We start from the raw sequence: 57,297 nt of genomic DNA, 5'->3' as shown, positions 1-57,297 counted from the left end.
CCTCCGGGCGCACGGCCAGGGCCCGGGCGATGCAGAGCCGCTGCTGCTGGCCGCCGGAGAGCCCCTGGGCGGAGTCCTTCAGGCGGTCCTTGACCTCGTCCCAGAGGCCGGCGCCCTTCAAGCTGCGCTCCACGGCCTCCTCGAGGACCTTGAAGTCACTCTCGCCCTGGATCCGAAGGCCGTAGGCGACATTCTCGAAGATGGATTTCGGGAAGGGGTTGGATTTCTGGAAGACCATCCCGGCGCGTTTCCGGAGCGCGATCACGTCGGTGCCCGGCGCGTACAGGTCCGTGTCGCCCAGCAGCACCCGCCCCTCGATCCGGACGTCGTCGATGAGGTCGTTCATCCGGTTCAGGCAACGCAATAGGGTGCTCTTGCCGCATCCGGAAGGGCCGATGAAGGACATGACGGAATTGCGGGCCACCTTCAGGTCGACATCGAACAGGGCCTGCTTGCTGCCGTAGTACAAGTTGAGCCGCTCCACCTGGAGCATGGTGGGCGAAGTGAGCACGGCCGGATCGGTCAGGGGCAGGCCGGGCGTCACGAAGCTGGTCGGACGCATGCCGGTTTCGGGCGGCGGCACCTGCCGCTGCGCAGGCTCCGGCACGGGGCGGGGGTCGTCGATTTCCATGTCGATGGCTCCAGGTTTCATGATCAGAAGGTACTCCCCCCCAGACGCTCCCGCAGCTTGCGCCGGAGGTTCAGGGCGAACAGATTGAGGATGACCACCACCACCAGCAGCAGGAACGCGGTCATGAAGACCATGGGCTTGGCGGCCTCGGAGTTGGGGCTCTGGAAGCCCACATCGTAGATGTGGAAGCCCAGGTGCATGAACTTCCGGTCGAGGTGGAAGAAGGGGAAGGTGCCATCCAGCGGCATGGCCGGGGCGAGCTTGACCACGCCGGTCAGCATCAGCGGGGCCACCTCGCCGGCCCCGCGCGCGATGGCGAGGATGAGGCCGGTCAGGATGCCCGGGGTGGCGCTGGGGATCACCACGTTCCAGAGGGTCTGCCACTTGGTGGCGCCCATGGCCAGGCTGGCCTCCCGCTGGGACCGTGGGACGGCCCCCAGGGCCTCTTCCGTGGCCACCACGACGACCGGCACCGTGAGCAGGGCGAGGGTAAGGGAGGCCCAGAGGATGCCGCCGGTGCCGTAGGTCGGGGTCGGGAGGCTCTCGGCGAAGAACAGCTTGTCGATGCTGCCGCCCAGGCCGTAGACGAAGAACCCCAGGCCGAACACGCCAAACACGATGGAGGGCACGCCGGCCAGGTTGTTCACGGCCACTCGGACGGCGCGGACGAGCCAGCCCTGCTTGGCATACTCCCGCAGGTAGAGGGCGGTGATCACGCCGAGCGGGACCACCAGCACCGACATCACCAGCACCATCATCACGGTGCCGAAGATGGCCGGGAAGATGCCCCCCTCCGTGTTGGACTCCCGGGGGTCGTCCGCCACGAACTCCCAGAGCCGGGAGAGGTAGACGCCCAGCTTGTCCAGCGTGCCCATGGCATTGGCCGGCACGACCCGCACGACGCTGCCCAGGGGCAGCTCCTTCTGCTTGCCATCCACCGTCTCGAGGTTCAGGGACCAGGCCTTGGCCTCCGCCCGGATCTTCTCCAGGCTGGCCTGCAGCTGGTCATAGGCAACCTGCAGCCCGGCGGCCTCGGCGTCAAGCGCCTTGAGGGCCGCTTCATTCCCCTTGGCTTCCAGCCGCCGGCGGTTGGTCCGGACCTTTTCGATGCGGCGGTTCAGGTCGCCCACCTGGCCCTTTTCGATGGACTGGATCTGGTGGCGGATCCGATTGGCCTCAGGCAGTCGCTTGAGTGCCTCGGCGAGCGCCGGAGCGCCCGAGGCCACCTGCCGCCCCTCATGGCTCAGGGCGGCGATGCGACCTATGAATGGACCGTACTCGAGCCGCTCGATGAGGAGGGCATCCTTCGGGTATTCGGGGGTGCCCATTCCAGCCCCGGGGATCCAGCGGAAGTCCTGACCGTAGATGTCACGGTTGGCAGTGCGAAACTGGACCTTCTCGGTCTCCTCGCCATGGGCGGGTTCGTGGCCGGTGATCTCTCCGAGGACGAGCCCCTCCTGGGTCTGCACCTGCACCAGGGAGCGGGGCCAGAAGTAGCCCATGCCCTTGGCCACGATGAAGCCCACCAGGCTGAGGATCATGGCCAGGCAGAAGGCGAGCAGGGCTCCGGAGAACCACACGAAGATCCCACCTTGACGGAAGCGTTCAGCCAGGCGGCTCATCAGATGGACTCGTAGCGGCGGCGCAGGCGCTGGCGAACCAGTTCGGCGACGGTGTTGAGGATGAAGGTGAGGACGAACAGCAGGAAGGCCGCCAGGAACAGCACGCGGTAGAGGGAGCCATGCAGCGGCGCCTCGGGGATCTCCACGGCGATGTTGGCGCTGAGGGTGCGCATCCCGTTGAAGGGGCTCCAGTCCAAGATGGGCGTGTTCCCTGTGGCCATCAGGACGATCATGGTCTCGCCGATGGCCCGGCCCAGGCCCACCATGGTGGCCGAGAAGATGCCGGGGCTGGCGGTGGGCAGCACGATGCGCCAAGCCGTCTGCCAGGGGCTGGCACCGCAGGCGAGGCTGGCGGAGGTGAGGGACTTGGGCACGCTGGAGAGGGCGTCTTCGCTGATGGTGAAGATGATCGGGATGACCGCGAAGCCCATGGCGAAGCCGACCACCAGGCTGTTCCGCTGGTCGTAGGTGACGCCCATGGCCGACTGCAGCCAGGCACGGTAGCTGCCGCCCATGGCGACGCGCTCGACCCAGGGACCGGCCAGACTGGTGAGCCAGACGGCCACCAGGAGCACCGGCACCATCCAGAGCACCTCCCGGCCGTTCCCGAAGGCGTTCCGGAAGGGCATCGAGAGCCGGCCCCAGAAGGGGGCGAGGAACAGGGCGAGCAGGAGGGCCACGAAGGGGAAGACCATGACCTCGACGGCCATCCGCTCCAGGAGGGGGGCCATGACCAGGCCGGCCAGGAAGCCCAGCACCACGGAGGGCAGGGCGGCCATGATCTCGATGGTGGGCTTGATGGCGTTCTTGAGGCGCGGGGTGGCGAACTGGGAGGTGTAGAGGGCCCCCAGGACCGCCAGCGGGAAGGCGAAGAGCATGGCGTAGAGCGTCCCCTTCAGCGTTCCGAAGACCAGGGGGACGAGGCTGAACTTGGGTTCGAAGTCGTCTGTGCCACCGGTGCTCTGCCAGACGTATTCGGGCTTCTCATAGCCTTCGTAGTGGGTCTTGCCCCAGAGCAGGCCGAAGCTGATCTCGGGGTGGGGGGCGTCGAGGGACCAGAGGCGCATGGCGCCGGTGGCCTGGCTGGCATGGAGGATCAGGTCACCCCTGGGGGCCAGCGCGCCGACGCCCGGGCCCTCCAGGCGCGTGGAGAACATGCGGCGTTCGGTGGTCAGGTGGTCCACGACCATGTCCGTGGCCGTCCAGGCCAGGAAGCGCTTGTCCCGGAGGCTCGACTGGAAACCCAGCACGGCCCCGCCGAGCCTGGGGAAGGCATGGAAGGGCTGAAGCTGGAACTTCTCGTTCACCCGCACCCGCTGGTAGGCAGCCAGCTTGCCCTGGGCGCCGCCGACCAGCAGGCTCGACTGGCCGAGGGCAAAGCCGAGGGACTGGACGGGCTCGGCGAAATCCGAGGAAGAAAGGATGGCTCCGCTCTCGGGATCGAGGTCGAGGAGACGACCCTCGCGGGTGCCCACGAAGAGGTTCTGGCCATCCGAACTCCACGCAGCGGCGGTGGCGTGGAGGGAGGGATCACGGAGGATGGGCTTCCAGGGCAGTGGGGCGGGCGAGGCATCCAGGGCCGTCTCCGCCCAGACCAGGCCTTCCGGGCTGGTGGCCACGATCCGCAGGGAGGAACCACCGCCGAGACCGCCGCTTTCCATCAACCGGAAATGCAGGATCTGATCGGGCACCTGCTCCAGGACCGGGCCGCCCTGCCAGTGCGGATCCAGGGTCCACTGGGCCGGGTCGTTCTCGCCGGCCGGCTTGGACCAGGCCAGGCGGGTCAGGAACAGGCGGGCATCGGCTCCGATGACCAGGGCCTCGCCGCGCGGGTTGAGCGGCGTAAGGGTGCGCCAGGGCAGCGCGGGGCCGTCACCGGGCACGGGCAGGGCCGTGCCCTCGGGGTGCCGGAGGGCCTTCAGGCCCGCCGTCCGTGAAGCCAGGACGATGGTCTTGCCGGATTCGTCGGCCCAGGCACCGCCGGCGGGGTCCGCCGCCAGGGTCCCGAGGGCCTTGGACTGGGGCGGGATGAAGAGGGGAACCGACTCCTTCATGATGAACAGGAGCATGGCCAACACCGCGCCGATGATCGTCAGTCCGCCGGTGGAAATGGCAGCGGCCATGAACCGGTCGAAGCGTTTGGCTCGGGCCTGATGGGAGGGTTTGCTGGGCATGTCGGCTCTTGAGGCGAAGGAACAGGGCCTGATCCACAAACTGGCGTGCCGGAGGATTCCCCCGGCACGCCCGAGTCGAAGGTCTCTACTTCAGCTTGGCGAGCTCGTCGCCTTCCATCTTGCCGGTGAGGGGCAGGAAGCCATCTTTCACCACGGTCTCCTGGCCTTCCTTGCTGAGGATGTACTTCAGGAACTCGCGGGTGAGGGGGTCCAGCGGCTTCTTGGGATCCTTGTTGATGTAGACATAGAGGAAGCGTGCCAGCGGGTACTTGCCGCTCAGGGCGTTCTCATAGGTGGCCGCGAAGGCGGCGCCGCCGTTCTTCTTCGCATCGGAGAGAGGCACCGCGCGGACGCCCGAGGTGAGGTAGCCGATTCCGCTGTAGCCGATGGCGTACTTGTCGGAGCCCACGCTCTGGACCACGGAAGAAGAACCGGGCTGCTCCTTGACGGTGTCCTTGTAGTCACCCTTGAAGAGGGCGTGCTCCTTGAAGTAGCCGTAGGTCCCGCTGGCGCTGTTCCGGCCGTAGAGGCTAATGGGTTGAGTGGCGGCCCCACCGGTCAGGCCAAGGTCGCCCCAGGTCTTTGCGTCCTTCTCGAGGCCGCCCTTGCGGCTCTTCGAGAAGATGGCGTCCACCTGCTGCAGGCTCAGGGACTTGATCGGGTTGCCCTTGTTCACGAACACCGCCAGGGCGTCGATGGCCACGGCCACCTTGGTGGGCTTGTAGCCGAACTTCTTCTCGAACTTGTCGATCTCCTCGTTCTTCATCTCGCGGCTCATGGGGCCCAACTGGCTGGTGCTCTCGATGAGGGCCGGGGGGGCGGTGGTCGAGCCCTTGCCTTCCACCTGGATCTTCACGTTGGGATAGTTCTTGTTGAAGCCCTCGACCCAGTAGGCCATGAGGTTGTTCAGCGTGTCGGAACCAATGGAATTGATGTTCCCACTGATGCCGGAGACCTTCTTGTAGGTGGTGACCTTGGGGTCCACCTTGACGGTCTGGGCGGTCGCGGTCAGTCCCACCAGGGCGGCCAGAACGGTCTGGGCCAGGAATCGGATCCTCATGGATGCCTCCTAAGTAGTCTTGATCCTGGGTTCCGGGGGTGAATCCCTTTGTTACGGCACGTGACATCCCTGTAACTTCATCCCCGAACCAGCTTGCCCTTCCGCAAATAAGTGGGTTTAATGCTTGAAGATCCTGCGTGCTGATCGAGGCACCGCCCGCGCACGGGGATCGTGACCATCCTGTTTTTTCCTACGGGTGGCTGAAGTCAGGGCAGGGCCCCCTTCGGTTTCCCAATCCACCATCCCAATCCATCACCACACCCAAGGCCGCTGAGCCTGCCGGGCGTAAGCCGCAGCCAGGACCCTGGGCCCCCAGAGGAGCCTCCTTGAGCCCCAAGAAAACCATGATGATCAACGCCACGGACCCGGAAGAGATCCGTGTGGCCACCCTGATCGACGGCGTGCTGTTCGACTACGATGTCGAGTTCCTGCACAACGAGAAGATCAAGGGCAACCTCTACAAGGCCCGGGTGGTCCGGGTAGATACCAGCCTCCAGGCGGCTTTCGTCCACTTCGGGGGCCAGAAGAACGGCTTCCTGCCCCTGGGCGAGTTGCCCCGGGAGCTGAGCGGGGATGGCCGTCGCGCCCGCATCCAGGATGTGCTGCAGCGGGATCAGGAGATCCTCGTCCAGGCCGTCCGTGAAGAGCTGGGTAGCAAGGGCGCCATGATGACCGGCCAGGTGAGCCTGGCGGGCCGCTACCTGGTGATCACCCCCGGCAACCCCGTGAACGGCATCAGCCGGAAGATCGAAGCCACCGAAGAGCGCCGCCACTTCAAGCAGCTCATCGACACCCTGGAGATCCCCGAGGACATCGGCGTCATCGTCCGCACCGCCAGCCTGGGGGTGACCAAGGAGGACTTCCAGCGCGATCTGGAATACCTCCTGGACACATACAAGGAGGTGCTGAACCGCTACAAGCACCGCCACGGCGTGGGCCTCGTTTGGCAGGAGGACGACGTCGTCACCCGCACCCTGCGCGACACCTTCACGGCCGACGTGGAGGAGGTGCAGATCGACGACGAGGACACTTTCCGGGCGGCCCAATCCTTCTTCAAGCGCACCATGCCCCAGCACCTGGAGGTGCTGAAGCACTACAGCGGCAAGAAGCCGCTCTTTTCACGCCACCAGCTCGAAGAACAGATCGACCGCGTCTACGGCCGCAAGGTGGGCCTGCCCAGCGGGGGCGCCCTGGTGCTGGACCAGACCGAGGCGCTGGTGGCCATCGATGTCAACAGCGGCAAGACCTCCGGCGACGGCGTTGAGGACATGGCCTTCAAGACCAACATGGAGGCCGCCGAGGAGGTGGCCAGGCAGCTGCGCCTGCGCGACCTGGCCGGCCTCATCGCCATCGACTTTATCGACATGAAGCGCGAGTCCCACATCCGCTCTGTGCAGGACAAGCTGGTGGACTGCCTCAAGGCCGACAAGGCCCGCATGGAGGTGGGGAAGATCAACCGCTTCGGGGTGCTGGTCATGACCCGCCAGCGCATCCGCCCCAGCCTCCAGCACGTGAACCACGAGAGCTGCCCCACCTGCGCCGGCACGGGCAAGGTGAAGACCATCGAAGCCATGGCGCTCTCCGTGGTGCGCAAGCTGCACGGCATCCTGGCCAAGGGCGGCATCGGCGAGATCCGCGTGAAGCTGGCCCCGGCCATCGCCGCCGCCGTCCTCAACGAAAAGCGCAGCGACCTGACCCTGATGGAGGAGGAGAGCGACGCCCGGATCCTCATCCAGGCCGACTGGTCCATGAGCTACGGGGAGATGTCCGCCGAGATCGAGCGGGCCGAAGAGGCCCCGGTCGAGAAGCCGGCGCCCAAGCCCCACCGCGAGAAGGGCGCTCCCGAGGATGAGACCGTGGTCCTGGGCGGCGACAGCCCCATCTCCTTCGAGAAGGCCCTGGGCCTCCACGGCGATGGACCGAAAGACGCCAAGAAGGAAGCCTTCAAATACGACCGTCGCGACCTACAGCGGGCGGCCCTCGATGAGCGGGAGCGCCTCCGCGCCCTGTTTGAGAGCGCCAAGCCCGAGGATGAGGATGCCGAGGATGGCGCCGAGGAAACCGGCGACGAGCCCAAGGGTGACGGCACCAAGCGCAAGCGCCGGCGCCGGCGTCGCAAGGGCGGGGCGGACCGAGGCGAAGCTGCCACGTCGTCCTCTTCCTCGGATGAGCCCAGGGCGGCCGAGGCTGAGCCCATGCCCGAGCCCCCGAAGGCCACAGCGGACCTGGTTGCCAGCCTGCTGACGCCAAGCCCCAGGCCCCGGATTGGCGCGGCTCCCCGGACCGCCGAGCCCGCCGTGGCGGAAACCCCCAAGCAGAAGCGCACGCCCAGGGCCAAGGTGAGCTCCGTTCCGGAACCCTCGGCAATGCCCACCCCTGCCCCCGAACCTCCTTCAGAGCCGGTCGCTCTTGTGAAGAAGAAGGCCACCCCAAAGGCCAAGGCTTCTGCCAAAGAGCCCGTCAAGAAGGAGAAGGCGGAGAAGTCCGCCGAGGCGGCTCCCAAGCCCAAGCCGACCCGCCCGAAGAAGGCCAAAGCCGAGTAGTCGCGGATGTCCACCTTCTGGATCGCGTCCTTCGCCTCCCTGGCCACCCTCCTGGGTGGCTGGGGGGTGGTCCGCTTCCTCCAGGGCCGTGCCCAGTTCATGCGCCTGCTCTCCGGCGTGGCCGCAGGTTACCTGCTCTCGGTGACGGTGGTCCGCATCATCCCCGAGTGCCTGGAGGCCAAGGGCGGAGAGCTCAACGCCTACTGGGTACTTGCCGGCTACCTGCTGGTGCACGTCATGGAGCACGGCATCACCCTCCATTTCCACTACGGGGAGGAGACCCACACCGATGGCTCGCCGCTCAGCGGCGTGCTGGCCCTGATCGGCCTGTCGCTGCACAGCCTCATGGATGGCGTGGCCATCGCGGCGGCCCTGTCCACGCACAGCAACCTGGGTCCGCTGGTCGTCCTGGGCATCCTCTTCCACCGCATCCCGGAGGGGGGCACCATCGCCTCCATCTTCCTGGTGCGGGGCTTCGGGAACCGCGCGGCCATGCTGGCGGCGGGAACGCTGGCCCTGGCAGCCATGCTGGGCGCCGCCGGGCAATCGCTGCTCAACCTGCCGACCGGGCCTATTCTTGGGCTGACGGCCGGCCTGGCCCTCTACGTGGCGAGTTCGGACCTGCTGCCCGAGGTCCAGAAGGTCTCGGGCCTCCGCAGCACCATCGCCCTGCTCTCGGGTGTGGGGATCTTCCTCCTCAGTTCGCGGCTGTTGCCGCACCAGCACTGAGTTCCGCATGCACCGTCTCCGGAGGGGATGCAGTGGCCTGGTGATGGGCGCCCTGCCGACCCTCCTGGCGGCCCAGGGCCTGCCACCGGCCCCGGCCCTCCCGTTCCTGGACGCGCCCACGCCGGCCGAGCTGCTCCCGCTCCGCCCCTTCCGCATCGAGCGGGGCCCTGGCAATTCCCGCGTGCCCTTCGACTGGCGAGGCGACCGGGTTCGGGAAGTCGGCGACGTCTGGATCCTTGAACAAGGCGCCATCCAGGCGGAGGGCCTGCTCCTCCTGGCTGACCGCATCGAATACCGCATTCCCGAAGGCCGGCTCATCGCCGAGGGCCACATCCGCCTGGAAGGTCCGGGGCTCCGCCTGCGCGGGGAGCGCCTTCAGATGGACTGGGGCCTCCGCTCGGGCGAAGCCTGGGCCCTGCAGATGGACCTGCCGCCCTCCTGGACCCTCAAGTCCGGCCACGTGGCCTTCACCACCCTGCGTACCTGGTCGTTCGACGAGGTGGAGCTGAGCCCCTGTCCCGAAGATAAACCAGGCTGGAAGGCCAGGCTCTCCAGCCTGAAAGTGGACCTGGATGGCTTCGCCACCCTCTGGAATGCGCGGGTCCTGCTGGGCTCCGTGCCCATCTTCTACCTGCCCTACGCCCTCTATCCGGCACAGGCGGAACGCACCTCGGGCCTGCTCCCGCCGCGCCTGGGACTCTCCAGTTCCTTCGGCTCCACCGTGGGGCTCTCCTACTTCCAGGTGCTGGGCGAATCCGCGGACACGACCTTCTCACCGGAGTACCTGAGCAAGGAGGGCGTGCTCTGGGGCGGAGAGCTCCGCTGGCGCCCGGACCTGACCCACCAGGGCAGTCTCTCGGGCGAGACCATCCATCAGCGGAGCCTTGATCTCCGCCGGTACCGCTACAGCCTGAAGGAGGTCTGGCAGCGCGAAGACGGCTGGCAGCTGACGGCGGATGTGAATCAGGCCTCGGACAATTTTGTGGATGCCGACTTCGGCAAGGGCCTCGGCTCGCTCGGTGCCACCAGCTTCGATTCGGCCCTCTACCTCGGGCGGAGCTTCACGTTCGGCAGCCTCAGCCTGTCCGCCGCGGAGCAGCGCAGCTTCTTCTTTACCAAAGACCAGGGCGATCCCTTCTACAGCGCCCAGTTCCCGGCCTCCCTCCGCCGGCAGACCCTTCCCCAGGGCGAGTTCCGGTTCTTTCCCATCCCCCTGCTCGGACAGTTGTACGTGGATGGTGGGCTGCGCCTGGGCCGCTTCGCCTACCGCATCGAAGGCAGCTCCTCCGTGCCCGACCAAAGCTATGCCTGGGACCGTCAGGATGCCAACACGCGCATCCATGGACGCCTGGGGCAGTGGGGTCCCTTCCGGGCCGACTTCGAGCTCCTGGGGAGGGCCACCCACTACAGCTCCACCCTGTCCTCTGCCGTGTTCGACCCGACGGGCGGGGCTGACGGCAACGTGGTCGACCCGGCCACCAGCCCCTTCCAGGTGGATGGCGTCCCGGCGACCCGGCTCCTGCTGTCCAGCCACCTGCGGCTGTCGGGACCCCAGGTCGGCCGGAGCTTCAAGGAGGTCTCCCTCCTGGGCTACCAAGGCGAGGTCAAGCACGTGGCCGAACCCTATTTCGGGTTTACCGAGACCAGCCGCTCCGGCGAGGCCGGCATCCTGCCCAGGTTCGACACCGTGGACTCCTTTCCCGGCGTCAATGACAGCGCCTCTGGTGAGCGGAGCTTCGAACTGGGCCTCAAGCAACACGTCCTGGGGCGCTCCGGCGCGGGATCAGGGTTCGCGGATCTCGCCCGGCTCCGGGTGGCCACCCGCTACCATGCGACTCCGATCATCCTCAGCGACGGCCGCTACAAGAAGGGCTGGTCCTCGCTGGACACGGACCTCGACGTGGAACCGGACGACCGCTGGCGCATCAGCCTACGCCGGTCCTCCGACATCGGGGCGGGCGGCTCTGACAACGCCCTCAGCGTGGACGTGAAGGCCAGGGACGGGGGCCGCTTCAACCTGGCCTACTTCTCCACCGGCATCAACCGGTTCCTGGTCCGCCAGCAGGGCCTCCAGTTCGGAGGTCTGCAGCGGCTCTGGGACGACCGGGTCAGGCTGGAGTTCAGCGCCAACTACGATTTCCGGAACCACGGCTTCGCCTCCAGCCAGGTGGCGCTCGCCTATGTCCAGCCCTGCGTGGCCTATGTCCTGAAATACAGCCACGTGGCCCTGGACACGAACCTGGTGTCGGGGGGAAGGGAGGATCGTGTGGACCTGACCCTGACCCTCCGGGGACTTGGCGACCTGTTCAGTTTCCGGCGCTGACGATCCGTCCGGGGTTGTCTCCCTCTTCGGAGACCACGACCCGGTTCCGTCCCAGGCTCTTTGCCTTGTAGAGCGCCCTGTCCACCTGGGACATCAAGGCACTCAGGGTGGGCGCGCCGCTGCCGCCCACGCCGAAGCTCATGGTGGGGAAGATGGCCTGGCCCCCGGGCAGGATGATGGCGTCCTCGTCGATGCGCCGCCGCAGCTTGTTCGCCACCTCCGCCCCGGCTTTGAGATTCGTCTCCGTAAGCAGCACGGCGAACTCTTCGCCACCGATTCTGAAGGCGAGGTCCGACTTGCGGAGTGCGGAACGGATGCGGCCGGCAAGCTGCCGGAGCACCTCGTCGCCGACGGGATGGCCGAAGCGGTCGTTGATCAGCTTGAAGTGGTCCACATCGCCGAGGACGAGGACGAAGGCGCGCCGGTGCCTTTCCCATTGCCGGACCGCATGGTCGAGGTTCTGGTCGAAGGCCCGGCGATTGAGCAGCTCGGTCAGCGGATCCGTCAGCACCTCGTTGCGTAGTGAGGCCGCTTCGATTTCCAGCATGCTCCGTCGTTCCCGCAGATCGTGGATGGCTGATTCGTATTCAACTTGGATGCGACGCGCGTGCAGCCATTCCATGGCGCGCTTACAGGCGTGGACCAGGCGAGGTGCGGGCAGGGGGAGCTGCACCCAGTCGGAGATGCCGGCCAGGAGGAGCCGCCGCTGATCGGCCTCGTGCTTCACCTGGCCCACCAGGATGGTGTACGGCAGGAGGCCCGATTCCCTCAGGTGGGACAGGACGGCCAAGGCGCCGTCCACCCCGCCGGCGGAAAGGCCCAGCAGGAGCACCGGTGCCTTCAGCGCGCGTTGAGCCTCCACGGCATTGCGGATGGGCGGCGAATGAACTTCGATTGCGAAGTGGTGGAGCATGTCCCGCACCTTCTGGGCCAGGGATGACTGGAATCCCAGAGCCAAGACCGGGAGCCGCTGGCCCTCCTCGCGGGGAGCGCTTCCGGCCAGGACCGGGCCGAGGTGGTTGAGCAGCTGCTGAATGGTGTGCCCCGCGGCGATGAAGCCATCGCCCTGGGACTCCTGCAGGGCCTTGAGATCCTGGTCGGTGGGGGCGTGATCGAGGATTAGGAAGATCGGGAGGTTCCGGAACAGGATCCTGGCCTCGCCCCGCAGAAGTCGGCACAGGCGATAGCCATCCATGGGATCGCCGCCCGAGTCGACGAGCAGGACCTGGGCCTCGTTCCAGGCATCATTGGCCAGGGCCTCGAGGGGGTCGCCGGCCTGGAGGATGCGGTGCCCGGCCCCCTCGAACGCCATCCTGAGGCGTTCGACAAGGTCGTCATGGCGGGAGATGACCAACAGGTTCATGAAGGACCGAAGGGAAGTCCCTCATGGTAGAGCGGATCGGCTGAGGGTTAAGGGAAATAACGCCGGGAGATGCGGCGGTGGAGGGCGCAGGTCAGCTCGTAGGGGATGGTGCCAAGGACCTGGGACACCCGCTCAAGGCCGTGGGGGGCAGCCGGATCGGTGCTGTAGAGGGTCATGGGATCACCGGGATCCACCTGGACGCCCAGGGGCAGGGCCACAGTCAGGTAGTCCATGGACACGCGGCCCACCACCGGGAAGGTCTGACCGGCGAAACCGACGACGCCGCGGTTCCCCAGGTCACGCCGGTAGCCGTCGGCGTAGCCGCAGGCCAGCGTGGCGATCTGCATGGGTTGTGGGGCCACGAAGGTGCGGCCATATCCGACGGTGGTTCCGGTGGGGACGGTCTTGACCCGGGCCACCTCCGCCACGAGCGCCAGGGCCGGTTCCAGGCCGAGCTGCCGACCCTCTGGCAGGGTCGTGAGCCCGAAGAGGGCCAGTCCGGGCCTGAGGTGGGTGTCCTGGTCCAGGAGGTTGCGCAGACAGGCATCGCTGTTGCCGTGGTGGCGCTGCACCGGGTGGAGGCCCGCGTCGGCCAACTGGGCGAGGCAGCCCTCGAAGACCCGGCGCTGCCGGAGGGCGAAGCCCTGGTCAGGGTCGTCGGCCGTGGCGAAGTGGCCCATGACCCCCTCGATCCAGGGGGAGAGCTGCCCAAGGGCGGTCAGGCAGTCTCCGAGCTCGGACGGCAGCAGGCCGAAGCGGCCCATGCCCGTATCCAGCTTCAGGTGGAGCTGGACTGGGTGACTGGGCAGGATCCGGGCATATTCGGCCAGGTGCTCGGGACCGACAACCGCGATGGTCAAGCCCTCCGAGCAGGCGGCGGGGAGGGCCTCCGGGCGGAGGCCGCCCAGCACGAGGATGGGGCCGGTGAGGCCACCTTGGCGCAGTTCCAGACCCTCCTCCAGGCTGGACACCGCCAGGCCATGGGCGCCAGCCGAGGCCAAGGCCCGACCCACGGGGACGGCCCCGTGGCCGTAGGCGTTGGCCTTGACCACGCCCCAGACCTCGCGGCCCCCGGCCGCGGTCCGGAGGCGGGCTAGGTTCCGCCCGATGCAGCCCAGGTCCACTTCCGCCCGGAGGGCTCGGCCCTCGGGATGCCGGATCAGGGGTTCGAGGTGCTGCTCATTCACTCCGCGAGACCCTGGTCTGCGAGCCAGCGCTCGGCGTCGATTGCGGCCATGCAGCCGCTGCCGGCGGCGGTGATGGCCTGGCGGTATGTGTGGTCCTGGACGTCCCCACAGGCGAAGACACCGGGAATGGAGGTCCGGCTGGAGCCCTTTTCCACCTGGAGATACCCGGTCTCGTCCATGGGCAGCTGGCCCGTGAAGAGGCCTGTGTTCGGCTTGTGGCCGATGGCCACGAAGAGGCCTTCCACGGGCAGCTCGGATTCGCTGCCGTCCACTGTGTCCTTCAGCTTCAGGGCGCGGATCTTCTCGACCTTCTCGCCCATGGGCGTCTCGTGGGTGGCGGTGAGCACGTCCAACACGACCTTGTTCCAGACGGGCTGGATCTTCTCGTTCTTGAAGGCGCGCTCCTGCATCGCCTTGGAGGCGCGCAGCTTGTCCCGGCGGTGGATGAGGTGGACTTTGGTGGCGAACTTGGTGAGGAAGGTGGCCTCCTCCACGGCGGTGTCGCCGCCGCCCACCACGGCGATCTCCTTCCCGCGGAAGAAGAAACCGTCACAGGTGGCGCAGGCGCTGACGCCCCCGCCGGTGCGGGAGAGTTGCTCGTCCTTGTCGATGCCCAGCCACATGGCCGAGGCGCCGGTGGCAATGATCACGGCGTCGGCAGTGTAGTCGCCCTTGTCCGTGGTGAGGTGGAAAGGGCGGCTCTGGAGGTCGGCCTTGAGCACGGTTTCGGCCTTGATGGTGGTGCCGAAGCGGAGCACCTGCTCCCGCATCTCTTCCATCAGGGCCGGCCCCTCAATGCCCTTGCGAAAGCCGGGGAAGTTCTCGACCTCGGTGGTGATGGTGAGCTGGCCGCCAGGCTGGACCCCCTCGAACACCAGGGGGGCCAAGTTGGCCCGGGAGGTGTATAGGGCGGCGGTGTACCCGGCGGGGCCTGTGCCAATCACGATGACTTTATGGTGGTTCACGCGCTGCTCCTGGCGGGGACGGGCTGGGGCCCGGCTCCCGAGTCTACCGCGCCAACCCCCGCTCCCGAAGCAGGGCCTCGGCGGCCGACACGTCCGCCGGTACATCCACGCCCAGGCTCAGGTGCGGCGTATCGGCCACGCCGATGGCTAGGCCCGCCCCCAGCGCCCGGAGCTGTTCCAGCATCTCCAACTGCTCGAGCGGGTGTGGCGGCAGCTGAGTGAAGGCACGCAGCGCTTCGGGCCGGTAGGCGTAGATGCCGAGATGGCGCCGGAAGTGGCCCAGCTGCCTGGGCTGCATCCAGGGCCGGAAATCCAGCTCGAAGATGGAACCGTTCCGCAGGTAGGGGATGGGGCTGCGGCTGAAGTAGAGGGCCCGCTGGCGATCGTCCACCACCACCTTGACGGCGTTCGGGTTGAAGAGCTCGTCCGGGTGGGCGAAGGGGCAGGCGGCCGTGGCGATGGGGAGGTCCGGCTGGGCCACCATCAGGGCGACCACCGCCGCCACCGTGTCAGGGTGCAGGGCCGGCTCATCCCCCTGGATGTTGAGAATGCAATCGAAGGATTCCCCCAGGGCGGCGGCGGCGGCCGCGACGCGATCCGTGCCGGAGGGCAGGGCGGGGTCCGTCATGACGGCCTCGCCGCCAAACCCTCTGACCGCGGCAGCGATCCGCTCGTCGTCCGTGGCCACCAGCACCCGGTCCACGCCCCGGGCCCGGTGCGCCGCCTCGAAGACCCACTGGATCATGGGTCTTCCGGCAATCAGGGCCAGGGGCTTGCCCGGAAACCGTGAGGCCTGGAAACGGGAGGGCAGGACGGCGAGGGTGCGCATGGGCCAAGTGTAGTGCAGGGGGGGCGGTCGGGATTCCAGACTCCACCCCCCCCTGCCGATGCCTCAGTAACCGGGGGCTTTCGCTTGGACCAATCCTTCGACGATGTATGGGCAGAGTTCGAGGACCTCTTCGCGCAGGCCCGGCAGATCCTTGCCAGCTTGAAGGATCCCCAGCCGGCCCACCTGGTCCAGGCCTCGGTGAATGCCCTGTTCCGGACCACGCACACGCTCAAGGGGATGGCGGGCATGCTGGGCTTCCCCAGCTTCAGCAAGGCCGCCCATCGCATGGAGGACATCTTCGACCTCATGCGCAAGGGGCGCCTGCGCTCCACGGACTCGCTGGTCGAGACCCTGGAGGCCGGCATCCTGGCCCTGGAATCGGGCATGGCCGGGCTGCGCCGGGGCCACTCGGAGCCGGAGGACTACCTGCAGCCCCTCCGCCGGCAGTTGGGAGAGCTGGAAGCCATGGCCCGACCAGCGGAGGGCGGGGCCCAGGACCTCACGGCGATGTTGGACCTGCCGCCCGACGTCATGAAGGCCCTTTCGGAGTACGAGCACACCCGGGTGACCTCCCTCCTCATGGGCGGGATGCCGATCCATGGCGTGAGGATCTGTCTGGATTTTGCGACCTTCGACGAGCGCCTGCGCGTCTACAGCGAGGCTCTGGGTGCGTTCGGAGAGCTCATCTCCACGCTGCCCTGGGATGCCCCTGAGGACCGGGAGGGGCTGGCCTTTCTCCTGATGATCGCCTGCCCAGAGCTCGATTCAAATCGGCTGCCGGTGCTGGAGGGGGAGCTCCTGGGAACCGCGCTGCTGGCGGATCCCACGCGGGTGCCGGCCAGCCTCAGGGGCGAGCAACCTGTCCAGGCTGCCGAGGCGCCGCCGTCCGAGCCGGCTCCCCCAACCCCGGCCTCCTCGGCTCCCCAGCCACAGGAGGTGGAGATCCTCCGGCTTCCCGCCCACCGGGTCGAGGCCCTGGAATCCCGCCTGATGGCGGTCGGGCAGCTGCGGGACGCGGCCAGCCTGCTCCTGAACCGGACCCGGCTGGTCAATGACGACGACCGACCCATGGCGCTGCTGGGGCAGATGGAAGACGGCCTCCTGGATGTCCAGAAGTCCCTGCTGCAGATGCGGATGGTCAAAGTCGAAAGCCTGTTCTCCCGCATCGAGCCCATGGTGAAGGGACTGAGCCGGGACACTGGCAAGCCGGTCAAGCTCGCCTTCCAGGGTGGCGACCTGGAGCTGGAGCGCGGCATCCTCGGGCGGCTCACGGAGCCGTTTCTCCATCTGGTGAGGAATGCCGTGGACCACGGCCTGGAACCCCCTTCGGAGCGGGCTGCGCTGGGGAAGAGCGAGGCCGGGTCCCTCCGGATCTCCGCCTCCCAGCGGGGGCGGAACCTCCGCTTCGACATCCGGGACGATGGGCGGGGGTTCAACCTGGAACGCATCGAGGCCCGCGGGATCGAATTGGGGCTCCTGAAGGCGGGGGAGAGTCACACCCCGGAGCGCCTGCACCGCCTGACCCTGGCACCCGGCTTCTCGACCACCGACCAGGCCACCCAGCTGTCCGGGAGGGGTGTGGGCATGGATGTGGTGCGGGCCGAAATCGAGGCCCTGGGCGGCGAGGTGCACCTCTCGAGTGAGGTGCGACGGGGCAGCCTCATCCGGTTGACCTTTCCCTTGAGCCGGGCAGTGGTGGGCTGCCTCAAGGTGCGCGGCGCCGGACAGTCCTTCGGAATCCCACTGTCCAGCGTCATCCGCGTGCAGGCAGGACGGCATGTCTGCCGGGGGGGCGACCAGGTCCAGGTGCTGGGCAGGTCCCTGCCCCTTGAATCCCTCCAGGCCTGCCTCGGCCTGCCGGAACCCGACGGACAGAAGGCCTTCGTGGTGCTGGGCCATCAGGGCGCCTCCTCCAGGAGCGTCGAGGTGGCCCTGGGCGTGGATGAGATCGTGGGCCGGGGGGAAGTGTTGCTGCGCAGCCTGCCCGAGCTGGCGCACACCTCCGGCATCATGGGGGGCAGCGTCCAGGAGGAAGGCATCCTGTGGGTCCTGGATCCCGATGCCATGCTTGGGCTGGCCATGGACTCCCTGATGAGGAGGGTGGCCCGTGTCTGAGCAGGGCTCCTGGCTCCATGTGCAGGCCTCCGGGATGGACCTGGCCCTCTCCACGCGGGACCTCCGGGAGGTGGTGGCCATGGAAGCCGTGTCCCCCCTTCCGGGCCGACCCCAGGGCATCCAGGGCGTGGTGATCTTCCAGGGCGAATTCCTGCCCGTGCTGGCCTGGAAGGATCTCCCGGGCTGCCCGGACCAGGTGGGGAGCCCCACGGCGATGGCCGTGCTGCGTCCCCGCCTGGCCATCCCCATCGACCGGATGATGGGGATGATCGAGGCGTCCGATCCCCTCCTTCGCGAAACTGATGAGAATGACCCTGTGAGCAGCTGGAGCAGTGGTCTGCTCCTGCTGGGGAGCCAGGAACTCCGCGTGCTGGACCCGGTCCGCCTCATCGCGATGTTGCGGCGCTTCCGGGGCGACCGCTGACGGGGCGGAGGGCTTCGTGCGATGATGGCTGTTTCGTACCGGAGGCCCCTTGAACCGTCGCCTTGCCGCCCCCGTTGGCATCACCGGAACTGGACAGTGTTTCCCCCCTCGGGTGGTCACCAACGACGATCTGTCCAAGATCATGGCGACCAATGATGAATGGATCCGGACCCGCACCGGCATCCGTGAGCGCCGCTGGGTCGAGCCCGGCGTGGGTGCCTCCGAGCTGGGGGCGCCAGCCCTCCAGATGGCCCTGGATAACCGTGGGCTCAAGGCTTCCGAGCTGGACCTGATCCTGGTCACCACGGTGACGCCGGACACCCTATTCCCCGCCACGGCCTGTCGAATCCAGCACATGGTGGGGGCCACCAAAGCCTTCGGTTTCGACCTGAACGCGGCCTGCTCGGGTTTCCTGTATGCCCTCACCACCGCCGCCAGCATGGTGGCCGCTGGCGGCGTCAAGCGGGTGGGCGTGGTGGGCGTGGACATCATGTCCACCATCATCAACCTGGAGGACCGGGCCACCTCGGTGCTGTTCGGGGACGGGGCAGGAGCGGCCATCGTGGAGCGGGTTGAGGACGGCCTGGGCATCCTCGACTTCGAGCACAAGGTGGACGGCTCCGGCGGCTGCTTCCTCTACATGCCGGCTGGCGGTTCCCTGAAGCCCGCCACGGCCGAGACGGTTGCGGCCAAGGAGCACTACATCCACCAGGCCGGCAGCGAGGTCTTCAAGAACGCCGTGCGGGAGATGGCCGACAACAGCAAGCTGCTGATGGACCGGAACGGCTTCACCGGCGACCAGCTCAAGCTCTTCGTGCCGCACCAGGCCAACATCCGCATCATGGACGCCGCGGCCAAGCGGCTGGAGCTCGACCCTTCCAGGATGATGGTGAACATCGACCGCTTCGCCAACACCACCACGGCCACCATCCCCACCGCCCTGCACCAGGCCTTCGAGGAGAAGCGCATGGCCAAGGGCGATCTGGTGGCACTGGCCGCCTTCGGCGCCGGGTTCACCTGGGGCGCCACGCTGCTCCGCTGGGCCTACTGATCCCTGCATGCGGGTGGTCGCAGGAACCCTGAAGGGACGCCGCCTGGTGGCGCCACCGGCCGGGGACCTCAAGGTCAGGCCCACGGCCGACCGGGCCCGGGAGGCCCTCTTCTCCATCCTCCAGCGCTGGGAACAGGGATCTTTCCTGGATCTCTGCGCGGGAACGGGAGCCGTGGGGCTTGAAGCCCACTCCAGGGGCTACGGGCCGGTGGTGTGCGTGGAAGCGGGTGAACCCGGCTGGAGCTGCCTCCGGAAGAACCTCGCGGGAACCCCGGTGCAGGCCCTCCGGGTAGATGTGAACCGTCTGAAAGCAGACGCCTTCCGGGATCAGGCCGTGATCTTCCTGGATCCACCATACGAGACGGGAGCCGCCTTGTGGGCCCGGCAAGCCGGCCGACTGCGCTCATGGGTAGCCCCGCGGGGGGTGCTGGTCTTCGAAACGGACCGGAAGACCACGCTGGAATTACAGCCCGGGTGGAACCTGGCCGAAACACGCGAGTATGGCGCAGCCCGATTCCATCTCTGGATCCCTGCCTGAACTCAGGCTTGAGGCCCCCGTCCGTCTGGGCCGGGCCGATGCTGAGCTGATCCTCGGTCGGCTCCGCCAGGGCATTTGGATCATCTGGGGTCTCGGCTTCTTCGTTGGGACCGTCCTGTTCCTGCTGGCCGCCCCGCAGGGCTTCCGTCTCAGCGCCAAGGGGCTGCTGGTCACGGCAGCTCTTTTAGTCGGGGTGGCCGGCTGTTCCCTGCTCCACCTCCGGCATCTCGGGCGAGTCCTGATGGACCAACCGCTGGGTCCGGACGTCTATCGAACCCTGACCCGCTTCCCCCAGGTCGCCTCCCTCCTGCTGTTCCTGCTGGCCATGGGGCTGTGCTTCGCGACCTACCTGTGGGTCAAGCTCTACCTGGGGCAGAGCCTCTGGGTGAGCTTCATCACCATGGCCATCTTCGGGGTGCTGGCAGCCCTGGGGGCGGTCTGCCAGTACTTCCTGGCCAAACGGAACCTGATGAAGGTCTTCAAGATCCTGGCCGGGCAGCCGGGCTTCTCGGACTCCCTGGCGCGCTTCACCACCAGCCTCAGGGCCAAGTTCGGCTTCGGCGTCCTGGGCATCACGGGCTGCGTGCTGCTGCTCTCCATCCTCGTGTCGGGTCTCACCTTGCAGTCGTCCATCCGCACCAAGGTGGCGAGCTACGCAGGCAACGAACTGGCGAACCTCGCGGATTCCGTGGTGTTCGTGTCGGAGATGAACACCACGCCTGAAGATCTCGACGCCTTCCTCAGCACCCTGAAGCTGGGCGCGGGTGGGGGCGTATCCCTGCGCCTGCCCGCCGGCCGGGGCGGGGGCATCCTTGGTTCCAAGATCCAACCCGCCGGAGGTGGGGACATCGTCGTCAGTCAGAACCTTCCGGATGGTTCCGAGCTCCGGGCCGTGATCCCCGAAGCGGAATATGCCGACGCCATCTGGCGGGCCCTGCGACCGAACATGGCCATCCTTGTGCTCGCTGGCGTCTTCCTGATGTATTTCATCCCCCTGATCCTTCGTGATGTGCAGCAACCGCTGCTACTGCTGAGCCGCAACACCCAGCAGGTCGGCGAGGGCCGCATCGACCGGCTCGATCCGGTCTACAGCGACGACGAGGTGTCCGCCCTGGTGCAGGGGTTCGGGCACATGGTCGGCAGCCTGCGGGGCATGGTGGTCCAGATCCGGTCCGCCAGCCGGGACCTGGCCAAGGCCTCTGCCCAGATCCGGGAATCGGGCGACGGCATCCGCCATTCGAACAAGGGGCAGCGCGAGCTCATCGAGGCCTTCCACCAGGAGATCAACGAGCTGACCGACACCTCCATCGGGATCAGCGCCAGTTCCATGGAGCTGAGCCTCGCCTCGGAGAGCACCAACGCGACCATCGTGGAGATGGCCGCCAGTGTGCAGCAGATCAACCAGAGCATGGACGAGCTGCTGATGGTCGTGGAGGGCATCACCTCCGCCATCCGGGACTTCGATGTGGCCATCAAGAACGTTGGCAAGAACATCGACCATCTGGCCGGGCACGCAGAGCACACCAAGGAATTCGCGGAGAACCTGGAGCAGAGCACCTCGGCCATCGACGACAGCGTCAAGATCGCCCAGCGCTACACCAAGAAGGTGATCCACAACGCTGGCCGGGGCATGGAGCTGGTGGCCCGGAACCGGGAGAAGATCCAGGTCATCGAGCGCGTCGTGCAGGATTTCCACGGGACCACCCGGACTCTGCTGCAGCTGGGAGCCGATATCGCCAAGATCCTCGACTACATCGGGGACCATGCCCAGCAAACCAACCTGCTGGCCCTGAATGCCGCCATCATCGCGTCCCAGGGGGGCACGGGAGACGGGCAGGCCAAGGGCTTCTCCGTCGTCGCCGACGAGATCAAGCAGCTCTCGGAGCAGACTGCCCGCTCCACCCAGGAGATCCAGCAGATCATCGGAACCCTCCAATCCGAGATCCGGAAGGCCTATCAGCAGGTGGAACTGGGCCTGGATGCCGTCCGCGATGGGGCCGAGTCCGTCGGGCAGAGCCAAGAGGCCCTCCAGGCCATCCTTGAGTCAGTCAGCGAGACCGACAGCGTGGTGGAGAGCATCCTCAGCGAGACCCTCCAGCAGGCCGGCCAGGCCTCGCTGATCCACGAGGCCAACCGGAACATCCACAACCAGGTGGAAACGATCCGGTCGGTCATCGAGGAACAGCAGCAGACCAGCAACTACATCCTGTCCCTGGCCATGAATGTCCAGCAGGCCACGGCCGTGGTCCGGGATTCGACCAAGGAACAGAGCACCGGCAGCGACGAGATTGCCAAGGCCACCGAGCAGGTGCGCGCCCTGGCCAGCAACCTGCACGAGATTCTGGCGCGCCAGGAGGACCATGTGGTCTCGCTGAAGGAGACCATGAACCGGGTGCTGGGCAAGGCCATCGAGAGCGAGAAGGCCATCGAAATCTCCAGCGGGGCGGTGGAGCAGCTCGGGGCCCAGGTCCACATGCTCAATCGGGAAGTGAACCTCTTCAAGTTGTAAGGCAACTGCTAGGCTGGAAGCCGTTCCCGGGCCCCCCTCCATGTACCGTATTTCCATCAAGACCAAGCTGAGTGCCGTCATCAGCATTCTGGTCCTCTCGTTCATCGCCTTCAATCTGCTGTACTACCCCCGGTGGGTGGAGCATCAGATCCGAGCCCAGGCAGAACTGAGCGCACGCCAGGTTGCCGAGACGGCGAGCTACGCCTTGGGGCCAGCGGTCAGCACCGGGAACAGCCGGGACATCACGAAGGTACTCCAGGGCGTCCAGAACATCCCCTCCTTCAGGTTCAGCGCCGTGTATGGCTCCAACGGAGAGTCCCTTGACAGCACCTCCACCACGCCGGACTGGGCTGCGGGCCAGGTCCTGAAGGATGGCATCTCCCATACCTACACCCGGCGCGAAGACAACATGCTCGTGGCGGTGGCTCCGGTGTTTTATGAAGAGCCCCGGGCCAACCTGGTGGGGACCCTGATCATCGGGTTCACCACGGAGGGGACTCAGCGGGCGGTTCGGGAGAACATCAAGGCCAGCCTCGCCGTGGGCCTGGTCACCCTGATCCTGGGCATTGGCGTGGCCGTATTCCTCTCCAACCGCTACCTCCTTCCAGTGATCCAGCTGACGGAGGCGGCCCAGAAGGTCGCCCAGGGCAACCTGGAAGCCGTCTCGGTCAAGGTCTACACCCGGGATGAGATCCAGGACCTCAGCCACTCTTTCGAGGTCATGACGGACAAGCTGCGGGTCGCCAGGGACGAGATCGAGCGCCAGAACCGGCTGCTCGAATACCGTGTCCAGGAGCGAACCCGGCAGCTGATGGAGACCATCTGGGAACTGGAGGAGATCCGGGCCAACCTCGAACAGCTGGTGCAGGACCGGACCCGCGGACTGGAGCAGAGCCGTTCCGAGCTCAAGGCCTGGGCCAACACGCTGGAGGAGAAGGTCCACGAGAAGACCCAGGAACTGCGCCAGCTCAACGACAACCTGCTGGTCAGCTACCAGAAACTGAAGGAGGTCGACCGACTGAAGGACGAGTTCCTGGCCAACATGAGCCACGAGCTGCGCACCCCCCTGAATTCCATCATCGGGTTTTCGGGCATGCTCTTGCAGGATCCGCAGGGCCGACTCGGGACCGAGGCCCGGGAAGACCTGCAGATCATCTACCAGAACGGACGGGCCCTCCACAACCTCATCGACTCGATCCTCGACCTCTCCAAGATCGAGGCGGGCAAGATGGAACTGGAGTTGGAGGAGATCGATCCCGTGCAACTGCTCGACGAAGTCAGGGCCATGGCGGTCGGCCTCGTCAAGGGCCGCCCCATCGACCTGAAGTATCTACCCCCAGAGGGGGACATTCGGGTCATGGGCGACCGGGATCGGCTACGGCAGGTCTTCACCAATCTGGCGGGGAATGCGATCAAGTTCACCGAGGCCGGCACCGTGCAAATCTCTGCGGGCTGTGTGGGAGGGAACTTCCGGGTTGTCATCGAGGATTCCGGCATCGGGATGAGCGACGAAGAATTGGACCGCCTCTTCAAGCCTTTCCAGCAAGTGGATGGGAGCATCACGAGGCGCTTCGGCGGGACCGGTCTCGGCCTGGCCATCAGTCAGCGCTTCATGAGCCTCATGCATGGGCGCATCAGCGCGACCAGCCGCAAGGGCGAGGGCAGCAGCTTCGTCGTCGAGATGCCTCTGGCTGCAGGAGCAGGCCAATGACCAACGCCCCTCGCATCCTCTGCATTGAAGACAACCCCATGAACTGGCGGCTGGTTCAGCGCCTCCTGTCCCAGGCCGGCTATGAGATGCACTGGGCCGAGGATGGCCTCAAGGGCTGCGACCTGGCCCTGGCGCTGAAGCCTGCGCTCATCCTGCTCGACATCAACCTGCCTGGCCTGTCCGGCTTCGAGGTGGCCACCAAGCTCCGGCAGAACACCAGCATGGACCCCACGCTCATCGTGGCCCTGACCGCCAAGACCATGCGGAGCGACCGGGAGACCGCCCTGGTCACGGGCTGCGACGGGTTCATCCCGAAACCCATCGACCCCTTCCTGTTCGTCGGCCAGGTGGAAGCCTACCTGGGCGGCCAGCGGGACCACCTTGAGCAGGGGAGGGAAGGCGCAGCCCTCCGTCAGTTCAGCCAGCAGGTCGTGGAACACCTGGAAACGCAGCTGAAGGAAGCTCAGGAAGGCAACAGGAAGCTTCTGGCGGCGCAGTCCGAGCTGGAGCAGCGCAGCCATCACCTCTCCCGCCTCCTGTCCCTCAGCAAAGAGATCATTCCCATCGTGAACGACAGGGACATCCTGTCCCGGGTCCTGAGTCAGCTCCAGGAGGAACTCCACCTCGATCGCCTCAGATCCTACCGGTCTCACGGCAGCGGGGCCTACTTCGAGGGGTTGGAGAAGACGCCCGGCAGCCTCATGGAGACAGCCGTCATTCCTTCGACGCACCCTCTGATCCTGTGGGCCAGCGGCCTTCCCGACGGAACGATCCTCACCGGCAGCGACCTCTGCCAGACAGGCCCCTGGGAACAGGGCATCGACCTAGGGCTCTGGTCTCCCAAGGCCCAGGCCATGCTGCTCCCCCTTCGCAGCAGATCGGGAGACCAGCATCTCTGGGGCTTCCTGGCCGCCGATCGTCCGGATCAACCCTTCCTGCCGTTCGAGACTGAGCTGGCAGCCCTCCATGCCGGCATTCTGCAGGTGAGTCTGGAGAATGCGGGACTCATCGCCCATCTGGCCGATACCAGCCGGGCTCTCGGGACCAGCTACGAAGGACTCGAGGCGGCCTATGAAGCCCTGAAAGAGGCCCAGCGGGCGCTGGGGGCCCAAAACGAGAAGACGGCTCTTGGAACCCTTTTCATGAGCATGGCTCAGCGGCTCCTGGGCCCGGTCAGCGTGCTCAAGCAGGAGAGCACCTCACTCTCCCTCTTCATGGACCGTCCGGACCTGCCGGCTCCGGGAGACCGGGTGGAGTGCCACCGGGCAATGCAGCAGATCCGGGATGCGGTCACCCAGGTGGACGGCCTGGTCCGCGGACTGCTCCGTCGTGCGGGCCAGGGTGAGGCCCACGCCCCTGAATGGATTCATCTCCACGATCTGCTGGGTCAGGAGCTGGAACTCCTCCGGGCAGAGTCCAAGCTCCCCGAGGCCGTGCCGGTGGAACTGAATTTCCAGGCCCCCAGGGATCTCATCTTCGGGGTGTATTCCGATTTCGCAGAACTGCTCGACCAGCTCATCGGCCACGCGCTCCAGGGACAGCCCAGGCGAATTCTCCTGAGGACCTGGGGGGGGACTGGTCACTTCCGGATGGAGGTGGAGGACGATGGATTCGTCATTGATGCGGCCTTGCTTGCCACGGCCTTCGAGCCCTTCACGGATCTGCGGGGAGGTGCCACCACCTCCGGCAGAAAGCCGGGGCAGGGCCTTCCCAACTGCAGCCAGCTCATGAAGGCCTATGGCGGTTCTGTCCAGATCCTGCCGGCGGAACAAGGCTCCCTCGTGCGGATCAGCCTCCCGATGGAATAGGCCCTTGCCGCGTCACCCGCTTCTCGATGCGCTTCTCATAACCCGTGCCGAGCACCAGACGGTGCACGAAGATGCCCGGTGTGTGGATGGCGTCAGAATCCAGCGCTCCCACCTCTACGATCTCCTCCACCTCAGCGATGCAGACCAGACCACAGGTGGCCGCCATGGGGTTGAAATTGCGGGCTGTCCGGCGGAACACCAAGTTGCCCAGGCGGTCCGCCTTCCAAGCTTTCACCAGGGCGAAATCGGCGACGATTCCCGCCTCAAGGATGCACTCACGGCCCCGGATCAGGCGTGTCTCCTTGCCTTCGGCCACTGTGGTGCCGGCTCCTGTGGGCGTGTAGAAGGCGGGGATACCCGCGCCACCCGCACGCATACGCTCGGCCAGGGTGCCCTGGGGTACCAATTCGACCTCCAACTCGCCGCTGAGGAACTGCCGCTCGAACTCCGCATTCTCACCCACGTAGCTGCTCACCATCTTCCGGATCTGGCGGTTCTTGAGCAGGATGCCAAGGCCGAAGTCATCCACGCCAGCGTTGTTGGAATAGCAGGTGAGATCCTTCACCCCAATCTGGGCCAGCGCTGAAATGAGGTGCTCGGGGATTCCGCAGAGGCCGAAGCCGCCCACGGCCAGGTGGGCGCCATCGGGGATATCCTTCACGGCTTCCAGGGCACTGCTGACGCGCTTGTCGATCATGAACCCGCCCTCGTCGGTGTTTTGTTTGGCACTCTTAAACCAGTGTGCCACTTCTGCCATGCTTCTTCGAAGTCACTGTTGTGAAAGGCAGGTTCCCTCCATGATCCGAAAGCTCCTTCTGCTGGCCGCTCTGGCCCTTCCATCCACGGCCCAGGCCCCTGCCCACGGCCAGCCTGCACCCTCTGAGGAGACCGTACCGAGCGATGGCCTCCGCCACGTGAAGGAGGTCCACCTCCGACATGTCCAGAAGCTCACGGGCACAGGCTCCAATGCCGAGGCCTACTGGTCGAACGACGGGAAGCAGGTCATTTTCCAGAGCACTCGCGATGGCTATCCATGCGATCAGCTCTACACCATGAGTGCCGATGGATCCGGCCAAAAGCGCGTCAGCACCGGCAAGGGTCGTGTCACCTGCGGCTGGTTCCTGCCTGGGAACAAACGGATCATCTTCGCCAGCACCCACGGGGCGGGCCCAGAGTGCCCCGAGGGGCCACCATTCACGCCGGGGAAGTACCAGTGGCCCGTATTCCAGGGGTATGACCTCTACACCGCCAACGTCGATGGCTCTGATGCAAAGCCCTTCCTGCCCTCCCACGGGTACGACGCGGAGGCCACCGTCGCCCCCAACGGAAAGTGGGTGATCTTCACCAGCGAGCGCAGCGGGGACGTGGATGTCTGGCGCGTGGACCTGGACGGACAGCATCTGCTGCGCCTCACGGATGGGGTGGGCTACGATGGCGGCGCGGTCTTCAGCCCCGATTCGAAGCTGATCGTGTGGCGCACCAACTACCCCAAGGGCGAAGCGGCCTCCGCGAAATACCAGGAGCTGCTGAAACATCATCTGGTGGAGCCCATGGACATGGACATCTGGGTGATGAACGCCGACGGCAGCGGCAAGCGGCAGGTGACGAACCTGCCGGGCGCGGCCTTCGCGCCCATCTTCACGCCGGATGGGAAGGGCATCGTCTTCGCCACCAATCATCACGACAATGAAGGCAAGGGCAGGGGCTTCGACCTCTTCCGGATCAGGCTGGACGGCACCGGCCTGGAGCGGCTCACCTGGACTGGCGTGTTCAACTCCTTCCCCCATTTCAGTCCGGATGGCAGGAAGCTGCTCTGGGTCAGCGGCAGGGCCCCGCGGGGTGCCCGCCAGTTCGATGTGTGCGTGGCGGAGTGGGTGCCTTGACCGTGAACGGGAGCTTGAAGCCAGCGATCTTCCTGGACCGGGATGGCACCCTGAACGAGGAGGTCGACTTCCTCAGCGACCCGGAGCAGCTGGTCCTGGTCCCAGGTGCCGCCGCCGCAGTGGCCCGCCTGAACGCCAGAGGCATCCCGGTGGTGGTGGTCACCAACCAGAGCGGCATCGGCCGCGGCAGGTACGGCTGGCAGGACTTCGCCGCCGTCATGAGTCGCATGGATGCCCTGCTGGCACTGGAGAATGCCCGCATCGACGCTGTCTACGCTTCCCCGCACCATGAGCATGCCCTCGGTGAATACGCCGTGGCGGATCATCCGGAACGGAAGCCGAACCCCGGCATGCTGCTCCGGGCCGCCGAAGAGCACGGCCTCGATCTGACCCGCTCCTGGATGGTGGGCGACAAGGGCATCGATCTGGAAGCCGGCCGCCGGGCCGGTTGCCAGGTAGCCCTCGTCCGGACCGGTTACGGGTCCCGGGTGGACGGATCCGCTGCAGACCTCGTGGCGGAGAGCCTCCCCGACGCCCTCGACTGGATCCTGGCCCGGTGGCCATGATCCTGGTCGAGAAACCGGGACTGGTGGAGGGACGGCTGATCCATCGCTACAAGCGCTTCCTGGCTGACGTGCGGCTGGATGACGGCAGCGTCGTTACGGCCCACACAACTAACACCGGCTCCATGAAGACCTGCTGGGAGCCTGGGGATCGCGTGCTTCTGGAACCCGCGGCCAACCCCGAGCGCAAGCTCAAGTTCACGTGGCTGGCGGTGGAACGCCCAGGCGGCTGGGTGGGCGTGGAGACGGGCATGCCCAACCGGGTCGTGGCCGAGGCGGCCCGCCGGGATGCGCTGCCCGGCCTGACGGGCCTGCACGACGTCCGGACCGAGGTGAGGTATGGGACCGAGCGCAGCCGCATCGACGTGCTCGCCTTGGACGGGGCGGACCGCCAGGTCTTCATCGAGGTGAAGAACACCACGCTGAAGGAGGGGCCCTGGGCCCTGTTCCCGGATGCCGTGACGGAACGTGGCACCAAGCACCTGCGCGAGCTTCAGGCGATGGTTCGGGAAGGGCACCGCGCCGCCATCGCCCTGTTCGTCCACCGCACGGACGTGGACCGCTTCGATGCCGCGCGGGAGATCGACCCGGTCTATGCGGCAGAACTGGATCGCGCCGCGGAGGCCGGCGTCCTCGTCCTGCCCTTGAATGTGCGAATGGTCACAAGCACCGATGCTACAGGGCGTTGGTGCCTGACCTGGGAACTGCCAGGCCTTCTGCCCTGGGTCCCGCGGCGATAGACTGGATGGCCACGGAGCCCCTGATGTCTGAGCTGATGAAGACGCCCCTCAATGCCGCCCATCGGGTCCTGAACGCCAAGATGGTGGATTTCGGCGGCTGGGACATGCCGGTCCAGTATCCGGCTGGGATCATCGCCGAGCACGAGGCGGTGCGCACCAAGGCTGGCCTCTTCGACGTGAGCCACATGGGCGAGATCCGCGTGAAGGGCCCCGGGGCCCTGGCCCTGGTGGAGCACCTGACGCCCAACGCCGTCTCCTCGCTGGCCATCGGCCAAGTCCACTACACGGCCTTTCTCTACGAGAACGGCACCTTCGTGGATGACCTGCTCGTCTACCGGGAGGGAGACGAGGAGTTCCTGCTCGTGGTCAATGCCGGCAACTCCGACAAGGACTTCGCCTGGGTGCAGCAGCACGCCCCCGGCTTTGATTGCACCGTGGTGAACGAAAGTCCTGTGACGGGTCAGATCGCCCTGCAGGGTCCCCTGTCCCTTGAGATCCTCCAGCCGCTCACGGCAACCCAGCTGGAGCCCATCGGGTACTACTTCTTCACCCATGGCGAGGTGGCTGGCATCACGTGCCTCATCAGCCGCACCGGCTACACCGGCGAGGACGGGTTCGAGCTCTACTGTGCCGCTGGGGATACGGAAAGGCTCTGGAATGCGGTCATGGCCGCCGGCACGCCCAAGGGCCTGCTGCCCGCAGGCCTGGGCTGCCGCAACACCCTGCGCCTGGAGTGCAAGATGGCCCTCTACGGCCATGAGATCGACGACACCATCCACGCGCTGGAGGCCGGACTCGGCTGGATCGTGAAGCTGAACCACGGCGACTTCATCGGCCGCGAGGCCCTCCTGGCCGCCAAGGCTGCTCCGGCCCCCCGCAAGCTGGTCGGATTCAAGACCCTCGAGAAGCGCGACATCGCCCGCGACCACATGCCCGTGGTGCAGGACGGCAAGCAGATCGGCTTCGTCACCAGCGCGGCGCCTTCCCCCACCTGCGGCATCAACCTCGGGCTGGCCTATGTGCCCACGGAGCTGGCCAAGGTCGGCGGCACCATTCAGGTCGAGATCCGTGGGCGGGCCGTCAACGCCGAGATCATTCCGACGCCCTTCTACAAGCGGACCAGGTAGTCACACTCATCTGTGCAATCACCCATCCCGGAGGATCCATGTTCCCTGCCGACCTGAAATACACCAAGGACCACGAGTGGCTGAAGCCCGCGGGCGATGGCACTGCCCTGGTGGGCATCACTCAGTATGCGCAGGAGGCCCTGGGCGACGTGGTGTTCGTGGACCTGCCAGAGGCGGGCACCTCCTTCGCCGAGGGTGAAGAATTCGGGACGGTCGAATCCGTGAAGACGGTCTCTGAGCTGAACATGCCCGCCGCCGGCGAAATCCTCGAAGTGAATGCCTCGCTGGGGGACCACCCTGAGGCGGTCAATGAAGATCCCTATGGCAAGGGCTGGATGGTGAAAGTCAAGCTGGCCAGCGATCTGGCCGGACTCCTGGACGCCACCGCCTATGCGGCCCTGGTGAGCGCGGAAAGCCACTAGCCCCATGCCAGCTCTGGTCCTGGCCAGCCTCCTCTGGGGGACGGTGCCGCTGCAGGCGCCGCCCCCGGCACAGGTTCCGGTGACCATCTCCCCGGCGCGGGCCCCGGAATCGGATGTCGCCCGCGTCCAGCGCCTGCGGGTGCTGGTGGAGGCGGCGGAAAAGGCCGTCGAGACCAGCGATGAACAGACGGCTGCAAGCAGGTCCGAGGAGGCCGACGCCCTCACCGCAGACTGGTCCCCCGAGCTGCTGAAGCTGCCCGAGGTGCAGGAACTCCTCCTCCGATTGAAGGAAGTCCAGGAGCAGATCCCCGCAGGAGATGCGGCCGAGCCGGAGCCGGGTCTGAAGGCCCAGGAGGAGGTGGTCACCATCAGTGGCGACGAACTCCGCGCCGAACTGGAGCTTGTGCGTTTGGCCGAGCGGGGCGCCAGCTACGACTACCCCATCGACCTGAATGACAAGGTGCTCACGTGGGTGAGCCTCTTCAGCACCACCAAGCGGGGCTTCATGGAGAACGCCCTGGGCCGGGCCACGCAGTACATGCCCATGATCCGGCAGGTCTTTGCCGAAGAGGGCGTGCCCTCCGACCTGGCCTACCTTGCCGTGATCGAATCCGGCTTCCGGAACGAGGCCAAGAGCCGGGCCAAGGCCGTGGGGATGTGGCAGTTCATCCGCTCCACGGGCCGCATCTACGGACTGAAGGGCACGGCCTGGGTGGAGGAACGCCGCGATCCCGTGAAGGCCACCCGGGCTGCGGCGCGATACCTGAAGCGGCTCTACGAGATCACCGGCGACTGGTATCTGGCGGCCTCCAGCTATAATGCCGGCCCGCTCACGCTGGAGCGGGCCATCCAGAACGTCGGCACCCGAAACTTTTGGGACCTCGCACGTTCCCGGTGGCTGCGAACTGAGACGAAGAACTACATTCCGGAGCTCTGCGCCGCCATCCTGGTAGGCCGGAACCCCGAGCGCTACGGGCTCAGGATCGTACCGCTGGCGCCCTATGCCTATGAGACGGTTCCCGTCCCCTCCATGACAAGTCTCACCGTGCTGGCCCGCTGCGCGGGCACCGACGCCGCCACGCTGAAAGCCCTGAATCCGGAACTCCTGAGAGGTTCCACCCCCCCAGGGGCCTACCTGCTGCGGGTGCCGCCGGGCAAGGCCATGGCTTGCCTGCGTCAGCTGGCCCACATGCCGAACGGGAAGCGGCTCGACTTCAAGAGCTATACCGTCAAGAAGGGCGACACCCTTGGGAAGGTGGCCAAGCGCTTCAAGCTGGGTCCCGAGGACCTGCTGCTCGCCAACGACCTGACGGTGAACCAGTTCCAGCCAGGCAGACGGCTGCTGGTGCCCCCGCCTCCTGTGTCGCCCGTGGAGGCCCGGGACCTGGTTCCCAATGCTGAGCGCGTCAAGTCCCTCGGCGATCGCCCGCTGCCGCCGCTTCCGGCGGCGCCCCGGGACCTGGAAACGCCAGCGGAGAGTCAGGCTCCTTCCCGGCCGGAGCCACCGGTGGCGGAGCCAGTCCCGCCCAAGGTCCCGGCCGTCCTTCCGAATCCCGGATCTCCTGCGCCAACTCCGCCGACCGCCCCCTCAACCGGGAACACGCTCCGCGCGAAGGCTGGCGATACGCTGGCGAAGCTGGCGCGGCGCCATCAGGTGACCCTCGGCGAGCTCCTGCGCCTGAACCCCGAGGCTGCCAAAGGTCTGCACCCAGGGGACGAGGTCCGCCTTCCCGGCGCAGCCGAAGCGGCTCCAAGCCCCACCAGCCCGGCGACAGTCCATCGGGTCCAGAAGGGGGAGACCCTTGCCACCATCGCCCGCAAGTACGGGGTGTCGGCGAAGGACCTCAAGGCCTGGAACAAACTGAAATCCGACCGCATCCAGGTGGGGCTCAGGCTGCGGCTGGCTCCCCGCTGATCGGTGCTTGCAGAAGCGCGGAAGGGGTGGGATACTGGTTCTTCCCGATTGGGGCCATAGCTCAGCTGGGAGAGCGCTTGCATGGCATGCAAGAGGTCGTCGGTTCGATCCCGATTGGCTCCACCAACCAGAAGGCCACCGCAAGGTGGCCTTCTTGCTGAAGGTTGAAATCTTCCCATGCTCGCATCCCTCAACCACGTCGACCTGCGCTTCGGCCCCCAGGAGGTGCTGAAGGACGTGACCTGGGCCATCCAGGAGGGCGAGTGCTGGGGCGTCATCGGCCGCAACGGCGCCGGCAAGAGCACCGTCTTCAAGTTGCTGCTGGGGCACCTGGAGGCTGATGCCGGCACGGTCGTGAAACCCACGAAGGAACGCGGCATCCGCATGGGCCACTACGCCCAGGACCTGGTGCCTGAGACCCAGGGCAGCGTGCTGGAAGAGGCCCTGGCCGCGTTTGGCGACGTCGAGAAGCTGCAGCATGAGATGCGCGAGTTGGAGCACCGCATGGGCGAGGCTGGCGCCGACCTCACGGACGTGATGGCGCGCTACCAGAAGGTGACCGAGGCCTTCGAGCACCTGGATGGCTTCACCATCCGGGCCCGGGCCGAGAGCATCCTGCAATCCCTGGGTTTCAGCGCAGCGGATTTCGAGCGCAGCGTGGAGACCCTGTCCGGTGGCCAGAAGAGCCGCGTGATGCTGGCCAAGGCCATCCTCAAGGGACAGGACCTGCTGCTGCTGGACGAGCCCACCAACCACCTCGACCTGCCGAGCCTCCGCTGGCTGGAGGGCTTCATCCAGGAGGTGGACGCCACCGTGGCCATCATCAGCCACGACCGCTACTTCCTGGACAAGATCGCCACCGAGATCCTGGAGCTGGAGCAGGGGCGCTCGCGGGTCTACGAGGGCAACTACTCGGAGTTCATGGAGAAGAAGGAACAGGAGCTGGAACTGCTGGAGCGACACTACGAGCAGCAGCAGGCCTACATCAAGAACCAGGAAGATTACATCCGCCGCAACATCGCGGGGCAGAACACCAAGCAGGCCCGGGGCCGGCGCACGCACCTCTCCAAGCTGAACCGCATCCAGAAACCCCTCCGGGATCGGCGCAAGGTGAAGTTCAGTTTCCCCGAGACCCAGCGCAGCGGCGACGTGGCCCTGGTGCTGGAGAACGCCAGCGTGGGCTGGGGCGGGCAGCCGCTCTACGCGCCCCTGGAGCAGCTGCAGATCAAGCGTGGCCAGAAGATGGGCATCGTGGGCTTGAATGGCACCGGCAAATCCACCCTGCTGAAGGCCATCTCGGAGGAGATCCCCTTCATCACCGGCCAGGCCCGTCTGGGCAGCCAGGTGAAGGTGGGTTACTTCGACCAGCACCACCGCAACCTGGATCCCCGCAACACCGTGTTCCAGCAGATCCACGGCGTGACCCCCCAGGCCGTGAAGCAGGACGTGCTCGGGTTCCTGGCCAAGTTCCAGTTCCGCGGCGATGAGGTGGACAAGCCGGTCACGGCCCTCTCGGGCGGCGAGCGGGCCCGGCTCAGCATCGCCACCCTCATCCGCCACGGCGTGAACCTGCTGCTGCTGGACGAACCCACCAACCACATGGACATCCCCAGCATGGAGGCCATGGAGGACACCATTCTGAGCTTCACCGGCGCCGCCATCGTGGTGACCCACGACCGCTACCTGCTGGGCCGCGTGGCGGATTCCCTGCTGCGCATCCACGAAGGGAAGGCCGAATTCCGCGAAGGCGGCTACGAGGACCACCAGGCCTGGGTCGACCTCGACCTTGGCAGTGAAGACGAAGCCGGCAGCCAGGAGCCCGAACCCTCCAAGAAACCCGCTGCGCCGCAGGCGAAGCCCAGCTCGGCGGCAAAGCCACCGAGCCCCCCCGCCAAGCCGGTGGCCGTCGACAAGGACAGACAGCGGGCCATCAAGCGCTTCGAGAAGCAGGTGACGGAGGCGGAAGCCAAGGTGGCGGACCTGGAAGCCCGTCTGGCGGAGCTCCAGAAGGAAATGGCCGCCATGGATCCCACGGACTGGCAGGCCTTCAGCACCCGCCTGGACGCCCAGAAGGACCTGGAGGCGGACCTGGCCTACGCCATGAGCGACTGGGAGGCGGCGCTGGAGGCGCTGGAACAAGCTCAGCGCTGAAGGCAGTCCAGCGCTAGAAGTGCTTCAACGTCAGATCGATCAGCCGCCGAGCGAAGCCCGTGTAGGGCGGGTACATGAGCTGGATGGCGGAGTAGCGGGAGCGCTGGCGCAGGATGCCCCGGGCATTGGAAAAGGTCTCGAAGCCGTGGCGGCCGTGGGCCTTGCCGAAGCCCGAGGTGTTCACGCCGCCCGTGGGCAGGCCGGTGTGGGCGAAGTGCAGGAGGGTGTCGTTGATGCAGCCGCCCCCTGCGGTGGTGCGGGCGATGAGGGACTCCGCGTTCCGGCGGTCGCCACTGAACACGTAGAGGGCCAGGGGCTTGGGTCGGGCATTCACGAAGGCCACGGCGGCGTCCATGTCCGGTACCTTCAGGATGGGGAGCAGGGGCCCGAAGATCTCCTCCTGCATGATGGGCGAGGCGGGATCCACTTCCGTGAGCAGGGTCGGGCCCAGGTAGTTCGTGGCAGGATCGTTCTCGCCGCCGAACACGACCAACCCCCGGGAATCCTGGAGCAGCCCCAGCAGCCGGGCGTGGTGGCGGGGATTGATGATGCGGGCCAGGTCCGGGCTCAGCCTCCGGGTGTCGGCCTCGGCACCGTAGAAGTCCACCAGCGCTCGCTTCAGCGCTTCCACGAGGGCGTCGTGCACCCGCACGTGGACCAGGACGTAGTCCGGAGCCACGCAGGTCTGGCCGGCGTTGACGCACTTGCCCCAGGCGATCTTGCGGGCCGCGTTCTCCAGGTCGGCGTCCGCGTCAACGAGCACCGGCGACTTGCCGCCCAATTCCAGGGTCACGGAGCTCAGGTGCTCCGCGGCGGCCTTCATGACCACCTTGCCCACGGTGGGGCTGCCCGTGAAGAAGATGTGGTCGAAGGGCAGGGCCAGCAGGGCCTGGGCCGTTTCCGCCTCGCCCTCCACGAGGGCGACCTCCTCCTCGGGGAACAGACCGCTCAGAAGCTTGCGCAGGAAGGCGTTGGTGTGGGGCGTGAACTCGGAGGGCTTGATCACCGCGCAGTTGCCCGCAGCGAGGGCCGAGACCAGGGGGCCCAGGGTGAGGTAGATGGGATAGTTCCAGGGGGCGATGATGAGCACCACGCCCCGGGGCTCGTGGACGATGGTGCCGAGGGCGCCGAGCAGGCCGATGGGGGTGGGCACCCGGCGGGGCCTCATCCAGCGGGACAGGTGGCGCAGGGCGTCCTTGAGCTCGGAGATGACTGGATACAGCTCGGTGAGATCCACTTCCTCCGGGGCCTTGCGGAAGTCTGCGGCGAGGGCCGCCTGGGCCTCGGCCCGGTGGGCCATGAGGGCCTCCAGGAGGCCCTTCAGCTTGGCCTTTCTCTGGTCGGCCGAGGTGGCCGCCACCCGCCAGCGGGCGTCCTGCTGGCGGGCGAAGATCGCTTCGATGGTGGAGGAAGTCATGGGGACCTTGGTCAGGAGGTTCTGCCATCCTACAGGATTCAGCCCTCCCGCAGGCTGGCCAGGGGCTGCGATGCCGCGCGGCGCCACCTGGCGATCAGCCAAAGGGCCAGGATGGCGTTGAAGAGCAGCCCGAAGAGCGCCTCGCCGTTGAAGGTGCGCACCTGGCCCCCGAAGAGCCCGGCCTGGCCGGTGTAGACGTTGCCGAGCAGCAAGGGATTCCAGAGGTTCCAGCTGAGATGCAGTACGGCACAGGGCCAGACCGAGCGGCCCCAGAGGTAGAATGCCGCAAAGGGCACGGCGGCGGCGGCGATGGAGAGCAGGAACACTGCGTTCTGCATCGGGTGGCCCTTCTGGGCCGACGAGAAGATCACGGGCAGGTGGAAGCTCGCCCACACCGGCATGGTGATGGCTACAGCCACCAGGGGGCGGTCCGCCCAGCGCCGAACCAGGTAACCCCGCCAACCCAGTTCCTCGCCGAGCTCCCCGGGCAGAGGCCCATGGGTGAGCAGCGTGGGCAGGAAGAGGGCCGCCCGGAAGGCATGGTGCAGCCACGTCCAGGATGCGGGCAGGGCCGCCTTCAGACGGTCCGGCCACTGGGCGCGGTACGCGGCTGCCACCAGCAGCCAGGGCAGCAGGAGGACCACCCAGGTTGCGGCCGCGAAGCCCAGGGCCGGAAGGCCATGGAAGCCCAGGCTCTTCGAGACCGCGAACCGGAACTCGGCCAAGGGGCGCAGGTAGATGAAGTCGACCTGGCCTGAGATGCCGCGCCACAGGTAGGCCAGGCCCAGGCAGAACAGGACCATGATCCAGGGGTAGGCCATCGCCAGGAGCCAGGGACGCCATCCGCTGAACGCGAACCCGGCAGCCCTGGGCGGCTCTCGCCGGAAGGCCCAGGCGCAGCCCATGGCCACGAGGGCGGGGATGCACATGAGCAGGCGGATAAGGATGAACCGGCGTTCATCCAGCAGCCAGCAGGCGCCCACACCCCAGCTGAGCAGCAGGGCCAGGACGATGAACCACAGGGTCTCCTTGCGGCTGGGCATGCGGGCTCCGGATGGGGATTGGAGTAGCCTACGCGCCTTCTCATTCGGGGACGAAATCCGCATCAGACTGGGGCGAGGTCGGGGGTTGCTTAGACCCAGGCCAGCTCCGCCGTGAAGTGCCGCAGGTACTTGCTCTGCTTGACGATCTTCACGCCGCGGATCTCGCTGGCCTTGGCCTTCACCTCGGCGATGACCTCGGCGGCGAAGTCGAAGTGGCTCTGGGTGTACATGCGGCGGGGGAAGGCCAGCCGCACCAGCTCCATGCTGTGGTAGGTCTCGGTGCCATCGTCCATGCGCTTGCCGAACATCACGGAGCCGATCTCCACGCCCCGGATGCCGCCCTCGAGATACAGCGCGTTGCAGAGGGCCCAGGCCGGATAGTGCTCCACGGGCATGTCCGGCAGCACCGTCTTGGCATCGATGTAAACGGCGTGGCCGCCTGTGGGCTTCACGAAACCGACACCCGCCGCCTCGAACTTCTCGCCCAGGTATTCGGCGGTGCGCAGACGGTAGCGGAGGTAGTCCTCCTCCATGCCCTCCTCCAGGCCCACGGCCAAGGCGTCCAGGTCGCGGCCGGCCAGGCCGCCGTAGGTGGGGAAGCCCTCGGTGAGGATGAGCATGTTGCGGACGGGATCCAGCCACTCGTCGCTGCGCAGCATGATGAAGCCGCCGATGTTCACCATGCCGTCCTTCTTGGCGCTCATGGTGCAGCCGTCGGCGTAGCTGAACAGCTCCTGGCAGATGGCCTTGATGGGGGTGTCCTGGTAGCCGTCCTCGCGCAGCTTGATGAACATGGCGTTCTCGGCGAAGCGGCAGACATCCATGATGAAGGGCTTGCCGTACTGCTTGAGGAGCTTGGCGTAGGCGCGGATGTTGGCCATGGAGACCGGCTGGCCGCCCCCCGTGTTGTTGGTCACCGTGATCATGCCGAAGGGAATGCGATGGCCTTCCTTCTTAAGGGTTTCTTCCACCCGGGCCAGGTCGATGTTGCCCTTGAAGGGGTGGATGAGGCTGGGCTGTAGGCCCTCGGGAATGACGAGATCCACGGCCTCCACACCGTTGAATTCGAGGTTGGCCCGGGTGGTATCGAAGTGGCAGTTGTTGGGGACTAGGTCCCCCTTCTTGCAGACGGCGCTGAAGAGCACCTTTTCCGCGGCGCGGCCCTGGTGGGTGGGGATGAAGTGATCCATCCCGGTGATGTCCTTGAGCACCGATTCCAGACGGAAGAAGCTGCGTGAGCCGGCATAGCTCTCATCTCCCACCATGATGGCGCCCCACTGGGCCGAGCTCATGGCTCCGGTGCCCGAGTCCGTGAGCCAGTCCAGCAGCACATCTTCGGCCCGCAGCTTGAAGACGTTCAGCTTCGCGTCCTCCAGCATCCCCAGGCGCTCCTGGGCGGTGGTCATGCGGATGGGCTCGACGGACTTGATTCGGAAGGGTTCGATCATGGTGCGGGGCATGGCGGCTCCAGGCAGAACCCCCAGGCTACCCAGGGCGGCGGGGAATGGCATCACAAGGGGGCTGGCATCACAGACCACCTCAGGCCATTCTGGATGGCTTGGAGCATGCGCATGAGTCTTCTGCTGGCCGTGGATGTGGGCAATACCAACGTGGTGCTGGGGATCTTCGACCTGGCCCAGGGGCCGGACGCGCCCCTGCTGCACTCCTGGCGCCTGGCCACCAGCCGCGAGCGCACCGTGGACGAGTACGGACTCTCGGCCCTGGCCCTCATGCGCCACCAGGGCATCGAGGCCAGCCAGATCAAGCACGTGGCCATCTCCTGCGTGGTGCCGCCGCTGCATCCCGTGCTCATGAGCCTCGCCAAGACCTTCTTCCACGTGGACGCCTTCTACGTCGAGCCGGGGGTCAAGACCGGCGTGAAGGTGCTCATCGACAACCCGTCGGAGCTGGGCGCCGACCGCTTGGTAAATGCCGTGGCGGGCATCGAGAAGTTCGGCGCGCCGCTCATCGTGGTGGACTTCGGCACGGCCACCACCTTCGACGTGGTCAATGCCAAGAAGGAATACCTGGGCGGCCTCATCTGCCCCGGTCTGAAGATCAGCGCCGATGCCCTGTTCCAGCGGGCCAGCCGCCTGCCGCGGGTTGAGATCGCCGAGCCCGAGCGCCTGGTGGGCCGCAACACCGTGCAGGCCATGCAGTCCGGCATCTTCTACGGCTACGTTGGCATGGTGGACGGCATCCTGGACCGCCTGCTGGAGGAGTGCCCCGAGGCCAGGGTGGCCGCCACCGGCGGCCTGGCCCGGGTGATCGCACCCCACACCAAGCACATCAAGCACATCGCCCCGGACCTGACTCTGGAGGGCCTGCGCATCCTCTGGTTCCGCAACCAGGGCGGAAAGAAGTAGCGTGGCGCTGCCGCTGATCCGGCTGGCGGTGGTGGACTCCACCCAGGCCTTCCTCCGGCGGAACCCCCACCTGGGCTTCTGCGTGGTGCTGGCGGAGCGTCAGAGCGAAGGCCGGGGTCGCCAGGGCAACCGCTGGGAGAGCGCCGCCGGGGCGGGCCTCTGGATGTCCGCTGCCCTCCCGGCCCCGGTCGGCGTGGCCCCGGGCCTCCTCCTTCAGCGGGCCATGGGCGCGGCTGCCCGGGCCCTGGACCCCGAAGGACAGACCCTGGGCCTCAAGTGGCCCAACGACCTGGTGGCCCGGAAGGAGGGCCGGCTGGTGAAGCTGGGGGGCATCCTCGGCGAGCAGAGTGGTGGGCGGCTCATCCTCGGCCTGGGCGTGAACTTGACTGAGGCCCCGGAGATCCCCGGCCGGGCGATTCCCCCAGCCTGCCTGGCGGAATTGGGGTTGAGGGCGTCAAACCCGAATGATTTTGCAGTAGCCATCATTCATGAATGGAATGATTTGACACAAAATATTCAACCCCTTTTCAAATGGCCGGAGTCCGGCACGGCCATCCACTGGGAGGACGGCCAGGGCACATGCCTGGGCTGGGAATCCGATGGGCGGCTGAAGGTGGCCACGGCGGAGGGGATCCGGCGGCTTAGCGCCGGGGACGTGGCCGGGATGGCCTGATCAGAGCACGGCCCGGATCTCGGACTCGCTGAGGATCCTCGGGCTGTTCTTGGCGGCTTGGAGGATGCGGTCCACGCGCTCGGGGCTGGGGTCGTAGCCGTTCATCTCAAGCCAGTAGACGACATTGCTGTGGCCGGCCAGGGGCCCGATCTCGATCTCCTGGCGGCGGCCCACCAGGGCGGCGGGGACGCCGGAGTAGACGGCATCGGCCAGCTCCACGTCGCCCCGGTGCAGGGCCTTCACGATGGCGGCGGCGTGGACGCCGGTTCCCGTGCGGAAGGCGTCCCGCCCCAGCACGGGGTAGTTGGCGGGGATCTCAACATCGCAGAGCTCGGCCACCAGTTCGGCCAGGGCTGGCAAGTCCGAGAGGTCCCCCTTGGGGTAGCCCATGAGGTGGAGGTTGATCATGAGCTGGTCCAGGGCCACGTTGCCGCAGCGCTCGCCGATGCCCAGGATGCTGCCATGCAGGCGGTCCGCGCCGGCCTCGAAGGCGGCGATGGCATTGGCCACGCCCAGGCCTCGGTCGTTGTGGCCGTGCCAGTCGATGCGCACCGAGCGGTCCTTCACCACCTCGTCCTTGATGAACCGCACCAGGCGACGCACGCCGTCCGGCGTGGCGTGGCCGCAGGTGTCGGACAGGCAGATGGACTGGGCGCCCTCGTCCATGGCCGCGCCGTAGATGGCCTTGAGCACGTCCGGCCGGGCGCGGGTGCTGTCCTCGGTCACCATCATCACGGGCACCTCGTGGCGCCGGCAGAAGGCGATGGCCCTGCGCGCGGTGCCGACCAGGAAGTCCAGGTCCCAGCCCTCCACATCCATGCGGATGGGGCTGGAGCCCAGGAAGGCGCCCGCCTCGAGGGGCATGCCGGCCCGCTGCTGGATCTCGGCCACCTGGGCGAGGTCGGTCTCCAGGGTGCGGACGGCCACATTGGGGGAGAGGGGCAGGCGGTGGTCCCGGATCTCGACCATCAGGGCCCGCACGGCCGCCAGGGCCTTGGGGCCCGCGCCGGGCATGCCCAGGTCCACGGCGTCCACGCCCAGGCGGGCAAGGCGGTGGGTGAGGTCCCGCTTGGCGGCGATGTCGGGATCGCGCACCGAGGGGCTCTGCAGGCCGTCCCGCAAGGTCTCGTCGTTCAGCAGGGGGATCCGGTCGCCCTTGGCGGGCAGGCCGTTCCAGTCGTTGATGAGCTCGTCCAAGGTCATGGGGATTCAGACTACGGTGACTTCAATCCAGCGGTCCAGCAGGGTTCCCAGGAGGGCCCCCTTGTCGAGGAAGGCCTCCATCTCCGGATCCACGTCCCCGGCGGCATCCAGGATGAGGTGCAGGCGCGACTCGTCCACCTCCACGGCCAGGTGACGCACCGACTGCCGCCGGCGCCGGTCGAGGGCGTCGGCGCCGCGAAGGATGGCCGCCAGCTTGCGCACCACCTGGCGATGCCAGGGCGCCAGGGCCCGGAAGGCCTCGTGCTTCGCGTGGTGAGGCACCTTGCCCCGGTGGAAGCGCACCACCTGGGCCAGCAGGTCGATCTCCTCGGGCCAGAACCCGGGCAGGGTGGCATTGCGGATGAGGTATTCGCCGTGCTTGTGGTGGCCCTTCTCCGAGATGGAGAAGCCGATGTCATGCAATCGGGCCGCGAAGGCCAGCCACTGGCGCTCTGTGTCACCCAGCTCAAAGTGGGGCTGCAGGGAGGTGAAGAGCTCATCGGCCAGGCGGGCCACGTGACGGCTGTGGCCGGGATCCGGGTCGAGCCGGGCGGCCAGCTGCTCGATGGAGGCCCGGCGGCGGTCCGCCAGCGGCGGGATGGCGGCGCCGCCGTGCTTGAGGGCCTCCCAGATCATGCCTTCGCGCATTCCCACGGGCAGGTGGCGCAGGGGCGGGCAGCCCAGCCACTCCATGAGCGAGAGCGCCCAGATGGCACCCACATGGAGGACCTCGGCCCGCTTCGCGTCCACGCCGAGGCGTTCCGTCCGGTGCAGGGAATCCACGCGCCAGAGCCTCAGGGCGAAGTCCCGCAGCTGCTCGACCGTGAAGGCCTGGCCGGCGGCGGCGCCCCGCGCGAGGTCCTCAAGCGTGCCGGATGTGCCGAGGATCAGGGTGGGCTCGGGCAGCTCCGAGGGCAGGTCCTTGCGGGCCTTCTTGAGGATGCGGCGGATCATCTTCCGCAGCCGCTTGAGGTCGTGGGCCGTGGGCGGGTCGGCGGTCTGGGCCGCGTCCGCCAGCCGCTGCAGGCCCCAGGGCAGGGAGATGCTGGCCGCCACTCGGCCGCTCTGCACCCAGGTCAGCTCCGTGCTGCCGCCACCGATGTCGACCAGCGCCACAGGCTCTGGCGGGAAGGGGATGGCGTGAGAGACGGCCTGGTGGATGAGGCGGGCCTCCTCCTCCCCCGAGATGACCTTGATCGGGATTCCCAGCTTTTCGGCCTCCAGGACGAAGGCCTGAGCGTTCTTCGCGTCACGCAGGGCCGCGGTGCCGCAGGCCATGACGGTCTCGCAGCCGAAGTCGCGGATGGTCCTGACCATCTGCTCGAGGGCCTCCAGGCCGGCCCGGAAAGCCTCGGGACCGATCTCCCCCGACTTCGCCTCGCCCCGGGCCAGGCGCACCATGGCCTTCTCCCGGGCCAGGACGCGCTGGCCGCCCATGGGATCGGCCTCCACCACCATCATGTGAATGGAATTCGATCCGACATCGATGGCTGCGATCCGCATGGGACGATTGTGGCGAATGCCGCCATCCTTGAGAGAGGAATCTTGGAGGAACTTTGCTGAGACACGTGCTGTTCCTGCTGCTGGCCCTTCCGCTCGCTGCCCAGAAGATCGCCCTCAGCCTGGACGATGCCCCCTTCCTGCGACCTGCGCCCCGGATGGCTGCATCGGTCCAGCACCAGGCCATGCTCGCGGCCCTGAAAGCCCGGAAGGTGCAGGCCATCCTCTTCATCAACGGGGTGAACGGCGGTGACTCCCCGGAGGGCAAAGCCATATTTCGCGCCTGGGGCGAGGCCGGGCATTTGCTGTCGAACCACAGCTACAGCCACTGGGACCTCAACCGGGAGGAGGTGACCCTCGAAGCCTACGAGGCCGATGTGCTCAAGGGAGAGGCCCTGATCCGGGACCTGCCCGGGTTCACGAAACGCTACCGCTACCCCTTCCTGCGGGCGGGAAACACGGTGGCGAAGCGGGATGGGTTCTACACCTTCCTGAAGGCACGGGGTGATGCCATCGGCCACGTGAGCATCGACACCGCGGACTGGCTGTTCGATGAGCGCCTGCGGAAGCGCCTGGAGAAGGAGCCTTCTGCGGATCTGGCGCCCTACCGCGCCCTCTACCTGAAGCACCTCTGGGCCTGCGCCCGGTTCTACGATGCCTGGAGCCGGGAGGTATTCGGCCGTGAGATCCCGCACGTCATCCTCCTGCACAGCCGGCTGCTGAATGGTCTCTTCCTGGGAGACGTCATCGACTTCTTTCGAGCCAAGGGGTGGGCCTGGGTTGGACCCGGCGAGGCCTTCCAGGATCCGGCCTATGCCCTGATGCCCAGGAACCTGCCCGGTGGCGAAGCCCTGGCCGATGCCGTCTCCGCCCAGCGCGGCGATCAGGGCTTTGTGAAGGCCTGGCGCGCCAAGGCCACCGATCCGGATGATCTGCTGTTCTCGGAACGCCGACTGACCGAACGGATGGACCGGCTCGGACTGTGAGTCGATCACCGGGTGTGCTCATAATGGGGATTCCATCATCCACAAAGAAGGGGACCGCATGCTTCACCGTCACTGCTTCGGATTGATCCTCAGCATGAGCCTCCTGGCGGGCCAGCCCGTCCAGTCCAGAAACCAGGCCTGGGTCCTGGCGTTGGATGGCCGGGGCGCCATGCTAGGTGACCTGAAGCCCGAAGAGTTCCGGGTGAAGGTCGATGGCAAGCCCCGGTCCCCGATCCAGGTGAAGACCCCGGCCCAGACCGCGGAGGCCGCCCAATCCTGGGTGCTGGTCTTCGAACCCATCCGCGACACAAACATGCGGGCGATGGCCTTCGTGGCGGCAGCGGATTTCCTGACCAAGGTGCCTGACGGGGATCGGGTCTTCATCGTGGCCCGGGGCAAGGACAGCCTGGAGTCGCTCATGCCGGGCTTCTCACTCCGCCGGGGGCTCTGGGCGGAGGCGCTTTCCAAGGTGCCGACGATGCTGCCCGAGGGGTTGGTGGGGATCTCGAAAGACACGGTCCAGGGCGCTGGATTCCAGTCCTCCTACTCGGATGAGGCGGATGGCGCGCCTGGGCAGGAATCGTTGACGGCCCTATTGGCCCGCTTCCGAAGCGGCGCTCCTGGCTGGGCCAAGGGAACCATTGATCAGCGCGGGGTCAATGTGCTCGATCGGCTCAATCTGAACAACTCCGGGTTCGTCACGGGAATGGTCGCGACGGTTGCCCGCGAATCGAAAGTCTTGGGCATGATCCTCGAACAGTTGACTCCAGTCCAAGGGCAGAAGCATCTTGTGGTGTTCTCCCGGTGTGAGGCTGACGATTTGTCCCATCCCAACGTGAAACGGGCCGTTAGTCAGACCTTCAAACGGGAAAAGGGCGACATGGGTGGACCCGCCGAAGCGGCCTCTTTGGCCACCCGCGACATGACCCTCCTTCAGGCGGAGTTGAAGACCAAGGCCATCGCCGCAGGCGTCACGCTCTACTCCGTGGCGGGGGCCGGGCAAAACGTCATGGGCCACATCGGCACCATCGCCCCGGCCACAGGGGGGTTCAGCTTCCCCTTGACCGCCGGAGTTGAAGCCCAGTTCGGCCAGGGCATCCAGGTCTTCGGCTCTCGCTACCTGGTGCAGTGGAGCGAAGAGGGATCCGCAGCCGGGTCCGGCAATCTTGAGATTACGACCACCCGCAAGGACGTGAAGGTGATGGCGCAGTCGATCAGGTAGGGGTGGCCACGCTGGACCGCGATCGTCCGGGGCCGAATGGTTGACCTCTGGTAACCGTTGCGTGGAGTCCGAAGGCCCGGCCATGCTCGATCCACATTCCCGAGGTGATCGTATGGCTTTGACGGTGGACGGCATCTTTGCGCTCATGCCTGAGCTCTTCCTGCCCGAGAAGGCCCAGGGTCTGACGGTTTCCGTCTACTACCAGGTGACGGGCGACGGGGGCGGCGACTACACCTGCCTCATCGAGAACGGGGCCTTCTCGCTAAAACGGGAAGCCAAGGCCGACGCCACCTCGGTGGTGACGATTGGCGCCGAGGACTGGATCGCCCTGAACGAAGGCAAGCTCGACCCCATGCAGGCCTTCATGACGGGCAAGCTCAAGGGCACCGGTGACCTGGGCCTGCTCCAGAAGTTCCCCAAGTTCTTCAAGAAGCCACAGAAGCAGGGCGGACCGCTGAAGCCGCTGAAGGAACTGGTTCCGGCGCGCCTGGCTCTGGCTGCCGTGGGCCTCAAGGTCACGGTCGGCGGTGACAGCTGGGGCGAGGGGGCGGAAGTGGCCGGGGATGACGGGGCGGTGCGCGGTCTGGTGTGTGGCATCTCCGATCCGGGCCCGGCGCTGCTGGGCGGCCAGCTCCGCTTCACGGGTGACATGGCGCTGCTCCGCGGGGCCTGGAAGGTCTGGTCCGCCGAGCCCGAGATCACCTTCCCGGACACACCCGGCGGCAAGGCCCTGGCGACCCTGCGCAAGCGCTACCGGGGCGGGGCCAGCGGGTCGCTGGAACTGAAGGTGGATGGCGTGTCCTACCGATTGGACTTCAGCCCCGAAGGCCTCTCGGTGCGACCAGGCGAGGTCGAGGGTGGCGCGTCCCTTGGCATCACGGATGCGGATTTTGCTGCGCTCAACGCGGGCAAGCTGAACCTGGTGGCCGCGCTGCTGGGCGGAGGCATCACAGTGAAGGGCGACATGAGCCAGGTGGCGGCCTACACGGCCCACTTCGATGCGGATGTGAACCCGGCCCAGGGCCTCCTCGAATCCATGCCGGAGCGCTTCAACGCTGAGAAGGCCGGTGACCTGGAAGCCGTCGTGGGCTACCAGATTGACGACATGGGCTACACCCTGTTGATCCGCAATGGCGTCTGCATGGTCCTTCCGCGGCTGCTCAAACCCTGTGATACGCTTCTGAAGGCGAAGGCCGACGACTTCGTCGCCATGAGCACCGGAACGCTGAACGCCCAGGAGGCCTTCATGACCGGCAAGATCCAGATCGAAGGCGATCCCCTGCTCATGCAGAAAGTGGCGAAGAGTTTCCGGCGGCCGGAAGCCTAGGCTCACCATGCCCAGAGCCGCCGCGCGCAAGACGTCCCCTCCGGCCAACCCCACCCTGGGGCAGGGCGTGGTGCGAACGGCCAAGGCCATCCCCATCATGCCCCGGATGGCGCCCGAGCCCGAGGCTTCAACGGCCCCAGCCCGGAATCTGCCCTGCTCCGGTCGTTGCGGCCACTGTGATGTCCATCCCTGCCAGCTGCACGCGCCGATCTGATCACGCACCTTCCCATAGCTCCCGCAGGCGCTGGAATCCCGCCCGGCTCACGGGCAGGCGGGTGCCGTCCCTGAGAATGGCGTCACGGTGTTCCTTGGAGTCCTGTTCGACCCGGACAAGGCGGTCGAGGTTCAGGATGTAACTGCGGTGGATACGGATGAAGCGACTCGCATCGAGCTGGGTTTCCAGGCTCGCCAGGGTCTGCTGCTTGAGGAGGTTCTTCCCCTCGGTCCGCAGAAGCACGTAGTCGTCCTGGGCCTGCACCCAGTCGAGTCGGTCGAGGTGAACCACCGTGACCTTGGGTCCGTCCTTCACGACGATGCGTTCCAGCGGGCGGCCCTGACGGGCGCTGGAGGCTAGCTCCGCGGCGGGCGCCGGTGGTGCGGATGGTTGCGCCGACTGCAGGGCCCGCGCCTTGGCCAGGGCTGAGTCGAAGCGCTCCTTCGAGAAGGGCTTCAGCAGGTAGTCCACCGCATGGGCCTCGAAGGCCTTGAGCGCGTGCTGGTCGTAGGCCGTGACGAAGACCACGGCCGGGCGCTTGCCTTCGGCCTCGAGCAGCTCCAGCACCTCGAAGCCGTCCAGCTTGGGCATCTGGATGTCCAGGAAGATCAGCTCCGGCAGGTGTTGGGCCGCCGCCTTGATGGCCTCGAAGCCGTTGGCGCACTCGCCCACGACCTCCACATCCGGATGGGCCGCCAGGTGCTCGCGCACCACAGCACGGGCCAGGTCCTCATCGTCGATGATCAGGGCTTTCATGGTTCCACCTCGAGCGGGAATACCAGGGTGACGCGATGGAGGCCGTCCTGCACGACGGCTTCGAGCCGGGCCCGGCTGCCGAAGCGTCCCAGCAGGCGCTGGCGGACCTGGCGCAGGCCGAGCCCCAGGCCCTGCGGGGCCGGCGAATCCGCGTCCAGGGGGTTGTCCACCTTCAGGACGACATGCCCCTCCAGCACCTCGGCGGCCACGCTCAGGGTACCGCCTTCCGGAAGCGCCGCGATGCCGTGCTTGATGGCGTTCTCTACCAGGGGCTGCAGCAGCAGGGTGGGCAGCAGGGCGGGCTCCGCGGCTGCCTCCACGGTCCAGAGCACCTGCAGACGGGCCCCGAACCGGATCTGTTCGATGGCCAGGTAGGCCCGCGCCAGCTCAAGTTCCTCGCGCAGCGCCACCAGCCGACGCTCGCCCAGGCCCAGGCTACGGCGGAGAAAATCTGAAAGCAGCACGCACATCTCCCGAGCCCGGACGGGATCCACGGCCGTGAGGGCCGAGAGGGAGTTGAGGCTGTTGAAGAGGAAGTGGGGATTCAGCTGGGCGCGCAGGGCCTTGAGCTCGGACTCTTGGGCCAGTAATTGCAGCTCCGCGCCCTTGCGCTCGGCCTCGATGGCCCGGTCCTGCGCCAACATCAGGTAGCTGAGGGCCACCGAAGCCAGGTAGAGGAGGATGCCCAGGCCCGTGAGCACCGGCAGGGCGGAGCCCACCCGCTGGGGCAGGGCCTCCAGGCCTGGGATCCAGGCCAGCATCCGGGCCAGGATCCAGGCCAGGCCGGCCCACAAGCCACTCATGAGGATGGCCGCCATGCCCCAGGCGGCGCCATGGGCGCCCAGGCCCTCGATGCTGCGCCCCAGGGGCAGGGCCCGGCAGAGGAACCAGGCCGAGAGGAAGAGGAGCGAAGCCAGCAGGCAAAGGGGTAGGGCCAGGCAGGCCGCCTCAGCCCAGGTCCAACCCTGGCTGCGGGCGATGCCCGTCAGCAGCAGTGCGATGGGGGCCCAACCCAGGAGGTAGGCCCCCAAACGCGCACGGCTGGCGAGGAGGGGATGCATCAGCTCTTCACTTCCGTGCCCCCGAAGAGGATCAGCCCGGTGATTACCAGGCGGGGACGGGCCTCCGCCGTTGCCGGACCATGATGGGTGCTGTCGTTCAGGGCCCCGGCGATGGCGGTGGCGCGGTTGGCGATCTCCCAGCCTTCGGGCACTCGGATCTCGCCGCCGCCGAAGAGCACAAAGACATCGATGCGGGCCTGGCCGGACTCCAGGGTTGCCTGGCGCAGATCCACCTCATAGCCGCCGAAGATGGCCGTCAGCTCGCCGCCCTTGAAGGCCTGGGTGAGCACCCGGCGCTTGAAGCCACCGAAGATGGCCGTGCCCTGGAGGAAGTCCTCGGAGCGGGCTAGCTCGGGGGGCACGCCGCGGTTCTGCTTCAGGGCCTTGATGACGATGAGGATGCCCACGGCCACCACCAGCATGGGCGCCAGAGCTTCAGCGAGATGCCCCCGGGCGAAGGTGAAGAGCAGCATGAAGGACCCGCCCAGCACGAGGAACCAGCCACCCATGCCGCCACCGCTGCCCTCCTGCCGGATCTTGGCGATGCCCATGGCCACCAGCACCAGGGGCCAGAGCTTGAAGATGGTGTGGGCTTCGATGAGCCCCAGGTTGTCCAGGGTGAGCACCAGGCCTGCCACGATGATGGCCACGCCCAGCACCAGCTTGGGGCTGAAGGGGCTGGGGGCCTTGGATTCGTCGGGGGCATTCATGGTTTCACCTGCGTGGCATCGGTTCCAGGATCACAGGAATCGGCGGGGGTTGGCGATGGGAGAGCAGCCTTGACCTTCTTCGGCCGCTTGGGCTGGGGGAAGACAGCCCGCAGCGTGACGATGAGGCCGCCCCACACCAGGAAGACCGGCCACCAGCGCTCCAGCAGACCCCAGGGACCGAACTGGGAGATGAAGCCGGCGACCGCGAAGGCCAGCCAGACATGGCCCCGGAGGCTGAGAATGCCGTCCTGGGTCAGCCGGGCGAGGCCGAAGGCGGCTAGGGCCAGGGGCCACCAGGTCAGCAGGTGCCAGGCGTCGTACCACCGCATGGAGTCGGCGAGGAAGATCAGGCCGAGGGCGATGACCGTGAGGCCGAAGACCAGCTTCGCAGAAAAGAGGGGTGGGCGTTCCTGGGTGGTCATGAGCGGTGTTCCTTTCTGCCTGAGCCGAAGGGGATGACGAAGGCCAGGGAGGGCAGCCACAACGCCAGCCACCACCAGGCGCTGTCGATGAACCAACCGGACTGGACCATGGGTTTCCTCCCGTGTGATCAAGCTACGGGCGTTGGCTTTCGGACCGGGGCAGGGATCGGTGAATGGGGGGCGGGAGTCGGCGAGCGGTCAGTCCCAGCGAATCAGCCCGCCCCGGCTGCGCTCCTGCCAGGCCTGCTCCAGGGCCCCGACCAGCTCAGGGGGACACTCGAACCGGAGCAGGGCGGCCTCCCCCTCGAAGGTCTGCTCCTGGACCGTCACTCCGGCAAAGGCCCCGAGCAGCGCGAAGGGCAGGTGGGCCTGGGCGGCAGGAACTTGGATGAGTCCGGTGCGGAGGATACGGACCTCTTCCCAGGCGCCCTGGGCATCCGCCGCCGCCAGGGCCCCCTGCACGCCTTCGGTGTAGGCGCGTACCAGACCGCCGGTGCCGAGCTTCGTCCCGCCGTACCAGCGGATGCAGACGGCGATCAGGTCCGTGGCCTGGGCCCCTTCCAGCACAACCAGCATGGGCCGCCCCGCAGTCCCCGAGGGCTCGCCATCGTCATCGGACCCGAAGGCCGCGACGGGCACGCCCTCTCGCCAGGCGCTGCAGTGGTGGGTGGCGTCGAAGTCGCGCTTGCGCCGGGAGGCCAACACCTGCGCCCGTTCGGCAGCGTCGCGAGCCGGGTGCAGCTCCGTGAGGAAGACGGAAGCCTTCTCCCGGAAGCGGTGGGTGATGACCTCGGTCAATCGACGCATGGATCCAGCATGCATGCGGCTGTGACTGCAATCAACAAACCCAGGGTAGGCAAGGCATGCGAGGCCAGGGCTCCGCATCATAGGACTGGATCTTTGCGAGGCATGACATGGACCCGGTCAGCAAACCCTTCACCGCCACGGCCCTGCGTCGGCAGACCCCCGTGCCCTCGGACCTTGAGATAGCCCAGGCGGCCACGCTCAAACCCATTGGCCAGGTGGGCGCAGAGCTCGGGCTCCTCGACGACGAGTTGGAGCTCTACGGTCCGACGAAGGCCAAGGTCCGCCTGGAGGTCCTGGAGCGCCTGCGGGAACGGCCCAATGGCCGCTACATCGATGTCACGGCGATCACCCCAACCCCGCTGGGGGAAGGCAAGACCACCACCACGGTGGGCCTCTGCCAGGCGCTCGGAGCCCACCTTGGCCAGCGCGTGCTGACCTGCATCCGCCAGCCCAGCCAGGGCCCCACCTTCGGGATCAAGGGTGGTGCCGCTGGCGGCGGCTACAGCCAGGTGATTCCCATGGAGGACTTCAACCTGCACCTCACTGGGGACATCCACGCCATCACCGCCGCCCACAACCTCTGCGCGGCGGCGCTGGATGCGCGCATCCTGCATGAAGCTGGTGCCACGGACGAGCAGTTGTTCCAGCGCCTGTTCCCTGCAGGAAAAGACGGGAGGAAATTCCCCCGGTCGCTCCAGCTCCGCTGCACGAGACTGGGCATTACCAAGGGGGATCCGGACACCTTCACCACGGAGGAACGCCGCCGGGTCTGCCGCCTGGACCTCGATCCAGCGACCATCACGTGGCGCCGGGTGCTGGATACCAGCGACCGCTTCCTGCGGAGCGTCACCGTGGGCCAGGGCGAGGAGGAGCAGCCATTCGCGCGGCAAACCGGCTTCGACATCGCCGTGGCCAGCGAGATCATGGCCGTGTTGGCCCTCACTACAGGGCTCTCCGACCTGCGGCACCGCCTGGGTGCCATGTTGGTGGGTCTCGACCGGCAGGGCGGAGCCGTCACCGCCGAGGATCTGGGCGTGGCCGGAGCCATGACCGTGCTCATGAAGGATGCCCTCAAGCCCACGCTGATGCAGACCCTGGAAGGCACATCGGTCTTCGTGCATGCAGGCCCCTTCGCCAACATCGCCCATGGCAACAGCTCGATCCTGGCCGACCAGATCGGCCTCAAACTGGCCGACTACGTGATCACCGAATCGGGCTTCGGCGCCGACATGGGCATGGAGAAGTTCTTCGACATCAAGTGCCGTGCCTCGGGCCTGGTGCCGGACGCAGTGGTGCTGGTGGCCACGGTGCGCGCCCTCAAGATGCACGGTGGCGGGCCGAAGGTGGTGGCGGGGAAGCCCCTGGACCCTGTATACGTCGAGGAGAACCTGGACCTGCTCCGGGCGGGCCTGCCCAACCTCATCCACCACATCCGCATCGCCCGGAAGTTTGGCATCCCCGTGGTGGTGGCCGTGAATGGATTTGCTTCGGACAGCACGGCGGAGTTGGACCTGATCCGGGAAGCCTCTCTGCAGAACGGTGCCGAGGACGCTGTGGTGTGCCAGAACTGGGCTCTGGGCGGGGAAGGGGCCCTGGACTTGGCTCGGGCCGTCATGCGTGTGTGCGATCGGCCTTCAGACTTCCGGTTCCTCTACGACCTGGACGAACCCATCAAGCAGAAGATCGAGACCATCGCCCGGGAGATCTACGGCGCCGATGGCGTGGACTACTCGCCCGAGGCCGAGTCTCGCATCGAGGCCTACACCCGGCTGGGCTACGATCAGCTGCCCATCTGCATGGCCAAGACGCATCTCAGCCTCAGCCATGACCCCCTGCTCAAGGGTGCCCCCACGGGCTTTCGCATCCCCGTGCGGGACATCCGGGCCAGCATAGGCGCCGGCTTCCTCTATCCGTTGCTCGGCAAGATGGCCACCATGCCCGGCCTGCCCACGCGGCCCGGCTTCTATGACGTGGATGTGGATCTGGAGACAGGCCGGATCTTGGGTCTATTCTAAGAGACGTGCCAGAAGCATGAACTGCCAGGTGGTTTTCCGGCAGAGTCATCTTCCCGGCGATGCGGCCGAAGAGAAGGGAGATCACCCTCCTGGAGACGCTCTTGCGCAACCCTTCTCCCACTACCAGGCGTATCCGAATGGCGGTATGCCTGAGTCTTCTGGGGGCCCTTTCGCTGCAGGTTCGGGCCCAGGCCAGGGTTGGTGTGCCTTGCTCGGTCCGGATCCGATCCCTTGCGTCCGCCGACTATGACCACTCGACTGAAGTGCTCCTGCGAGGCCTCCTGGTGGGGCGTGAGAAGGGGCTGCTTCTCCTTAAGATCGCCGCCGGGATCGTTCGGGTCGACGTGGGTTCCTGGGACGAGGTCATCGTCATGGCTGCCCCGGCGGAAGTCGTCGTGCTCGCAGCCAAGCGCCAGGAAGACACCCGCCAGAAACTGGTCGCTCGGGAAATCCGGTATGACGGAGGCTTCGTCGTCTGCAGGGATGTTAACGGTGTGCCTATTGCCCGCTGAGCCTAAGTTGTAGACCGTGGTGATGGAAAAGATCCCGGCGTAGTCGCCGTACGGCTGGTTCGCTGCCACATTCAAGGTTCCGCCGACCCTGAGTTACTGGGTGCCGGAGGCACTGATCTGACCCAACGGACCTGACGCGCTGGTAAAGGGCGAGATGAGCATGGCGCCGGCTGTCCCAGACACGGTGACGCTCGCCGGGACCCAGATGGCGTAGGTGGCACTGGCGGCCACTTTGACGGTTAACACCGCCGCTCCGACAGCTGAGAGATTGCCCAGAACCAGTCCTCCCGTGGCACCGCGAGTGCCAGCTGGACTGAGGATGACCGTTCCTGTAGGGGGCCCAGTGAAGATGTCTCCGAAGTTCAGGTCTGCCGACTTGGTGAGCGTGATGACCGGGCGACCTAGACCGTGACGTTGATGGTCCTGGCGCCGGTCTTACCGACATTGCTCTGTTCTCCAAGAGAAGGGTGAAATAGCCGGTGTAGGTGGCTTGGGGGGGGCAGGCACGGGTTCGCACAGAGAGAGCCACTCCCTCGGTTTCGCTCTAAACCCAATCGAACTGAAGGTTGGATGCCCTCAATCTGATCGAAGGTGGACCGACTTGCCTCGTAGTGGCAGTCGCAAATAGTTGAATAGGAAGCCTTTGGGAATTGGATATCCATTTGCATTACTGCTGCCGACGACTGGATGGATCACCATGGAATCACCTACATCAAACCTTCGAAGGATCCTTTGGGCAGTTGGCATGCCGTTAGGCATCGCGTTGGTCGGCATGTTCCTAGGGGGAATTCGCCCCTAGCTGGTTGCTTATGCCTGCGGTTTATCAACGAAAGTCCATCTCAACCCAGCGTCCGCACTTGAAATGAATCAATTCCAACCATCGACACGCCTTGCCAAGGAGTTGCCCATGCGAATGCTATCCACCCTTCTTCTCAGCCTCGTCGGCCTGGGGACTGGCCTCGCCCAAGGTCAATCCGCCACGGCGAGCAACGTCCCAGCCACGGCCCGCATCTATGTGCCCATCACGGTGACGCTGACCAACTCGGGCCTGAGCTTCGGGGATATCTACGCCAATGTCACGGGCGGAAATGTCGTGTTGGACCCAAGCACCGACCTGCGCACCCCCACGGGAGGCCTGGTCCTCGGCACCCTCAGTCAACACAATTCTGCTGCCCTTAGGGTGGGCGGCAAGCGGAATGCCACCTTTGTCATCACGCTTCCAGCCAATGGAACCGTAACCCTTACTGGTCCGGGTACGGCCATGGCTGTGAACGCTTTCACCGCCGCCGTAGGCACGACGACCTTGACCGCACCCTTCGCCAGCAAGCTCCCCGATGCCGCCAGCGCCAATCTCACGTTCAAGGTGGGTGGAACCTTGGTGGTGGGGGCCAATCAGATGGATGGCGACTACACCGGAACCTTCGCCGTCACTGTCGCCTACAACTGATCGGACTAGACCAATCACCGAATCGAGGTCCCATGCGCCTTTCTATCTCCTCCACGACACTGCTCCTCATACTGGGGATGAACTCCCTCGCCTATCCAGTTTTCGCCCAGACACCCAGAGGAAAGTCCGTTTTAGATCCCTCCCCCCAAGGTCCAGGAGATCTGTTGGTAGCTCCCAGCCGAGTGGTCTTGGACATGCACAAGCGCACCGCAGCCCTGAATTTGTCGAACGTTGGATCCACCGAGGCCACCTACCGAATTTCATTGGTCAGAATGGAAATGGATGAGTTCGGCGCAATGACCGAAGTCCCCTTCGAAAAAGTCCCCGGCGGCGTCGACCTGCCTAGTTTGATCCGTTTCTCGCCGCGGGAAGTGACGTTGGCTCCCGGTGAGGCCCAGACCATCCGTCTCCAAGTGAGAAAGCCTGCGGAACTGCCCGTGGGGGAATATCGCATCCACATGATGTTCAGGGCGATCCCTCCGGCGCCAGAGCCACCCAAGGAGTCACCTGCAGCCGAGCGTCCCAAAGGCATCTCTGTGAAGTTGATCCCCGTCTATGGCTTGGCCCTTCCCGTGATCATTCGGAACGGTGTCACCGCCGCAAAGGCGGGGTTGTCGAACCTCGTATTTCACCCAGCCAATCGGACGCTCAACCTAAACCTGAGCCGTGAGGGGAACCAGTCTCTTTTCGGAGACCTTAAAGTTCGTTGGATTTCCCGGAAGGGGGCCACAGCGACCGTGGCCGAGGCGACAGGGGTGGCCGTGTATGTTCCCAATCCCACAAGGGCCATGACACTGAACCTTGCCCTCCCCAAGGGCGCGACCCAACTGGCTACTGGTCAGCTAAAAGTGACCTTTGCGATACCTCCCACAGAGGGTGGAAAGGTCCTGGCCGAGGCCCTTCTCGATCTTCCGTAATGGATTCGGATACAGACCCGCACCCCGGATGGAAGCATCCCTTCCGGAAGGTGAGTCTGTTCATCTTGATCACGGGGGGCTTGCTCCTAGACGGGAAAAACATCGACCCCCCCGAACGGATGGATCCTGGCAACCCAAAGATTCTTGAAGAGCAGTCGAAGGAGGATCTCTGGCTTTTTGCCATCCGGCTTGATCAGAGGATCCTCAGTTCTGCCTTTCCTGGTTTCCCCATGAAGGCTGGGTTTAGGCTCCCCTTGGGTGAGTTGTGCCGCGTCCTGGATCTGGCTGTGCAAGTGGACCTCAGCCGAGGCCTCGCCGAAGGCTTCCTCATCCAGGAGAAGCGCCGGTTTCGCCTGGACGTCTTCGGGGGCACCGTGGAGATCCAAGGCAACAGACGCGCGTTTGATTCCTCCCTGGTTGAGATGCACAGTGATGACATCTACGTGGATTCAGGCCTGCTTGCCGAATGGTTACCGCTGGATCTGGAGATTGTGAAGCGAACGGCACTCATCACGGTGAGTCCCAGGGAATTGCTTCCGCTGCAAGCGCGCTGGAGCCGGGAGCAGGCCGCGGGCCAGGCCAAACCAGGAACTGGCGTTCGAAAGTATCCACGGATCTCGGATGCCTATCACACCTTCGAGGTGCCATTTGTGGATGAATCCCTCAGGATCACCACGCCCTCAAGGTCGGAAACTAAGCGCAAACTCCTGGTGCAAAGCACCACTTTTGCCGCGGGCGATTGGTTGGGACTTTCATCTAGCCTCTATGCCGTGGCCGGTACCCAGGGCGGTGTGTCCGAGTTCAGGATGACCATGGGGCGCCGAGATCCCAACGCTGAACTGCTTGGCCCCCTGCAAGCCACGGAATTTGCTTTCGGCGAAATCCTGAACCCCGGCCTCAATCTGATCGCCCAGCCCTACGCCGGAACTGGGATGCTGGTGACTAACCTTCCGCTCCTTCGGGGCGACGCCTATGACCGGCAAAGCTTCCAAGGGAACTTGGCCCCCGGCTGGCAGGTGGAACTGTATCGAAATCGGGCCTTGTTGGCCTTTCAATCATCTCGTTCCGATGGCCGGTATGAATTCCTGAATCTTCCCCTGTATTACGGCTTGAACGATTTTAGGCTCGTGTTCTACGGCCCCCAGGGCCAGAAGCGGGAGGAAATCGTACGCTTTGATGTCAGCGAAAGCCAGACACCCAAGGGGGCTTTCCAATATCTGCTGGTGGGGATCGACGCCAAAATCGCTGGAGCCCGCGGTCACGTTGAGACACGTTACGGAGTTAGCCAACAGGTTGCCACCAGTCTCGCTGTGGCACGGACGAACTTCGATGGCACGGTCCACACCTACACCGTGGTGGGTCTTCAGGGCTTCTGGAAACCCCTCTCCGCCTCCTTCACCGCTGCTCACGATGCCCTTGGTGGAATGTCGGAGGAACTGAGCCTGCGCACGAGGCTGGGGAGCCTGAGCCTGAACGCCAAGCGTGCCCAACTCCAGGGCGGCTTTTCCAGCGAAGTGTTTAATCCTTCCAGCGGGCTGTTGACCAACCGCAGCAGCATCGAGGCTTCAGCCTTGCTATCCAGTCGGAAATACAGCTGGCTGACCATGGATTTTGGAATCTCCCGAGATGAACTCGTGGCCGGGGGTCTGGTGGAAAGGATCTATAACCGTCTCTCCACGTCGACCCACGGTTATTTTTTCTCGAATGAATGGCGGCGCAGTCAGAATCGGGGCGGTATTCAAGCCTTCTCTGCCACCACCACCGGGGACCTGATCGCCAGCAAGTTCTACCGTGACTTTTCCCTGAGGGGGCAGGCCAATTACCAACTGAGTGGAACTTCCAAGCTCAACGGTTTTTCGGTGCAGGCAGAGACGCCTCGGTTTCCCCTCTACCTGGTAAGAGCTGGCGTCAATCGCACCTTGTCTACGGGGGAAACGCTTTTCTTGCTGGGAGCCAACAAGAGTCAGGGGACCTTCAGTCTCGGTTTGGATGTGAGTTATTCCACGCGCAATCACCTTGTGGTGGATCTGACGCTCCGTGTGGGGCTGGGACGGGAACCAAGACTGGGACACATCCAGACCCAGGCCCAAGGGCTTGCCAGCCAGGGGGCGGTGTCGGCCAGGGTCTTCGTGGATGCCAATGCCAACGGCATCAGAGACGCCCAGGAAACGGATGTCCAGGGCGTGGGGTTGACGTCCTCCCGGAAAACTAGACCAAGGATAATGTGAGTCCTCCCCCTTTGGAGGGCCCCTTGAGAAAGAGCAGATACACCGAGGAGCAGATCATCTTGGCCTTGAAAGAGCACGAGGCCGGCAG

The 57,297-nt window shown here is 66.2% G+C and carries 47 protein-coding genes, 1 tRNA gene and 1 pseudogene (1 of these 49 only partly in view); 29 read left to right on the top strand and 20 right to left on the bottom strand.

Annotation, left to right across the window (positions count from 1 at the left end):
• From pstB to WAS25_RS12025, 4 genes are all read right to left on the bottom strand, one after another.
• Positions 1 to 493: the 5' portion of a phosphate ABC transporter ATP-binding protein PstB gene (pstB, locus tag WAS25_RS12040; protein WP_422312484.1), read on the bottom strand. 254 nt of this gene lie to the left of the window's left edge; only the first 493 of its 747 coding nucleotides appear in the window; it begins with the start codon at positions 491 to 493; the stop codon falls past the left edge of the window.
• Positions 494 to 654: 161 nt separating this feature from the next.
• On the bottom strand, positions 655 to 2,253 hold the full coding sequence (pstA, locus tag WAS25_RS12035) for a phosphate ABC transporter permease PstA (protein WP_422312394.1): 1,599 nt from the start codon (positions 2,251 to 2,253) through the stop codon (positions 655 to 657).
• Positions 2,253 to 4,427 carry an ABC transporter permease subunit gene (locus WAS25_RS12030; protein WP_422312392.1) on the bottom strand — a complete coding sequence of 725 codons (2,175 nt, stop codon included), beginning with the start codon at positions 4,425 to 4,427 and terminating at the stop codon, positions 2,253 to 2,255. Before WAS25_RS12030 ends, pstA begins: the two co-directional genes overlap by 1 nt.
• 85 nt (positions 4,428 to 4,512) lie before the next feature.
• Positions 4,513 to 5,487: a PstS family phosphate ABC transporter substrate-binding protein gene (locus tag WAS25_RS12025; RefSeq protein ID WP_422312390.1), complete on the bottom strand. Its 975-nt coding sequence runs from the start codon at positions 5,485 to 5,487 to the stop codon at positions 4,513 to 4,515.
• A gap of 326 nt (positions 5,488 to 5,813) precedes the next feature.
• Here WAS25_RS12025 and WAS25_RS12020 point away from each other — a divergent pair, with 326 nt between their 5' ends.
• From WAS25_RS12020 to WAS25_RS12010, 3 genes are read left to right on the top strand one after another with little or no spacing between them, the layout of a single operon-like run.
• Positions 5,814 to 8,030 (top strand): Rne/Rng family ribonuclease, encoded by a 2,217-nt coding sequence (locus WAS25_RS12020; protein ID WP_422312388.1) that lies wholly within the window; start codon positions 5,814 to 5,816, stop codon positions 8,028 to 8,030.
• Between the two features lie 6 nt (positions 8,031 to 8,036).
• Entirely contained in the window at positions 8,037 to 8,759 is a 723-nt protein-coding gene (locus WAS25_RS12015) for a ZIP family metal transporter (RefSeq protein WP_422312386.1), read from the top strand.
• Between the two features lie 7 nt (positions 8,760 to 8,766).
• Complete coding sequence (locus WAS25_RS12010) at positions 8,767 to 11,082, top strand: LPS-assembly protein LptD (RefSeq protein WP_422312384.1); 2,316 nt, start codon at positions 8,767 to 8,769, stop codon at positions 11,080 to 11,082.
• On the opposite strand, the gene WAS25_RS12005 is transcribed toward WAS25_RS12010, so the two are convergent.
• The 4 genes from WAS25_RS12005 to kdsB are packed head-to-tail and all read right to left on the bottom strand — an operon-like array spanning position 11,066 to position 15,426.
• Positions 11,066 to 12,445, bottom strand: coding sequence for a diguanylate cyclase (locus tag WAS25_RS12005; protein WP_422312382.1), 1,380 nt, complete (start codon positions 12,443 to 12,445; stop codon positions 11,066 to 11,068). The genes WAS25_RS12010 and WAS25_RS12005 overlap by 17 nt on opposite strands.
• Positions 12,446 to 12,492: 47 nt before the next feature.
• A complete protein-coding gene (gene alr, locus WAS25_RS12000) occupies positions 12,493 to 13,632 on the bottom strand; it encodes an alanine racemase (protein WP_422312380.1) in 1,140 nt (379 codons plus the stop codon).
• Complete coding sequence (trxB, locus tag WAS25_RS11995; RefSeq protein WP_422312378.1) at positions 13,629 to 14,597, bottom strand: thioredoxin-disulfide reductase; 969 nt, start codon at positions 14,595 to 14,597, stop codon at positions 13,629 to 13,631. Before trxB ends, alr begins: the two co-directional genes overlap by 4 nt.
• A 43-nt stretch (positions 14,598 to 14,640) precedes the next feature.
• Positions 14,641 to 15,426, bottom strand: coding sequence for a 3-deoxy-manno-octulosonate cytidylyltransferase (gene kdsB / locus WAS25_RS11990; protein ID WP_422312376.1), 786 nt, complete (start codon positions 15,424 to 15,426; stop codon positions 14,641 to 14,643).
• Positions 15,427 to 15,510: 84 nt separating this feature from the next.
• Between kdsB and WAS25_RS11985 the strand changes: the two genes are divergently transcribed.
• From WAS25_RS11985 to WAS25_RS11955, 7 genes are read left to right on the top strand one after another with little or no spacing between them, the layout of a single operon-like run.
• Positions 15,511 to 17,541 (top strand): chemotaxis protein CheA, encoded by a 2,031-nt coding sequence (locus tag WAS25_RS11985; protein WP_422312374.1) that lies wholly within the window; start codon positions 15,511 to 15,513, stop codon positions 17,539 to 17,541.
• Entirely contained in the window at positions 17,534 to 17,965 is a 432-nt protein-coding gene (locus WAS25_RS11980) for a chemotaxis protein CheW (RefSeq protein WP_422312372.1), read from the top strand. The genes WAS25_RS11985 and WAS25_RS11980 overlap by 8 nt, the downstream gene beginning before the upstream one ends.
• A gap of 49 nt (positions 17,966 to 18,014) precedes the next feature.
• Positions 18,015 to 19,016: a beta-ketoacyl-ACP synthase III gene (locus tag WAS25_RS11975; protein ID WP_422312370.1), complete on the top strand. Its 1,002-nt coding sequence runs from the start codon at positions 18,015 to 18,017 to the stop codon at positions 19,014 to 19,016.
• A 7-nt stretch (positions 19,017 to 19,023) separates the two neighbouring features.
• Positions 19,024 to 19,554, top strand: coding sequence for an RsmD family RNA methyltransferase (locus WAS25_RS11970; RefSeq protein WP_422312368.1), 531 nt, complete (start codon positions 19,024 to 19,026; stop codon positions 19,552 to 19,554).
• A complete protein-coding gene (locus tag WAS25_RS11965; RefSeq protein WP_422312366.1) occupies positions 19,517 to 22,063 on the top strand; it encodes a methyl-accepting chemotaxis protein in 2,547 nt (848 codons plus the stop codon). The genes WAS25_RS11970 and WAS25_RS11965 overlap by 38 nt, the downstream gene beginning before the upstream one ends.
• 40 nt (positions 22,064 to 22,103) lie before the next feature.
• Positions 22,104 to 23,774: a sensor histidine kinase gene (locus WAS25_RS11960; RefSeq protein ID WP_422312364.1), complete on the top strand. Its 1,671-nt coding sequence runs from the start codon at positions 22,104 to 22,106 to the stop codon at positions 23,772 to 23,774.
• Complete coding sequence (locus tag WAS25_RS11955) at positions 23,771 to 25,582, top strand: response regulator (RefSeq protein WP_422312362.1); 1,812 nt, start codon at positions 23,771 to 23,773, stop codon at positions 25,580 to 25,582. The genes WAS25_RS11960 and WAS25_RS11955 overlap by 4 nt, the downstream gene beginning before the upstream one ends.
• Here WAS25_RS11955 and WAS25_RS11950 read toward each other — a convergent pair.
• Positions 25,563 to 26,279 carry a CoA transferase subunit A gene (locus WAS25_RS11950; RefSeq protein ID WP_422312360.1) on the bottom strand — a complete coding sequence of 239 codons (717 nt, stop codon included), beginning with the start codon at positions 26,277 to 26,279 and terminating at the stop codon, positions 25,563 to 25,565. The two genes, WAS25_RS11955 and WAS25_RS11950, sit on opposite strands and share 20 nt — an antisense overlap.
• Before the next feature lie 100 nt (positions 26,280 to 26,379).
• On the opposite strand from WAS25_RS11950, the gene WAS25_RS11945 reads away from it, so the two are divergent.
• From WAS25_RS11945 to WAS25_RS11910, 8 genes are all read left to right on the top strand, one after another.
• Positions 26,380 to 27,465 (top strand): TolB family protein, encoded by a 1,086-nt coding sequence (locus WAS25_RS11945; protein ID WP_422312358.1) that lies wholly within the window; start codon positions 26,380 to 26,382, stop codon positions 27,463 to 27,465.
• Between the two features lie 2 nt (positions 27,466 to 27,467).
• Entirely contained in the window at positions 27,468 to 28,031 is a 564-nt protein-coding gene (locus tag WAS25_RS11940) for a D-glycero-alpha-D-manno-heptose-1,7-bisphosphate 7-phosphatase (RefSeq protein WP_422312482.1), read from the top strand.
• Entirely contained in the window at positions 28,028 to 28,768 is a 741-nt protein-coding gene (gene sfsA / locus WAS25_RS11935) for a DNA/RNA nuclease SfsA (protein ID WP_422312356.1), read from the top strand. Before WAS25_RS11940 ends, sfsA begins: the two co-directional genes overlap by 4 nt.
• Positions 28,769 to 28,791: 23 nt before the next feature.
• Positions 28,792 to 29,895 carry a glycine cleavage system aminomethyltransferase GcvT gene (gene gcvT, locus WAS25_RS11930; protein ID WP_422312354.1) on the top strand — a complete coding sequence of 368 codons (1,104 nt, stop codon included), beginning with the start codon at positions 28,792 to 28,794 and terminating at the stop codon, positions 29,893 to 29,895.
• 38 nt (positions 29,896 to 29,933) lie between these two features.
• Entirely contained in the window at positions 29,934 to 30,317 is a 384-nt protein-coding gene (gene gcvH, locus WAS25_RS11925) for a glycine cleavage system protein GcvH (protein ID WP_422312352.1), read from the top strand.
• 4 nt (positions 30,318 to 30,321) lie between these two features.
• Complete coding sequence (locus tag WAS25_RS11920) at positions 30,322 to 32,232, top strand: LysM peptidoglycan-binding domain-containing protein (RefSeq protein ID WP_422312350.1); 1,911 nt, start codon at positions 30,322 to 30,324, stop codon at positions 32,230 to 32,232.
• A gap of 50 nt (positions 32,233 to 32,282) precedes the next feature.
• Positions 32,283 to 32,358 (top strand) — tRNA-Ala (locus tag WAS25_RS11915).
• 51 nt (positions 32,359 to 32,409) lie between these two features.
• Positions 32,410 to 34,383, top strand: coding sequence for an ATP-binding cassette domain-containing protein (locus WAS25_RS11910; RefSeq protein ID WP_422312348.1), 1,974 nt, complete (start codon positions 32,410 to 32,412; stop codon positions 34,381 to 34,383).
• A gap of 13 nt (positions 34,384 to 34,396) precedes the next feature.
• Here WAS25_RS11910 and WAS25_RS11905 read toward each other — a convergent pair whose 3' ends face one another.
• The 3 genes from WAS25_RS11905 to WAS25_RS11895 all read right to left on the bottom strand — a co-directional run bounded on the left by WAS25_RS11905 (position 34,397) and on the right by WAS25_RS11895 (position 38,303).
• Positions 34,397 to 35,887 (bottom strand): aldehyde dehydrogenase family protein, encoded by a 1,491-nt coding sequence (locus tag WAS25_RS11905; RefSeq protein WP_422312346.1) that lies wholly within the window; start codon positions 35,885 to 35,887, stop codon positions 34,397 to 34,399.
• Entirely contained in the window at positions 35,839 to 36,843 is a 1,005-nt protein-coding gene (locus WAS25_RS11900) for a type II CAAX prenyl endopeptidase Rce1 family protein (RefSeq protein WP_422312344.1), read from the bottom strand. Before WAS25_RS11900 ends, WAS25_RS11905 begins: the two co-directional genes overlap by 49 nt.
• Before the next feature lie 89 nt (positions 36,844 to 36,932).
• The gene (locus WAS25_RS11895; RefSeq protein WP_422312342.1) at positions 36,933 to 38,303 is read right to left on the bottom strand and encodes a tryptophanase; all 1,371 of its coding nucleotides are present in this window, start codon (positions 38,301 to 38,303) and stop codon (positions 36,933 to 36,935) included.
• 111 nt (positions 38,304 to 38,414) lie between these two features.
• Between WAS25_RS11895 and WAS25_RS11890 the strand changes: the two genes are divergently transcribed.
• The gene (locus WAS25_RS11890; RefSeq protein ID WP_422312340.1) at positions 38,415 to 39,209 is read left to right on the top strand and encodes a type III pantothenate kinase; all 795 of its coding nucleotides are present in this window, start codon (positions 38,415 to 38,417) and stop codon (positions 39,207 to 39,209) included.
• 1 nt (position 39,210) lies between these two features.
• Entirely contained in the window at positions 39,211 to 39,882 is a 672-nt protein-coding gene (locus WAS25_RS11885; protein WP_422312338.1) for a biotin--[acetyl-CoA-carboxylase] ligase, read from the top strand.
• On the opposite strand, the gene WAS25_RS11880 is transcribed toward WAS25_RS11885, so the two are convergent.
• Together WAS25_RS11880 and WAS25_RS11875 are read right to left on the bottom strand one after the other, a co-directional pair.
• The gene (locus WAS25_RS11880; protein WP_422312336.1) at positions 39,883 to 41,085 is read right to left on the bottom strand and encodes a LeuA family protein; all 1,203 of its coding nucleotides are present in this window, start codon (positions 41,083 to 41,085) and stop codon (positions 39,883 to 39,885) included.
• A gap of 6 nt (positions 41,086 to 41,091) precedes the next feature.
• Complete coding sequence (locus WAS25_RS11875; protein ID WP_422312334.1) at positions 41,092 to 42,588, bottom strand: HD domain-containing protein; 1,497 nt, start codon at positions 42,586 to 42,588, stop codon at positions 41,092 to 41,094.
• A gap of 53 nt (positions 42,589 to 42,641) precedes the next feature.
• On the opposite strand from WAS25_RS11875, the gene WAS25_RS11870 reads away from it, so the two are divergent.
• The 4 genes from WAS25_RS11870 to WAS25_RS11855 all read left to right on the top strand — a co-directional run bounded on the left by WAS25_RS11870 (position 42,642) and on the right by WAS25_RS11855 (position 46,334).
• Positions 42,642 to 43,571: a polysaccharide deacetylase family protein gene (locus tag WAS25_RS11870; RefSeq protein WP_422312332.1), complete on the top strand. Its 930-nt coding sequence runs from the start codon at positions 42,642 to 42,644 to the stop codon at positions 43,569 to 43,571.
• Positions 43,572 to 43,629: 58 nt separating this feature from the next.
• Complete coding sequence (locus tag WAS25_RS11865) at positions 43,630 to 44,793, top strand: hypothetical protein (protein ID WP_422312330.1); 1,164 nt, start codon at positions 43,630 to 43,632, stop codon at positions 44,791 to 44,793.
• Between the two features lie 112 nt (positions 44,794 to 44,905).
• Positions 44,906 to 46,120 carry an SCP2 sterol-binding domain-containing protein gene (locus tag WAS25_RS11860; RefSeq protein ID WP_422312328.1) on the top strand — a complete coding sequence of 405 codons (1,215 nt, stop codon included), beginning with the start codon at positions 44,906 to 44,908 and terminating at the stop codon, positions 46,118 to 46,120.
• 7 nt (positions 46,121 to 46,127) lie between these two features.
• Positions 46,128 to 46,334: a hypothetical protein gene (locus WAS25_RS11855; protein ID WP_422312326.1), complete on the top strand. Its 207-nt coding sequence runs from the start codon at positions 46,128 to 46,130 to the stop codon at positions 46,332 to 46,334.
• On the opposite strand, the gene WAS25_RS11850 is transcribed toward WAS25_RS11855, so the two are convergent.
• From WAS25_RS11850 to WAS25_RS11830, 5 genes are all read right to left on the bottom strand, one after another.
• Positions 46,335 to 47,090: a LytR/AlgR family response regulator transcription factor gene (locus tag WAS25_RS11850; RefSeq protein ID WP_422312324.1), complete on the bottom strand. Its 756-nt coding sequence runs from the start codon at positions 47,088 to 47,090 to the stop codon at positions 46,335 to 46,337. It abuts the gene before it with no gap.
• Positions 47,087 to 48,151 carry a sensor histidine kinase gene (locus WAS25_RS11845; RefSeq protein ID WP_422312322.1) on the bottom strand — a complete coding sequence of 355 codons (1,065 nt, stop codon included), beginning with the start codon at positions 48,149 to 48,151 and terminating at the stop codon, positions 47,087 to 47,089. Before WAS25_RS11845 ends, WAS25_RS11850 begins: the two co-directional genes overlap by 4 nt.
• Positions 48,151 to 48,861 carry a LiaF transmembrane domain-containing protein gene (locus tag WAS25_RS11840; RefSeq protein WP_422312320.1) on the bottom strand — a complete coding sequence of 237 codons (711 nt, stop codon included), beginning with the start codon at positions 48,859 to 48,861 and terminating at the stop codon, positions 48,151 to 48,153. Before WAS25_RS11840 ends, WAS25_RS11845 begins: the two co-directional genes overlap by 1 nt.
• Positions 48,858 to 49,283 (bottom strand): LiaF transmembrane domain-containing protein, encoded by a 426-nt coding sequence (locus tag WAS25_RS11835; RefSeq protein WP_422312318.1) that lies wholly within the window; start codon positions 49,281 to 49,283, stop codon positions 48,858 to 48,860. The genes WAS25_RS11840 and WAS25_RS11835 overlap by 4 nt, the downstream gene beginning before the upstream one ends.
• 198 nt (positions 49,284 to 49,481) lie before the next feature.
• The gene (locus tag WAS25_RS11830) at positions 49,482 to 50,090 is read right to left on the bottom strand and encodes a YigZ family protein (RefSeq protein ID WP_422312316.1); all 609 of its coding nucleotides are present in this window, start codon (positions 50,088 to 50,090) and stop codon (positions 49,482 to 49,484) included.
• A gap of 107 nt (positions 50,091 to 50,197) precedes the next feature.
• Between WAS25_RS11830 and WAS25_RS11825 the strand changes: the two genes are divergently transcribed.
• The gene (locus WAS25_RS11825; protein ID WP_422312314.1) at positions 50,198 to 52,105 is read left to right on the top strand and encodes a formate--tetrahydrofolate ligase; all 1,908 of its coding nucleotides are present in this window, start codon (positions 50,198 to 50,200) and stop codon (positions 52,103 to 52,105) included.
• Between the two features lie 284 nt (positions 52,106 to 52,389).
• Positions 52,390 to 52,617 carry a hypothetical protein gene (locus WAS25_RS11820; protein ID WP_422312312.1) on the top strand — a complete coding sequence of 76 codons (228 nt, stop codon included), beginning with the start codon at positions 52,390 to 52,392 and terminating at the stop codon, positions 52,615 to 52,617.
• Positions 52,618 to 52,638: 21 nt separating this feature from the next.
• Here WAS25_RS11820 and WAS25_RS11815 read toward each other — a convergent pair.
• A pseudogene (locus WAS25_RS11815) lies at positions 52,639 to 53,007 on the bottom strand (DUF4402 domain-containing protein); the annotation flags it as partial.
• Positions 53,008 to 53,524: 517 nt separating this feature from the next.
• Here WAS25_RS11815 and WAS25_RS11810 point away from each other — a divergent pair.
• From WAS25_RS11810 to WAS25_RS11800, 3 genes are all read left to right on the top strand, one after another.
• The gene (locus WAS25_RS11810) at positions 53,525 to 54,064 is read left to right on the top strand and encodes a DUF4402 domain-containing protein (RefSeq protein ID WP_422312310.1); all 540 of its coding nucleotides are present in this window, start codon (positions 53,525 to 53,527) and stop codon (positions 54,062 to 54,064) included.
• Between the two features lie 194 nt (positions 54,065 to 54,258).
• The gene (locus tag WAS25_RS11805) at positions 54,259 to 54,981 is read left to right on the top strand and encodes a molecular chaperone (protein WP_422312309.1); all 723 of its coding nucleotides are present in this window, start codon (positions 54,259 to 54,261) and stop codon (positions 54,979 to 54,981) included.
• A 50-nt stretch (positions 54,982 to 55,031) separates the two neighbouring features.
• The gene (locus tag WAS25_RS11800; RefSeq protein ID WP_422312307.1) at positions 55,032 to 57,209 is read left to right on the top strand and encodes a hypothetical protein; all 2,178 of its coding nucleotides are present in this window, start codon (positions 55,032 to 55,034) and stop codon (positions 57,207 to 57,209) included.
• Positions 57,210 to 57,297: the final 88 nt, after the last annotated feature.

It is taken from the genome of Geothrix sp. (assembly GCF_049292215.1).
Classification (GTDB): domain Bacteria; phylum Acidobacteriota; class Holophagae; order Holophagales; family Holophagaceae; genus Geothrix.
Note: the sequence above shows the minus strand (reverse complement) of the source record. Positions and strands in the feature narration are given on the sequence as shown.

What these genes read in the sequence shown, in the direction of transcription:
- WAS25_RS11825 (WP_422312314.1), top strand. Translation starts at nt 50,198, where the DNA reads ATGGACCCGGTCAGCAAACCCTTCACCGCCACGGCCCTGCGTCGGCAG.
- kdsB (WP_422312376.1), bottom strand. Translation starts at nt 15,426, where the DNA reads ATGCGCACCCTCGCCGTCCTGCCCTCCCGTTTCCAGGCCTCACGGTTT.
- WAS25_RS11860 (WP_422312328.1), top strand. Translation starts at nt 44,906, where the DNA reads ATGGCTTTGACGGTGGACGGCATCTTTGCGCTCATGCCTGAGCTCTTC.
- WAS25_RS11950 (WP_422312360.1), bottom strand. Translation starts at nt 26,279, where the DNA reads ATGATCGACAAGCGCGTCAGCAGTGCCCTGGAAGCCGTGAAGGATATC.
- WAS25_RS12005 (WP_422312382.1), bottom strand. Translation starts at nt 12,445, where the DNA reads ATGAACCTGTTGGTCATCTCCCGCCATGACGACCTTGTCGAACGCCTC.
- WAS25_RS11970 (WP_422312368.1), top strand. Translation starts at nt 19,024, where the DNA reads ATGCGGGTGGTCGCAGGAACCCTGAAGGGACGCCGCCTGGTGGCGCCA.
- WAS25_RS11965 (WP_422312366.1), top strand. Translation starts at nt 19,517, where the DNA reads ATGGCGCAGCCCGATTCCATCTCTGGATCCCTGCCTGAACTCAGGCTT.
- WAS25_RS11955 (WP_422312362.1), top strand. Translation starts at nt 23,771, where the DNA reads ATGACCAACGCCCCTCGCATCCTCTGCATTGAAGACAACCCCATGAAC.
- WAS25_RS12030 (WP_422312392.1), bottom strand. Translation starts at nt 4,427, where the DNA reads ATGCCCAGCAAACCCTCCCATCAGGCCCGAGCCAAACGCTTCGACCGG.
- WAS25_RS11960 (WP_422312364.1), top strand. Translation starts at nt 22,104, where the DNA reads ATGTACCGTATTTCCATCAAGACCAAGCTGAGTGCCGTCATCAGCATT.
- WAS25_RS11805 (WP_422312309.1), top strand. Translation starts at nt 54,259, where the DNA reads ATGCACAAGCGCACCGCAGCCCTGAATTTGTCGAACGTTGGATCCACC.
- WAS25_RS11845 (WP_422312322.1), bottom strand. Translation starts at nt 48,151, where the DNA reads ATGCATCCCCTCCTCGCCAGCCGTGCGCGTTTGGGGGCCTACCTCCTG.
- WAS25_RS11880 (WP_422312336.1), bottom strand. Translation starts at nt 41,085, where the DNA reads ATGACCTTGGACGAGCTCATCAACGACTGGAACGGCCTGCCCGCCAAG.
- WAS25_RS11945 (WP_422312358.1), top strand. Translation starts at nt 26,380, where the DNA reads ATGATCCGAAAGCTCCTTCTGCTGGCCGCTCTGGCCCTTCCATCCACG.
- WAS25_RS11875 (WP_422312334.1), bottom strand. Translation starts at nt 42,588, where the DNA reads ATGCGGATCGCAGCCATCGATGTCGGATCGAATTCCATTCACATGATG.
- WAS25_RS11865 (WP_422312330.1), top strand. Translation starts at nt 43,630, where the DNA reads ATGCTTCACCGTCACTGCTTCGGATTGATCCTCAGCATGAGCCTCCTG.
- WAS25_RS12010 (WP_422312384.1), top strand. Translation starts at nt 8,767, where the DNA reads ATGCACCGTCTCCGGAGGGGATGCAGTGGCCTGGTGATGGGCGCCCTG.
- WAS25_RS11890 (WP_422312340.1), top strand. Translation starts at nt 38,415, where the DNA reads ATGAGTCTTCTGCTGGCCGTGGATGTGGGCAATACCAACGTGGTGCTG.
- WAS25_RS11920 (WP_422312350.1), top strand. Translation starts at nt 30,322, where the DNA reads ATGCCAGCTCTGGTCCTGGCCAGCCTCCTCTGGGGGACGGTGCCGCTG.
- gcvT (WP_422312354.1), top strand. Translation starts at nt 28,792, where the DNA reads ATGTCTGAGCTGATGAAGACGCCCCTCAATGCCGCCCATCGGGTCCTG.
- gcvH (WP_422312352.1), top strand. Translation starts at nt 29,934, where the DNA reads ATGTTCCCTGCCGACCTGAAATACACCAAGGACCACGAGTGGCTGAAG.
- sfsA (WP_422312356.1), top strand. Translation starts at nt 28,028, where the DNA reads ATGATCCTGGTCGAGAAACCGGGACTGGTGGAGGGACGGCTGATCCAT.
- WAS25_RS12025 (WP_422312390.1), bottom strand. Translation starts at nt 5,487, where the DNA reads ATGAGGATCCGATTCCTGGCCCAGACCGTTCTGGCCGCCCTGGTGGGA.
- WAS25_RS11900 (WP_422312344.1), bottom strand. Translation starts at nt 36,843, where the DNA reads ATGCCCAGCCGCAAGGAGACCCTGTGGTTCATCGTCCTGGCCCTGCTG.
- WAS25_RS11840 (WP_422312320.1), bottom strand. Translation starts at nt 48,861, where the DNA reads ATGAATGCCCCCGACGAATCCAAGGCCCCCAGCCCCTTCAGCCCCAAG.
- WAS25_RS11850 (WP_422312324.1), bottom strand. Translation starts at nt 47,090, where the DNA reads ATGAAAGCCCTGATCATCGACGATGAGGACCTGGCCCGTGCTGTGGTG.
- WAS25_RS12015 (WP_422312386.1), top strand. Translation starts at nt 8,037, where the DNA reads ATGTCCACCTTCTGGATCGCGTCCTTCGCCTCCCTGGCCACCCTCCTG.
- WAS25_RS11830 (WP_422312316.1), bottom strand. Translation starts at nt 50,090, where the DNA reads ATGCGTCGATTGACCGAGGTCATCACCCACCGCTTCCGGGAGAAGGCT.
- WAS25_RS11810 (WP_422312310.1), top strand. Translation starts at nt 53,525, where the DNA reads ATGCGAATGCTATCCACCCTTCTTCTCAGCCTCGTCGGCCTGGGGACT.
- WAS25_RS11910 (WP_422312348.1), top strand. Translation starts at nt 32,410, where the DNA reads ATGCTCGCATCCCTCAACCACGTCGACCTGCGCTTCGGCCCCCAGGAG.
- WAS25_RS11895 (WP_422312342.1), bottom strand. Translation starts at nt 38,303, where the DNA reads ATGCCCCGCACCATGATCGAACCCTTCCGAATCAAGTCCGTCGAGCCC.
- pstA (WP_422312394.1), bottom strand. Translation starts at nt 2,253, where the DNA reads ATGAGCCGCCTGGCTGAACGCTTCCGTCAAGGTGGGATCTTCGTGTGG.
- WAS25_RS11855 (WP_422312326.1), top strand. Translation starts at nt 46,128, where the DNA reads ATGCCCAGAGCCGCCGCGCGCAAGACGTCCCCTCCGGCCAACCCCACC.
- WAS25_RS11835 (WP_422312318.1), bottom strand. Translation starts at nt 49,283, where the DNA reads ATGACCACCCAGGAACGCCCACCCCTCTTTTCTGCGAAGCTGGTCTTC.